Below are 51,004 nucleotides of genomic sequence, written 5' to 3'. Positions count from 1 at the left end.
TGCATTATTTTAAGATCCCGAAATACCTTTTTGGTAATTTCCTTCCTACAGCTGGAAAAATCTGATCTATTGAATTTACGGTCCTGTATAAGTCGTGTCGCGAAGAAATACACATTTTGACCAGATTCAAGGTATCCTACCCACCATCCTGTGTTCGTATTATGCTCCCTTGTCCATCCAGTTTTTGACCGTATTATAAAGTCTTTTTCTTTCTCTGTTATCATTACCTCTTTGACAATGTTCATATTTCGATTGGAAAAAGGCAAATTCCCCTCATATAATCGTTTCAAAAATTCAACCTGTTTGACAGGAGAAATACCCATTGCTCCAAAATTCCAAAAATCTTCTCCTTTTTCAGTGAGATCGGCATTTCCATAGCCGGATTCTCCTAAAAACTTTTGGTAGGTAGATCTGCCTATTTTCTTTGCAAGCTCAATAAAAGCCCAGCCTGCAGACATCTGAAAAGCTTCTTTTACTGAAATATCTCTGTAGATATCCGGACGATAGCCATATTTAATGGTATCTGTTGATCCCGGCCATTTCACCACAGCGTTTTCGGCTTTGATCGTATTTGTCTCTAATGCGATGAGCATATTGATGATCTTAAACGTAGATGCTGGTACACTTTCAACCTTGGAATCCGATGTATCGGATACAAACCAGATGTCATTTCTATTATCATAAATAGCTATAGTCCCTCTTACCCCACATTCCTTAAAATACTCCTGAATATTGGGCATTACAATTTTCGTACCTGTAGAAAATATCCCTTTTGTCTGTCCATTTACTCCAGAAACATAAAAGGCAGCTATAAACATCAACAGTGTAACTCTTAATATCATCGTTATAAAATAGTTAATAGTTATCGAAACTGAAAAATTCTTACTGTAATTCATTATTCAGTCTTCTTCAAGCCCGCACAGGATAAGTTAATAATATTTTTCTAAATCATTAACTTTGAACCACTATGCTGAAAGTAACCTGTGCGATTATACAACACCCTAACAAAATACTCATCTGCCAACGGTCGGCTTCGATGAAACTTCCATTGAAATGAGAATTTCCGGGAGGAAAGATCGAAACCGGAGAATCGAAAGAAGAATGCCTACGCAGAGAAATCAAAGAGGAAAGCCATATTGATATTAGCATACATAGCGCACTGACGATGGTAGAGCACCACTATGCTAACTTTTCGCTGCAGCTCTACCCTTTTGTATGCAACCTACAATCAGGAGAAATGAAAGCGCTTGAACATGCCCAGGCGATATGGGTAGATGCTGCTCAATTAAGGAACTACGACTGGACCGAAGCTGACATCCCTATTGTAAACGAGTATATCGCTTACACTGCATCAATTAAGTAATAACAGCTATTTGCGTACATAAAAGCCCCCTGTACATGAATATCATTGCATAGCGTAAACTGCATTCCACGAGAGGTATTGATCTTATCAATCTTTAAATCGGCAACAGTAATCCGATTGGAATAGGTAGCCAAAACTCAAGTGCTCTAACTATTGCCAATATAAATACGGACAATGTAATATCATCATGTGAACAGAAAGCTTCTCCCTTTACCCTTAGCCCCTCACCATTGACAGTCATCTGAATTTTATTGATACTGATATTGCTCAACACTAGATTCTTGCATTTTAACAGTTCTTGCTGCTATCCCTGCCCTTGTTGTTGGAATTGGTTATCTAAATAGGTGTATAATAATCCTTCGGAAGATATCTGGTATTAAATGGCGCAATTGGAAGTATATATATGCTGAAAAATGCCCTCCCAAAATGTATTTAGAAATTCTTTTGGAAGGACTTTAGTTTTCTTGCTAGGACTTTTGCATCCAGAGGATAAATAATATACATGCGCTCACTACAAATAAGAAAGAAACACCTATATAAATTAGTCGTTTGTTGATTTTCTTCAAGAACAAAATTGATAATACTGCTAGGATTAAGGAAATAAAATAGATAAATGCTATTATCTGATTTACGATCTTAAATGTTCCTACAGACATTCCCCAGTCGCCAGATAGCGCAGCAATCCTTTCAGTGGGTGAATCTGTATAAAATCCGTAATCTTTAACCATGTTATATATTGATCCAGCTCCGCTGAAAGGGCTAAAAAGCCAGATTACTAGCTGTATTAAGCATAACATAAACGACAGCGCATAAAAAACTTTTAATGCTTTCATATTTAAATATAATTATTAGTCTGGACAATCAGTGCTTAAAGAACTTAATGGTTTTTTGCCATCAATAACATCTTTGACTGCATTCCAGTCCGGTCTATAAATTTCCTGAGTTGCTGGCCCTGCGTTCCCCCCGTTGGTATTGACAAAATTCGAAACCTTCTGTTGAAAGGAAGTCCACAAGGCATCTGCCTTACCAAATGGTCCCGCTTGCGGTATTTTGAAAAAATCTGCAGCAGATTGAAAATTACTACCATCAATATTTGTCAATCGGTCAACACCCCTTGAATAAAAAGTATAAGAACCATTTGAATTCTTTACATAGCCAAATTCTCTATGTCCTGAAACTGGATGTTTCTGGTTCATTGGTTCATAAATTGTCGTAAAAGTCCAGCCTGTACTGGAATATTTACTCACAATGACTGTTCCATTATCAGGTCCTTCGATATCAATATCTATCAAAGCATTCATTGGATTACTTGAATTCCATAAATTTGTATCATCGAGCGCCCACGTTTTGTAGGGCTTAAAACTTGAATATTTTGTGTTTACAAAGCCATCAATATCTTTACGAATAAATTCTATAAACTGCTCGGGAGTTGAAACTTTACCATTGATTAATGGTAGAATGTTAACAGTAATCGGAAAATAATCCATGTTGACCACGGGACTAAATGCATCATTTATATTTTGAATGTTTGCCGTTGGATCGCCAAAATATGCATCTTTTATTCCGGCCACCTTATTCAATGTGGACTGACCAACAATAAACTTAGCAATACTTATCCATTTTTTTATTGTTTCGCATGGAATATTTGGGATTAGAGCAAATGGTTTGTCCTTGAGTTGTGCTTTTATTTGAGCTTCAGTTGGAGGTTTCGGTTCCGGAATAATTGGAGGAGTACTAGGACCGGTACCACCACCCCCGCCTCCGCCACCATCACCACCGCCGGTACCTGCACCACCACCACCTGTAGCATCTGAGCAAACCATTGTTGACCGTGTGGTACAACTTTGATCCGGACCTTCCCCTGCACAAACAGTGGAATAGATGAATTTGCATGGTGGCGGAATATGCCCCTTTTTAACCAAACCTTTCAATTTAAGAGTACTATTATAGGCTGCAGGGTTGTAAAGCCTATCTTCAATATATCCTTCGTAACTAAATTGTCCCGTCTTCCAATCCTCATATAAAAAGATCCCTGACTTTTTACTGTCCACAGGAGAATCGGGAAATACTGTTAAAATAAAAAAGCGCCATTTAGCATCTTGTTTGATGGCTTTAAGCCATATTTTATCATCAAGAGAATATTGTACGCTATCAGATGTGTATGAGAATATTTTCTTATCAGTAGTTAAGGGGATATAAGTGCTACCTTCAAAATCAACACTGTTCTGCCATTGGGGTGAATAGGCGATGTCTCTTTTCGCGGTGGTCGAACCTTTTAAATTGTTGAATGCGGCTTTAATTTCATCATTAGGAGAAATTTCAGCAACTTCCGTGTTCTTACATGATACCAGAAAAAGTATCAGGCAGAAAAAATTTAATACTTTGAGTTTCATAAAATCGGTGAATAATCAGTAAAACCATAAAAAGAATTATTAAAATCACAATAAAAGTTAAAATGATCCTAATTTTCATTTTACCATTCGTTTCAGTTTAATTTAGCAACCTTATTTTATCAAAATATACACACTCTGTATATTGAGTCATTCAATAGAAATTTTCGTGACGAGTGCCTAAACGCACATTGATTCCTTTCATTGGAAGATTTTTCTTTTCCCTCTACACTTTTGTATAATTTCCCTTAATCAAGAAAATAACGTTTATTTTTTATTTATCTTATTCACTGATTATATTACCAAATGAAAAAAAATGAGAAAACTAATTAAAGTATTCACGGAGTTATTTTTAGAATATTATCCATGGTTGAAGGAGTTTAATGCAATAATCGCTGCTAGCAAAACTGTAGTTGCATTTGTCAAATTTATAAAGAAAAGGAATCTTCTACGGCCGATTTCGGCGCTAGTCTCAGAGCTTAACGCAGCGCTAATCTATGCATTCCGCAGATCTTCAAAAGCAGTATCTCAATTAAGATTACCTAATCTCTTGCCTCTATTTTTACACAATGGTAACAGGACAGCTAAAATTACAGGCGCGATTATGCTTATAGGAATTATTGTATTAATTCCCACAAGCTTTATTGGTGCATTTCTAACTGGCTTATTGCATTTCACTGAAAAACAGAATGTTTTAGCGGCAGTTTCAGTTGCTATGCTGTATTTTAGCTTTATTTCAGCATTTGCTTATATGCAGTACAGAATTTTAAGAAGAACAGCTGTAGCTTAAGGCTCTTCGTTTCAAGTCATCAAAGTTTTCATAGGATTGTCAATACTTTAGGTTGTATTTTGCTAAAATATAGCCTAAATATTTTATTCGGTTAATATTTCAAAGAGGCTATTCAGCTAATAGCTTTGCGGCTCTCAACTTGATCTTTAAACCACGCAGCTCGGTGAGTATAGCTTGTACTTCTGATTGGGTGTAAGTGGGTCCCGGATTCACGGCCGAATTTAACGATGATAATGCTTGTTTGTTTATAGGATACCATTTCAGACCTTCGCCAGATGGATTGTAATATTGAACATAATGCGTTGTATTTGATGAAAGATTAGGAATAACAGAGACATACTTCGTTGGAATGTTGTCCCCCCCAAATGTAAACACAGCTCCACCCGAACTAACAGGGTAGCCAGCATGGCCTGTCGTCTGTATAGTGTTGCTTGAAATAGTTCCAACCATTGGTGTACCCAATAATCTAGTCCCATCAGTAGATGCTAAATAAACACCTTCTGTGCTGACTTTATTTCCATAGGGTATACTCTTTCCATATCGAATTATTAGAACTATTAGTGGTTGCGCCCCAGCTTAAACAGAGGATGAATTGTCATGATCCATAATATCACCTTTCCTGTAATTTCCTGAATTAGGGGGCTCGATGGCATAGGACTTATTATCAGCGAAAACACTAATATTGCCAGTACTCCCCTCGCCATCTAAAGATGTATCTTGAGTGATTTAACTTTGGTATTATTAAGTCCAGAGATGATGATCTTCAATTTCTTGACATTATTTGATAAGGAGACAAATCTAACATAGCTCTTGATTTTCAAGTTATTCTCTTCAGAATATCCGAAATAGCTATTGTTCATTTCACAGAAAACGTTGTTCAAATCATCAAAACATTATTTCTCCCAACAACTTATACAAAGAACTACGCCTAAATTACCAATCTGTCTCATTATGGCCGGCTCAAATTCCATATTGCATTGTTGCTCATATTCATACATATACCAAAAACTGATACTATCCTCCTTAATCCCAATTTCTTTTAATTGCTCTAAATTTGCTTCTATAATTGAAACAAATTTGTTAAGCGCATAAAGATATTCCGAAGAATCTTCCTCAATTATCAGATGCCAATCCTTTTGAAAATCCCTATCGGACTTCCCTAAGATATGTTCGATCTTTTGTTTTTCATTAACATTGCAATTTATTTGCAGTTCGTAATAACTAGCCATATTATTTTAAATATTCAGTTGCTTTAAGATGTGTCTGGAACGATTTACCCTTAAAAGGTCCTGTTCCTGTTAATTGAATCTTATCTCCTATTACCTCAATAGGTGGATTAAAACCGTTAATTTAACAAAATCTTCAAGTGACTGAGAATATTTCCTTTATAACAGGGCGAAAAAATGCTCAGTCTACCGCAATTTTGTTACAGGATGATGTAATCGGGTAAATCAGAATACTCATCTGCCAACGGTCGGCTTCGATGAAACTTCCATTGAAATGAGAATTTCCGGGAGGAAAGATCGAAACCGGAGAATCTAAAGAAGAATGCCTACGCAGAGAAATCAAAGAGGAACTCCATATTGATATTAGCATACGTAGTGCACTTACGATGGTAGAGCACCACTACTGATTGTAAATAATTCGTAAATTGGAATTATGAAGAGAAAATTGTTGGTAAATTTATTTATAGCACTAGTAGTCTTCCCAGTTCTTTTTTTGCTAAAGAATCTTAAGAATATAGTCACTGAAAATTATCAATATTATGATAGTTATTATGATTCGTTAGGTTCTTATTTAAAAGTATTGATACACCCGCTAAATTACCCATTGGTTCCTATACTTTTTTTAATTACAGTACTATTGCCATTTCAATTACTAAAGGATTGGCATTTTAAAAAGAAAAATAGAGATATGCCATTTCTTGCGAAAGTCGTTTTACTAATTGCAATTGCTTTATTTTGGATGATGTTACTTCCTTTTGTAACAATTCATACTTTTTTTATTAATCCTTTTGTATCACTTGGAATTGTTATAAGCTGTATATTAATCACCTTTATTTTAAACGTTTTAGTTGATCATGTAGAAACCAACAAAATTTAGGTAGATTCTAAACAGGGCTCAATATTGGATGAAGAATCCCAGTGTGCCAAGAATTTAGTTACAGAATTAATTAAGAATGGTGGGGTGATTTAAGAAATCAACCCACTATAGACTTGGCTAATCTATTTGGTTCTAATAGCCGTAAGCCAATGAGTGGTGCTTCTTCCGAAATAGCTATTGTTCATTTCATAGCCTAAAGCTCAGTCATTCAATTGCCTAACATGAGGAAAATGTTAAATCGAAAATTCACCTTGACAAGTTGCTAATATTATTAGTAATTTTACTTTATGAAACCACTTGAAGTTCACTGTAGAAATCGTGTGCTATATGTTCGTATGACCATAGATGATAAGAGTATGGGTATGAAGGATTACTATTTGTATGACAAAAACGGGAAGTCTTTCTATATATTCAGGCGATCACAGGGCGAATGGGAATTAGCATATGGCGTACTGGCACACGACATTAAGGAGGCCTGCATCGATGCTCTTATTCGTCGGTTTGACCATGATTCGCCAGAGCTATTCTACAGCAATGGCAAACGCAATGTTGTCCGTATAAGCGTAAAGAAAGGGGGTATCTGGCATATTTATGTCAACAATGTTTATGTAGCATCTATTCAGTATGACCTGTTTGCAAAGAAATTTGAATATTACCTGGACGATAATACACCACTAACGAAGGATCATATCGAAAAATATATCAGAATGATTGAGCGTGGCGAAATTCAGTGGAAGAAAGAACGATGAAAAGTATACTATTCCGCTGCTTGATTGATGGAGAAGTGAAATAAATGGTGAATGGATTATGCATTGCGACAATCGAAGCTGGCTTACCTCCGATGAGCTGACTATTTTTATTGTGCATTTTGAAGCTGAGCTCGTGTATGAGGAAGAGATACAAATAAAAAGAGCTTCCCTCGAACCGGCAGAGGGAAGCAATTTGGCTGATGAGCTGGTCTGCATAGCCGCAAACTATATGTAGCTTGTCTTTATATAAAGGTAAGCATGCTATCTGAAAAGTTTATTGTTCATTTCATAGAAAATGTTGTTCAAATCATCACTTTTTATAGATTGCAAGCAGATATCAAACTTGACTATACACACATTATTGCTGGTCTATATAGCCTGTTATTTTCATCTGATTTAATATTTCATTAACCTTAGCTTTGGTCGCATTGGTCAAAGTTAGGTTGCTTGTAGGATCACTCGCATCTGGGACCATAATATCACCAACCGCATCAGTACTATAATCAAATATAAATTTATTAGCTGCAAGATTTCGGACCTTGTTGTAATAACTGTCATCAATAGAATTCCATGCAATGGTATTATCTATTGTATCTGGATAATCTTCGATCCCATATTTAATTCTCTTAGCTTCTCTTAGCTGGGTCATCATATACTTACCGTTGGCAGCATTACCACCAAACTTGTTTCTTATTTTGATAAGTAAAAATACGTTCCTCTGTACCTTTTGTTTTATTATGTAAGAGGAAAAGAGCATTCAGGGGACAATCGCTAAATTCAACAGATATATCATTCGCTTTTTTTTCACCAAGCGATCGCCATACACCATTATTCCAATACATTAACTGGTATTCATCCCCCAGCTCAATGTCATTCCCATCCCCTCTCATAAAACATATTACTCGATTGATTTCCACAGGTTTTTCATAGGACATCCCGACCCAACTCCCCGATCCTTCAGGTGCATCAAAAAAAGTTAGTAAATCACGATCAAAGGCGGCTCCCTTTTCATATTTCTTTTCTGGAACAAATGCTCCTTCAGTACCAATGATCTGCCCTACCGCTGGTCTTTTATCACCATTTTTATAAAAGAATAATTCAGCAATATTGGAATGCCCATTTTCGGCGGATAGCACTCTCCAATATTGAAAGATTTGACGTTGTTTATTGATTTTGATATCCGTATCAAAATTATCAAATACATGAAAAGTAACCGCATCACTAAAATCACTTTTGTTAGCCCCCTGAATTTTCATACCGAGCTTTCTCAAATTCGAAACATATACATTTTCTAATATGGGGTATTTTCTAAACAGCTGTAAACCTTGCTTTTTAGTGGTATCGGGTTGTATCAGCTCTATCGTTCCGTTGAGATGATGAATAAAGGGTGTTCCAATCGCCTCTACGCCGAGATCAGCTTGTCTTACTGGTAAAAATAAGGCGTCTTTTCCAATATTCTTAAAATAGGCAGTTCCATTATTATTTTTGGCAAAATCCAAGATTTTCCATTCTGCATTATCAAATACCGCTAAATAAACATATGGATCGTCGGAGTTGACATTCACTTTAATATCAGCAGTTTCCATATATTTGTCAGTTACATCTCGAATATAGGGCGTTGAAAAAAGCACTGGGACCCTATTTTTTTGATTTTTTATCAATTCCTCAATGTCCTTATTTATTTTATATGTCTTTCGGTAGACTTTGACCATAATATGGTCTAACTTATGAGGACTTCCTACCTTATCTCCTGCAGCCTCGAAGACAACTTCTTTTTTAGTATTGTTAAGTAAAAAATTCCAAGAATGCCCCTGGCTTCTAAATGGCCATTGCGGAGTAAAATCCATTCCTGAAGGGATACCGTTGGCTCTCATGACAGCATTTGCTAAATAGGTGTAACTATCGCATGGACCTGAAGTAATCTTGGCTAATGCTCTCATACTTATGATCGTATAATTTTGGCTAGAATTTAGCTGAGGACTCATGTCTTGTCTTAATGTCTCATTCAGGATGTTACATGCGGTATATGAGCTTCGGGACGGTAAAGATGTGTATTTTAAGTTAGCTAATTTTTTATTATATTTTTCATAAAAATATTCCTTCCAATTATCCAATATTTGACCATCATAGACCTTATATGGTAGAATAAACTCACAGAATTCATCAAATGATAGATGTCGACCCCAATTATCATTTTGCCAAATTTTAAATGAGTTTTCAATATTGTTAATGAGGAATTTGGATGTGATTATTTTAGTATCATCGATTCGTTCGAAAGGAAGCTTCTCGTACTTCGCTAGCATTTCTCTGTAAATGCTATCTCTTAAAGAATTGGACAGCTCTGATACACTATCCATCACTGTCTCAATACGATGTAACATGCTGTCAACATCCTTATTTGATTTATAAGAATAATGATAGGTCATATTCTCTAACAGATATCTGGCAGATCGATATTTTAAGCTATCCTTATCATGTTTTGAATAATAATCCAAAACGTATTCAAGTTCTGGTCTATTTTTACCAGCGCTCTTTAAGGCATTTTCCAGATTTGTATCTGCGGATTGAGAGCATGCATAGCATAATACGATAACAAAAAATAGGAGAAACTTCATGATAAAACGGTTAAATCAATTGATAAAAAAAACTAATCGAGAATTATACTCGGATCATCTATTCAACGAGCACAACAGTACATTTACCAAACGCTTGGTCTAAAAATTACTCATAAGACCGTCTTTCAATAGTGTCAGCCTAATCCTGGAGGAGACAAATAGCGCAGCCATGAAAGCTAATACAATCGCAACGCAGCTCAAAAAGAAATCATTGCTGAAGATGGCTAAAAGTTTATCCTTATAAGATACGTTTGTCATGCAATAATAGAGTGGAACGCCTAAACAACCTATAAGTATCAGAAAAGAGGCTACGATAATAATGGAGTCATATCTTTTATCAGATTCTATTTTTGCCATTTCAAATTTATTTATTTCTGACATGACGGCTGTAGTCAATTGAGGCCCGGGGATAATAGATTCTGCCATCAAATGTTTCAATTGGGAATGGGCAAATTTTATCTCTTCCAGTTTATCGGCCAACGTTTTATTGACAGCGCATTCTTGTAACAAATCGCTTTTTTGTTGCTCGGAAAGATTTCCATCGACAAACTTCCAAAGCATATTTTCGGTGTACTCGTTTTCAGACATATTGTGCAAATTTATATTAAAAGTTTTTTTAATCGGGTTCTAGCTCGATGCAGTCGGGTTTTAACTGCGCTATTCTTGAGATTTAAAATCGTGCATATATCGTCAATAGACTGTTCATTTAGATAATATAATGTGATAATCAAGTTGTCGGCTTCATCGAGGTCGGATAGTGCTTTTTTAAATGCCATATTTAACTGCCCTTTATCTAGCCACTCAACTTCGGCCTCTTCTTCATAAATTTCATTTGAATAGTGTTGCTCAAAATCTTCAACTAAAAATAATTTTGACGCTTTTCTATTGGCAGAAATTGTGGTGGTATATGCCACTCGATACAACCAGGTACTAAATTTAGACTTGAACTCAAATTTATGTAGGTTTTTATAAACCTTGAGTAAAATATCCTGTGTAATCTCTTCTGCAAATTCCCTATTACCGGTAATCTTGATAACTATTTGAAAAACAAACGAACTATACCGGTCTATTAAAATCGAAAAAGACATAATATTTCCATTAAAAACTTCCTCAATAAGTTTTTCGTCACTCGTTTTATTTGTATCAGATACCATTTGTGTTAATACATGATTCTATCAAACATCTCTTCCTTGATTTTTATCTTAGGAATAACTGCTTTCTTTAAATACGCTGGTATCTCACTTCTACTTATTTTTGCACCCGCAAATTCTTGCTGCAGGGAATCAGATGTGGATCGTTTCTCGACCTTAGTGGCAAACCAGGTGACGTGATCATGTGGCAATGCGATTCCCAAAATCATTCCTGGAAGACCATTGAAATGCTCAGGGCCACCGGATAACGCAATATCTTCAGTGTAAAATGCCACAACATAGATCGAATCGCCAAATACGCCATTAGCTCTAATACAATCATATCCAGCTATTTTCCGTGTTTCATCGGTCAATTTCCATTTAATCACCATTGGCTCTTCATCCATATTAATTTTCTTGTCAAAAATAGTCATAGCTGAACTAGTATGTTTTTGGTCTAAGTCAGTAAAAACAGCATTTTGCGCAGTAATTTCGCTTAAAATGTTTTTGCTTTCAAAGTAGTCTTCGGGTTTGTACAAAGTATTATTTCCTACATACTCTAATGAAAAATGAAAAGTATCGAATGGCTCTGTCATCTTAGTAAAATTCTCAGCCAATCTTTTACCCGGAGGGGTCTGAATATCGAACATATTTTTAAATTGTGCATGGTTATTCACCTTCTTTTGGAAATGAATGATACCTGATGTCGAAACGGTTTGCTGCCCATGGGAGTCGCCAAAGAAGAAAAGAAGGGCGACAGTAATTAACAATATTCTTTGAAAGTTTATCATATTATTTTTGTTTTTTTATTACATGTTGTGATTCATCTTAATTCCCCATTTTGTTAATCTCCCAGAGCAAACCCAGCGAAAAGTTTCTTCCGATTGCGGAGTAGGTATTTTCAACAATCAAATTATTATTTACAGATCTTGAAAAACCCTTATTTTGATTCAAAATATCATTAGCTGAAACTCTGACCACCAAACTTTGATTTTTAAAAAATGATCTAGCAGTGGAGAAATTTATGATAAATCGTTCCAACTTATTACTAAATATATTGATGGGCTCCTGATAATCGTAAGTGCTATTTAATGAAAGCTCATATCTCTTGGATGGATAAAACAAAAGTTCAGGAACAATTAAATATGTCCAATACTTGGAATTGAGATTCTCGTCCAATGAAGATTTGATCGTATTATATTTTGTATTAAATAAAATTGAAATATCATATTTTTCGGGGTTTCTTTTTGAAAATTTCAATGAGAAATTAAGTCTTTGCACTTTATTTTCATTCAAAACTTCATTAATATAATTGGCAGTGTGGGCAAAACCATAACCAATATCACTATTAATTTTAATATCAACCGGCGACAGTCGAAAAGAATAAATAAGGTAGCTGTCGAATGATTTTTGTTGAATATCTGAAAGATTAGCAAACTCATAAATACTTTTACCAACTGAATCTGTCGTAATTTTCGGAACTATCGAGTGTTGTTCCACTGCATAAAGGCCATTTAATAGGATGGTCTTATCTTCCATTAATATATAATCCCTATAATTTAAATTAAATGATTGCTTAAATGCGGGCTTAAGAGACGGATTTCCCACAAAAACATTCAAAGGATCGTCATTTATCTGCATTGGCTGAACCTGATTTATATTAGGCTGTATAGTGCTGCCGTTATAGGAAAATAAAATTCTATTTTTTCTCCGAAATATATATTTAGTCTCGAAATTTGGATACCAATTGACAAACTTTCTATTGAGATTATTACCATCGAAAAAGTCTTCCTGATCTTGCTGATTGAGCTCGACACCAGGAGCAATTTTCACCTGGATATGGGCTTTTGAATATTCAAACGACGACCTTAATTTATGGGTATTTTGTTTAAGCCTGTATTTTATCGCATTATGAAAGCCAGACGACGTGCTGTCAATATTGAAAATTTCAGTAGAATTATCAGATTGTTGCGATGATAACTCATATTCAGATATTAAAGTTATTGTTTTTCCAAATTGATTTATATATGCAATCTTTCCACCATATTGTCCTGTAGTTCTAGTGTTAAATCGACGTTCGTTCAGCTTAATCAGCTGCTCTTCTTCAGCAGAAAGATTATAAAATATATTCTTTGCATACAGATTACGTTCATCCTCTGTCCTAGTATTCGAGGTGTTTAGGCGAATGGAAATAGAACTCTCTTGACTGAATTTCCTATTCCACACGAAGAAACCATTAAAACTGGAACCTTTTCCATTTAGATATATATCCCGTTGGCTCTCATTCATTTTAATTCCACTTTGTCTTACACTGCTATCCGAAAAAACGCTTTGAGCATTGTTTTTACTTTTCATCCCTTCTAGGAATAAATTGAAAGTGTTGGCTGAATCTAGCGCCATTTTAATTCTCAAGTCGGCCTTATTTCTTAAATTATTTGTATTGAATTCTTCTTTAGAGAAACGTGTGAAACTGTTGTCAGGTTGAATGTTCTCACTAGTAGAATTTTCAAAACCTCGCGTATTATAATCTGCGATTTTGTAATTGGCATTTATGTAATACTTTTTGTCCACAAAATTTTCATCAAAATGTGCTCCCCCAGTTTTCACTGTTGGAATTCCTTTACCACCGAAATTGCCTCCGCCGCCATCAAGCTCGTCGATTCCGAATTCACTGTTACTAAAATTGCTTTTATCTTCCCAACCCAACCCTGTGATTCCGTTATTACTTAATATACCGTAGCCCGCAAGCTTGCGTTTTGAACTGAATGAATTTAACATTGCTTGGGAATCATATATTTTCGGGGCACCCCCAGTTATCTGCATTTTGCCGAAGTATCCATTTTTCTTATTAGCTTTTAAGGTAACATTAACGGTTTTCTCTTTTTTACCAAAATTATTTCCGCCAAGTTCAGTTTGTTCGCTATCGCCATCATACAATTGAATTTTTTCGACAATATCTGCACGGATATTCTTAGTTACCAGAGTTGGATCATCTCCGAAAAATTCCTCTCCTTCCAATAGCACTCTTTTTACCTTTTCTCCATTGGCCGTAATATTGCCCTTCTTGTCAACCTCAAAATTTGGAAACTGACGTAATAAATCTTCAACTCGTGCGTTTTCTCGCACTTTAAAACTGTCAGCCTGGAATTCTAATGTATCTCCCTTCAGTGTAATGGCTGCGATCTTTTTCGACTTGACAAGCACTTCTTCAAGCTTTATGCTTTTCTTTTCGAGTTTTATCAATTCCAGGGATGGTATACTTCCAGCGCTTGTAACGTTTAATCTCGTTTTGTATGCTGTATACTGTAGATGGGAAACAGATAGTAAGTAGTTACCGGGGCTCAAGCTTTTTACTGAAAAACTACCGTCTTCCTTTGTCCGAGTACTATTAATCAATATCGAATCTTTAGATCTAAGAATAGTAATAGAAACATTGCTTAAAGGAGCGTTATCAACGGAATCAACAACTTTTCCTTTAACCTCGGAGTGCTCTTGTGCAAATAGGTTTCTATTTGACATAGTGAAAATTAAGATGTAAAGTAAAAGCAAACATATAACCCGCGATATTAATCCCCTTAGCATATTCTATTTCAAGCTTTTAAAATAATAGTATATAATTAAAAGAGCGATTCCGCAGAAAAATGATACGCATAAAATATATAACAATGCGCCAGGTATAATTTCGACATTTATGTATGGTCTTAAAATCAAGCCAACTGTAACACCAATACATATCCCCAATAAAATTAATCCACTTGAAAAATATCCAGATATATTAGGTTCTTGTTTTGAATATTGATTTCTGCGGATAAGAAACATGTTTTCCCTATGTTTCAGATACCTGACTCCGAAAATTGAAATGAGTACACTTATCGCCACCGCGATCCAAATTAACTGTTGAAAGTTCATAATCTAAATTTTTAATCTTACTTTTCTTGTTAGACGCAAGAAATAAATATCGGTTACCCTATTTTTTTAAAAAATTATTAAAATTTGAAAAATCCGGCGCTTTAATTCCGGGGTGTTCTTAAATACCGATTAACTTCTTTCAAAATCTCCTCTGTGAGGCTTGTTCTAATTTTAATTTTTGAATGCATAATTTCTGTTGCAATTTTTCTGCTTTCGTCCTCCAAATTATTATCGTAATACAACTTAAAGCGTAGGTATTTTGGATAAAGATGGGAAGGGTTGATAAGCATTGCCTTTTGATAAAAAAAGTCACTCCTGTCAATATTTCCCTCTTCTTTATAAAGGTTTCCTAAATTTATATGAACCATAGGGTTATAGTCGAACGAAAGAGCAGCTATAAAAATATGCTTAGCCTTAGCTAGCTTTTTATTCAATAATAGACATTTGCCATAATTCAGAAGGTAATCTGGGTTACCAGATTGAGAATCTGCTAGCTTCTCAAATATAATTTCTGCTTTTATCGGATCATTGTTGACTAGTAAAGTTTCAGCTTCTAACAAGCTGATTTGATCCTTTCGCATATGGAATGCCTTTGAGCATAAAAAGACGCTAACTCCGACGAGCAGGAAAACAATGGATAACGAAAAAAAGCGATTTAGTTTAATTTCTTTATAATCACTGTTGGCTATGACAATCGCTAATAAAAATGTAAATAGAAAAAGGGTCGGTAAAGAATAGAAGGGATAGGAAAATAATCCTGTTATTAAAATGGAAACTATCGAAAAAAAATAACCCAAGGTTTCGCTACCCTTATAACTTTTTATATATCTCAGAATAACAATTGATAGTATAATAATAAAAATGAGGAAGCCTATTATTCCTTGCTCCAAAATCATTTCCAAATATTCATTATATGATATTTTGACATATCCTGCAATATCTCTTACACGTAGATCACTCAAATATTTTTCATTTAAAAATTGTGGATATTTTTCAAAATATGCTACCTGCCACTTGGTATAATTGAGCTTAAACGAACCATAACCTGTTCCGAAAAACGGATTTCGAGAAATTATGTTGGATGATATCTTCCATATCAATAGTCGGCCATCAGAAGAGGCAACTTTATACTTAATTAAATAAAAAAATATAGCTACGACAAAAGTGATACTTACCGGCAGTACTGTTAGATAAGTTCGTCTTCCAATATTCTTCAGCTTATCGGTAATTTGATAACGATGAAAAATCATAACTGTTGAAATCAATAAGACAGTTATAAGGGATGCTCTATTCTGAGTAAGAACCAAAACCCCAGCAGTGAAAAGAACATTAACAATCGAGAGTGTTTTTAAGGAACTATCATTCTTATAAAGTAAAGCTGATAACGAGACGGGAAAAATAGCGCAAAGAAACAATGCCAAAGGCGCTGGATTTTTAAAAGTGCCTGTAACCTTAAAATTATCGTCAAAAACAGGAAAATATCCCAGATATTGTAGCAGCACTATGATCAGTTGAAATAAAGACAACAAGATTAGTGCACGATTGAAAATCCCTTGGTATTTTATTTTTCTGCAAAAGGGTATTATGATCCTGACAAGAAAATAAAATAAAATGGCGAGCGAAAATGTGTAAAATTTATCATTATATAATATATCAAAGTATACTACGCCGATTGTTAAATATAAGAACCATATTGCCACGACAAGGTCTACTACATTTATACTAGGAAGGTTAAACTTTCGAAATCCCTTAAGTGCAAGTAGAAATACAACTAAAATTATACATAATACCATCGAAAATGTTGCGTTAGTCACTTTTTCTGAATTTAGATAGAAATCACCATGACTTGAAAAAGAAAGTACTAACGAATAAAGTACCAATGTAGGAGCAATAATGTATATAAGATTCAATAAAGCTGAATTTGAATATTGTTTCAACATAATGATAGAATAGATATTGATTGATTATAGATACATTTTAGATAATTTTAATCACTTTACCTATCAGGTTTATTTCTGGAACGAGCCCCCAGAATCTAGAATCTTCGGAAGAATAAAAATTGTCACCAAGAAAAAAATAGTAATTATTTTTAAACGTATAATGATTAACATACTCGCCATTTAAAAAGTACTTTCCCCCACTGCGGATAATTGAATTTCCTTCATACTTCATTATGGAACTATACAATGCAAGGTTTTTCGGATTTAATAAAATTTTCCCTCCTTTCTTTGGTACCCAAAGCGGACCAAATTGATGAACTGACCAACGGATAATAGGATCGTGCGGAAATATATTTTTATTGAATTGACCTTGTAAGTTCCTGACTTTGTGACTAAGGTCTTTTCTTGAAATCTTAACCGTGTCTCCAGGTATTCCATAGCAACGCTTTACGAAAACATCTAATTCAGCTCGCGTCGAAATGAGCGTATCTTCAGTAACAGGCCTTTTTATTATCAAAATTCTGTTTTTCAATAAAGAATTATCGCTGATCGTGTCTGAATCACGATTAAATTCCTTTACCAAAATGTAATCACCTGGTTTTATAGTGGGTAGCATAGATTCAGTTGGCACTATGTAATAATCAATTCTCCCATATACTATGCTTATTATGATAAAAGCAAAAACCACACATAGCCCCAAAAAAATGAGGTACCTTTTTTTATTCATGAGCTAATTCACTATTGCGGTATTTTTTAATGAATAGAATTTCTTTTTAGTATTTGTCACCAAAACAGTATACTGCTCTATATTACCATGTTTGTGAAATGTATTTATGTTTAGCTGTACCAACGCCGTATCATTGGGTGCAATTTTAAACTTTGAAACATAGAAACTCGTACAGCTACAATCGGGTTGTATATCTGTGATCTTTAAAGTATCACTACCTGTATTTTTGATTTGATATAATGCCGTTACTAATGTATCTTGTGGTATTACTCCAAAATCAACTTTCTCTTTATCAAATTGAACCTCGGCTTTAGAATGTTTATCAACATTTTGAATAGGATCCGTTTCTGCCTTTTGACTATTTTGCACGCAAGAAAATAAAAAAAAAGTAGCTACAACTAGAACTGAATATTTCATTTTATGTGGCTTAATTGGTTAATTTGAATTTATAAACCTTAATGGCATTTTTTGACTGGTCAATGAAAGCATTGGAATAAACTTCATTATCAATTATTCCTGACATTCTAAACCCTCTAGGAACATCTATATCTGCTATAAGTGCATTGTCTTTGTAGATCTGAAGTCCGTCACTAGCTTCGCCAATACCTTTGCTATATCCTCTAAATAAAAGATCTTTATTTTCAAAAAATTCTAGGAAAGTATAATGGCCATTTAACTTTGACTGTTCATGATAGTTAGAATTAAATAGTTCCATATCTGAAGTATTCTTAAATTCTGTCTTCATGTTTCTCCCTTTAAACCCAAAAGATTTTTTAACATTCATGTTATCGTCTATATCATAAATAAGGCTATCCGCACCAAAAGAAACTTTATAATTATTCTTTTGATCAATATCGAATATTGGGAATCCAAATACCATGAAATCAAAATTTTTCGAAAAGAATGGGGGGAATCCGCCATATATATCCTTAATATATCCGTTTTTTAAGGACATACTAGCAAAAATCCGTGCTTCTGCCGCGTAAGTTTTCATTGTTGGATTATATGCCCGGTGTTGAGATACAATCGGAAAGATCAGATCATCACCGTATGCTCTTACCTTGCCGCCGTACACTAGTGAGTACATTTCGGGTATTGACGGATCTGGCTTGTCTAGAAGCTCCTCGTATGTATGCGTTGGACGCCAATTGATTGCATAATCATTTATCCTTTCATATTTTTCGTTAAATATATAACAGTCATATCCCGTACCCATAAAAAATGAGCCCCCGCTGGGGAGAAACGAAAAGAAGGTCACGTTTTTCACTGGAAGCTCGTTCTTTCCACTTCCTTGTCCAATATATGAATGAACAATGCTTCCATCTTTCTTAAATTCATGGAGGAAACAGAATCTGGAATCTAAAAAATATAAAGAATTATCCTTAATATATATTTCTCCAACATATGATGTGTTGATAGAGTCCAATTGAATAGAATCAATAGCAACGTTATTAAATTTTATTAATTTTTCACTCTTATTTTTTGCAGTTGAATAGTCCGACTTCTTTTCAGACTTACAGGAGTAAAAACAAATAAAAGCGGCAACCACTGAAAATTTAACAACACTTTTCATAGAATATTTTAGCATCTTTTTCATTTCATAATAAAGTAAGAGGCAATAATTAAATCACCTCTTACCCTCGAATTAGTTCAAAATCTTAACCTTCACAATTAGAGTTGTAAGAAGAACAACTTGACGATCCTGCAGGAGCACATTGACTTCCTCCATTATTTGCTGCGCAGTTATTATTACCACCCCAAAAAGCACAGTAACAGCTAACGTCAAATGCTGCGCGTGCAACTTTCGGACTCATAGAACTTTTAAGTGTATTACTTTGTGCAAATCCAACACACATCGTAACTGCAGCAAGGCTTCCTAAAACCGCTTTCATAATTTTTCTTTTGTTCATAATAAAATGATTTTAAATTGAATTAATAAATATTAACTACTCTAATATAACGTTATGTTTTTTCACTAGCCCAGCAATATCAATAATTTTCGATGAAATAGATATTTTTTAGGTTCAAATAGTATTTTTATATTTTTTTTAAGACAAAGAGAATAAAAAACGATTTAGCCAAACAAGAGTTTACCTCCAAAAACATATAAAACAGAAGTGGTTTATATGTTTTTCAAATAAATAAATCACTTCATAGTAATACAACTTCAGTAAACTCTTATAAGCCCATTATACTGTATAAATTAGCCCTATATTTGAGACCGATATCTAATTTGAGGTTATTTTTTAAGCTCACTTGAATAGCTTCAACGCTCTTTATTTGGTTTACATTGACAATATGAGATTTATGAATCCTTATAAACCTATTCTCGTTCAGCCTTTTTTCAAGATCTTTAAGCGTTGTAGAAACTGTATGATTTTCATCTTTTGTAATAATCTGAGCATAATCTCCCATTGCTTTGATATAGAATATATGATCAGAATTGATAAAGATTGATTTGTGCCCATCTTTAAATTTGAGAATTTGATTCAATTGTTTCTCCTGTTTAGAAATGATCAAATTTCGGACCTTGCTTATAGCTTTTTCGAACCGCTCAAGCGTTAGTGATGGTTTGAGAATATAATCAACCACATCGAGTTCATATCCATCAACTGCGAATTCACGGTGATTGGTAACAAATATAACAAAAGGAGGGCTGGATAATGACCTCAAAAATGCTAGGATTTCACTTCCTGGTGCTTGAATATTTGAGATCATTAAATTTACATTCCCTGATTCTAAAACTTCCTTTGCACTTGTTAAATTCCCATAACTTCCTGATAGCATTAACCACTCAACCCTTTCCACCATACTTTCTAATCTCTTTAACGCGAGAAATTCATCCTCTATAATTATCACATTAATTTTATACATTTCGAAAATATTTATAATACATACTCATGCGCCAAACGGAAATTGCAAAATAGATTTCCCTGTGTCCGTTAACAAAAAGCCAAAATGATCGCCATAATTTAACTGAAAGCCACCCTACACCTTTAATTATAGCCCTGAGATATATACTATTGGTCTGTTGCTGATTTTTGTTCAAAACAAACTTTATGCAATATCAAATGATTTATTTGATATATATATCTAAATATTACAGGAATATTGATACGATAATTTAACTCTTTAACAAGCTAAACAAACACAGCTTATAATTGATTAAATAACATTAATTTATTTAAAAATTTTCTTTTACATTTCTTTATTATATAAGAATAGTATAAATAAAATAAAAAATATTTCACACCAATAGGTATTAAATTATATTGAGACGATTTGTATGAATATTGAGAAAATAATGACATACTGCAGCTAAAATCCCGGAATCTATTTCTTTAAACTGTCAAAATAGTACTCCGATACCACAGATACTCCAAACCAAAAAAGCCTTCCTCTTTCAATCAAAGGAAAGCTTTTAGCATCAAAAGATAGGTTAAGTTTGTTGTCCACTCGCTCTATCGGCAACCAATTTTGCAATCAACGATCCACCGATCTCGCTGGTCAAATTACGGAGATCATTGTATTTATCAATCAGGGTGTTCAAATTAGCAACTACCTCAGGCAAGGTATTCGCTGCAGAATCTGCCGCTGTACCTGGCAAAGGACTTGCTGAACCTGGCACACCTGCGGACTTTTTCACTAACCCAATTTCAGAATTATTTTCCTCCAAAGTAATATTTTGATCCAATACTTTCACAGAAGCACGCGTTTCGTTGGAAATCCTCTGTGCAAACTGTCCAATCAGAATATTCAACCTGAACATTCGCTAGATAATCATAAGTGTAGTCCAATTGACGAGGCTCGTCAATACAATGTTGTAAGCATTTACTTTAATACAATTCGACTTCCCAATCTTCAAATTCCGGTTGAACTTTAGTCGTATTTTAATATTCTGCCGTTTTGGAATAGCTGCAACTGCTTGATCACATTTAGGTTTAAATCGGTTTCAAAATAATAGCTTGAGTTTCCCCAAGAATCAGTCAATTCGTCTCCTATATTATCATTCCAAAATTTTTTAAAATATCTTGAGTCCATTTGCGGGGTTTAATATAACGAATGCGTTTTCGACTATACTAACTTACAAAAAGTCGCAGAAATGGAAAGCATTTTGCGAATGCAAAGTGCAAAAAATAACTATATATCTTTATTATGGAATAACATTTATTAAATTTAAAATATGATAGTCATTGGCTATTTTGATGAGGTGTCCTAATATTATTCCATACCCAATGAACAACATAATAAACGTTATTAAAGGAGATATTACTAAGATTGAAGTTGATGCAATTGTAAACGCTGCAAATAGTTCCTTACTTGGTGGTGGCGGTGTAGATGGTGCCATTCACCGAGCAGGTGGTCCAGCTATTCTGGAAGAATGCCGAATGATAGTAGCTAGACAAGGGGGCTGCAAAACGGGTGAAGCAGTTATCACCACAGCTGGCAATCTACCCGCTAAATATGTCATCCACACCGTCGGTCCTGTTTGGAATGGCGGCCAAAAGAATGAAGAGAAACTCCTAGCAAATTGTTACTTCAACTCCCTTCGACTGGCTGTGGATAATAGCTGTACAACAATTGCTTTTCCGAATATCAGCACAGGTATATACAGGTTCCCGAAGAAATTAGCTGCACAAATATCGATTAACGCGATAAATCAGTTTCTTGAATCAAATACAACAATCAAACTAATTACAATAGTTTGTTTTGATGATGAAAATTTCCAGCTATTTAAACGATTACCTGGGCGATAAGCCTATGCTTTTGCCGTCAAAATGAAACCCTCTTATCATGGCTAACTGTACCTGCATGGAGATACCCGAACCTCAAACTGATCTGAATATCGTATTGAGGGAACTGAAAGATCTGCGATCAGCAGTTATTGATAAATAAACATAAAATTTATAATTTATGGAGGTCATGAAATCGCCCGGAGACCGTATAAAGATCATATTGAAAAAAATATCTGTGAAAGATTCTGAATCATTTTACCGATTGTACTTTGGAGATGAATCAGCCGGCCAGGATCGGACAACTGATGAGGAGCATATGAATCCGGTACAGTTTACGGAACATATTTTATCTCTTTGTGAGGAACTCTACAGTATACGAACTGTGGAAAATGAGAATATAGTTATTGGTGACTGCGCCTTACACCACTGGAATCAGGAAGAAAAGAAAATTGAGATTGGTGGTTCTCTGCTGCCCGAGTATTGGGGAAAAGGAATAATGTCTGCAGCTTTTGAGTTGTTGATAGCATTGGCAAAAGAAAAGTACCAGGTAAATATATTGGTAGCAAAGACGGAAATATCGAATCTTAAAGCACTGAAATTTGCTGAAAAATTAGGTTTTCAGAAGATGGGTAATGAAGGAGATATCATTATTCTTGAAAAACGGGTTTCATAGTAGGTCTGTACACAGCACACTGGGACGCATAGCTTCCGGACGGCATTATTGTGTCATTGCCAAAATATCTGTAGATTAGATGGAAATAGTTTCATGTACAAATACGCTAAGTTATGATAAAGATATTGTTTGGCATGATCCCTCTTCTAGTAGGGTCTTGTAATGATGTGAACGATTTCTACCAGGGCCGAGTAATTGATGAGCAAAACAAGCCGCTTAAAAATGTGCTTGTTGCTGAGGATGACACAAAAACGGGACTTCAGACAAAGACAGATGGGGATGGCTATTTTAAATTAGCCCGCACACCACAGTGGTTGGGTACATTAATTTTTTATAAGGCCGGTTACAAAGTGGACTCTATCCCCACCGTAACACAGCAATCCGGGGAAAGGGTACATTACAGCTTTATCAATAAAAAGGATACAACGACCATTGTCTTGGAACAGGTCAAATAACTGTCTGCTGCAACTGATCGAAAGCCTTTATGGCAAAGTAGATAATGAGCAGTATCTTCATTTAATCAATACCTGTCCCAGTACAGAATGGAAAGAAGCACTCCAGTCCAGGTACCAAAATGCCTAAAATAAATCCTGAGTCTACAGATCAGTGTTTTTCAATGACAAATGCTTTAAGTTCCGCCATTTTTCCATCTTCGAATCGCCAAATGTCGCAATAATCGAATTTTTCATATTCCCCAGCCTTATTTTTCAACATTATCTCCCCGGTCACCATAACAAAATCGCCCTCCTCAATAGACTTTTCCAATTTGAAAACTGGCGGTTCATGATAGAACTCTTTCATATAAGCGCGGACTTCTTCTATCCCATGGAGGACACGGTCCCCCACAAAGACCCATTTCGTATCTGCAGTACAGTAGGCCAGAAAGCTTTCATAATCTCCTTTTGCTACAAATTCATTGGCTGTCTGTAATATCGTTGTATTTTTCATTTTCATCTAAATAAAAAGGGGCGGGCACATGAATTCCCGACCTGTATAATTACTAAAATAAACTATCGCTACCTCTCCAAGGAACATTGTCCAATGCGAAAAGTTCATTATCTCTAAAAAAAAGGCATTAATTTTTCTACTAGCCCCTTTAACTAAATTATATACCATGGATTGGCGCGTGCTATTCACTCCGCGGGTCGGGCTTTAAGGGCATCTTAGCGCAGCGGATTACTTCAATGGAAGGGCAGCCATATTCTAAAACGACTTTGCCTTCGATCAGATAGATACCAGCTCCTCTTAGCGGATATTTCACCAGTGTTTGTGGAAAATGTACGGTATCAAAAAAGCGTCCCTCGGCATCGAGGAAAGTACCGAATTTCATCAGGTCGCCACGCTTGGTCTTCACAAATTTCTCACAGACAAAATCTCCTACTACCCGGATTATTTTTCCCTCATGCAGATGGAGTTCCCTGGCTGGCATATCCCCACGATAATCACTTTTAGTCAGATCAAACAAGGTACCGGTCACACAAAAGCCGATCAGTTCGATCTCATCGTAATAGTCCTCCAGGATATCTTCTTCCAAAGGCGGAAGTATCGGTTTGCGGCTCTCGGTCTCAAATAGCGCCATGCCGACAGTAGCAGGTCTGTGCTTGCTCATAAGGAGATGAGCTTCCCACAGCAATTGCTTCTTGCCTGTCCCTGTAAAACGCAGGGCACCGACACGGATCAAAATGACAACCTGTTCAATACCTGCCTGTGTCCGCTTGACAAAGTTTTCCAAACTCGTGTACCTGCCATTGGCTTCGCGTTCCTCAATAATACGATGGGCCAATTTACCCTCCAAATTGAGCAAACAATCAAAGCCCAGATAAATATCCTTGCCTTGAATGGAGGTAGTAAAAACGGACTGATTGACGCAGGGCAGGCAGATATTTCCACCTGAAATTCGCGCCTCATTGACATAGACCTTACGATTGTAGAACCCACCATAATTGTTGAGCACCGCAACCATAAACTCCAAGGGATAATAGGTCTTGAGAAAAAGACTCTGATAACTCTCTACAGCAAAGGATGCGGAATGCGCCTTGTTAAAGGAATAGCCTGCAAAGCTTTCCATCTGCCGCCAGATCTCGCGGCTGGTCTTTTCGGGGTACCCCTTGGCCTTACAGTTGGAAAAGAACTTTTCCTCAATTTCGATCAGGTGGTCTTTGCTCCGGTATTTGCCCGACATCATACGCCTGAGCACATCAGCATCGGCCATATCCAGTCCGCCATAGGCGTTGGCGATTTTCATTACATCTTCCTGATAGACCATGACCCCATAGGTTTCTTCGAGCTGTTCCTTAAACACGGGATGTGGATAGACTACCGTCGTGGGATCGTGATGGCGACGGATGTATTCGCCCATCATACCCGAACTGGCCACACCGGGACGGATAATGGACGAGGCGGCTACCAAGGTCAGGTAATCATCGCAACGCAGCTTGGTGAGGAGCTGCCGCATGGCTGGGCTCTCAATATAGAAGCAGCCGATGGTATTGGCTGATTTGAGCTGCGCGGCAATATGGGCATCCTGGAAAAACCGTTTGGGATTATCGGTATCAATGACCACGCCTAGATTTTCACGCACGATGGTACGACAATCTTTGATATGGCCGATACCGCGCTGTGAAAGGATATCAAACTTCTCAAAACCGATATCCTCGGCTACATACATATCAAACTGCATGGTAGGTAGTCCTTTTGGCGGATTGTCCATTGCCGAATAAAAGGTCAGCGGTTCCTCCGAGATCAGTACTCCACTGGCATGGATGGTGCGCTGATTGGGAAAATCGGCCATGCGGTTGTATACGCTCAAAATGGTGTTGGTCACCTCATTTTTGTTGAGCATATGCTCGGGTTCGTGCACCAGACGGTCAATCTCGGCTTTGGGCAGACCATAGACTTTACCCAGTTCACGCAGAATACTCCCGGAGCGAAAGGTACTCATGGCGCCCATCAAGGCCGTATGTCCTGTCTGATAGCGGTTGAAGATAAAATCATAGATCTCGTCACGCTCGTTCCAGCTGAAATCGATGTCAAAGTCTGGTGGGCTCTTGCGCTTGGGATTGAGAAAACGCTCAAAGGGAAGATTGAGCGCAATGGGGTCAACATCGGTGATCCCTAGGCAATAAGCGACAGCGGAATTGGCTCCAGATCCACGGCCTACATAGTGAAAATTGCGCCCGCGCGCATAGCGGCAGATCTCGTCCGTAATCAGGAAATAACTCGAGAAACGCAGGTTTTCGATAATCTCGAGCTCGCGCTGTATCCTTTCGGTTGCCAGCCGGTCATGACCACCATAGCGCCTGGAAAAGCCATCCATACAGTACTTGTGCAGCAGCTGCTTATCGTTGTAGCGATTGCCGGTAAAGGTGGCTTTATTCTTGACGCTGGTAAAATCAAAACTAAAGGAGCATTGTCCAAGTATGCGGTTGGTGTTGGCCAGCAATTGCGGTAGGTCCGAAAAAAGGCGCATCAGTTTGACCCTGGGGATAAATACCTCGTCCTCGCCAGCTAGCTGATCATTGCTCAGCTGAGAGATCAACAGATTATTATCAATCGCCCTTAACTGCCGATGTAGGGTATAATCGGCCTTACGGAAACTCACGGTCGCCAGGATCACACAGCGATCAAGAACCTTTCGATCCATCAGCTGGGCGCGGGTACGCTCATTGGGTCTGACACCGATGTATTCAAAATCGCGTAGCGGAAAGGTATTGAGCTTGCTAAAGGGATAGATCACAAATACCTGCTCGAACTCTGGCGCACGCTCAGGTGTAAGGCGATTTTCCATATTGAGCTTGGTCCGGTATTCGTTGATCTCACGGAATCCCTGTTCGTTTTTGGCAATGGCCACAAAACAAAGCTGATCGCCGTTTCTAAATTCCATTCCTGCAAGCAGGTTTAACCCTGCTGCGCGCCCCAGTTTGATGAAGTCCAGCGAACCTGAGCTGTTATTGATATCGGTAAGCACGGCGGTATCATAACCGCCGGCCAGCATGCCCGAAATAAGATCCTGTAGGCTGAGGGTACCAAAGCGCAGGCTATAGTAACTATGTAGATTTAAGAGCATGCTCCCCTCCTTTCTCCGGTAGCGGTGCACAGATGGCCTTCATCAGAAATTCGGCGCCATAACGCTTGCGGATCTTGTCCATGGCTTGCATGAGGCTGACCTCCTCAGCGCTATCGTCAAAGAGATCGGTCTGATAGGAACCGTAGATCAGGCCCGAAAACTTGATTCCGATAAGCCGGATCAGCATCCTGCGGCTATAGAGTTTCTTGAAGAGTGAAAGTACAACATCGGTTAGCTTCTTATCCGAGTTGGTATAACCAATCTGCAGCTGTTGGGTATGGGTATCGAAGTTACTATAGCGGATCTTGAGCGTGACGCAGCTGGTCAGTTTCTGATCTTTGCGCAGATCGAATGCCAAGGTATCGACCATACCAATGAGGGTACGACGGAGCACATCCATATCAATGGTATCCTGCTGAAAGGTGTTTTCCTTGGACATGGATTTCTGTTCGCGAAAAGGTAGCACGAGGGAATCATCGAGCCCATTGGCTTTGCGCCAGATGTTGATCCCATTTTCCCCGAGGACGCGCTGCATGGTGACTGCTTCCATCTGCTGTAGGGTGCCGATCTTGGAAATCCCCATATTCCGGAGTAAGGTAAAGGACTTCTCGCCGACCATGGGAATCTTGCGGATGGATAGCGGGGCTAGGAAGCCCCGCTCAGTCCCATTTTGTACCTGCTTTTCGCCACAGGGTTTGGCTGTACCGGTGGCAATCTTGGAGACGGTTTTGTTGACTGATAGACCAAAACTAATGGGAAGACCTGTCTCTCTGATAATGCGCTGGCGGAGTTCCTGTGTCCATTTCCAGCAGCCAAAGAAGCGGTCCATACCGGAGACATCGAGGTAATGTTCGTCGATACTGGCTTTTTCAACGATAGGTGTCTCTTCTTCAATGATCTGTGTAACGATACCGGAATAGTGACTGTACCGATCGTGATCGCCCCGCACCACAACGGCTTCGGGACACATGCGCAGCGCCAGCCGCATCGGCATAGCGGAATGCACGCCATACGTACGGGCTTCATAGGAGCAAGATGCAACTACCCCGCGGTCACTACTCCCTCCGATAAGCACGGGCACTCCGATGAGCTTGCTATTCTGCAAGCGCTCGACAGATACAAAAAATGTATCGAGATCACAATGTACTATACTCCTTTCCATGTTTTTTCAATTCTCTAATCAGTCGTTTACGACGACTCTTGTTTCCGGTAGTTGCTGTATCCAAAATTACTAATATTATTAGCAAACAATCAAGAAGGTATAATGTTTAATTTTTATCACATTCATAGCCAGTGATATAATTTATAGTTGGGGGGGCTCTTTGAGTAAAAGAAGGTTTATGTAAGCGGTTTGCGGGAAATACCGAAAAGTTATAAGACTTAGCCAGCTATAAACAAAGAATAACCTTTTAATAATTAACGAAATAATCATCGACAAATCATAGTACTCTAATCAGCAAAGTGCCATTGCGAATAAAAAACGATCTTAGTCGAGCATATTGTAGCAATTAAACCTTATACATTGATATTATTTATTATATTTAATTAACCATTAATTTTTTGATGACCAAATTAATCCTTCATTCTTGCACAGTATAGTTTCAAAGCACTATTCTCTTTTATTGCTCTTAATTGCAATATTTTATTGTTTTACGGATTTTAAATGGAGTGGTGATAAATAAGTTCAAAACGCCTAAGAAATAAGAATAATGATCTAGCTTTCAATGGCTTGTATAAATCCTTTGACTCATTAACAAGTGCTACAAAACAACAGATTATCGCCGATTTGTCAGCGAGTCTTGGTGCGGATTTCCCTAACGTTAACGAAAGAGCAACTATAATGGTAGATTATGAAATGGGGTATAAAGGAAAAAAATGTCAATAAGTATGAAAAAGTTAATAATGATTGCTGTGATAGTCATGTGGACTAACAGTGTAGTTTACGGTCAAAGGATCAATAATAATTTGTCAAAATTACAATCAAGTTTTGTCAAATATATAAGATATCCAATGGATTTAGAGAAAGCCTCTATTCCATCATTCTTTACATTAAAGGTCCAGTATGATGAGAAAACTAAGCAATATAACTTAGAATTTTCTGATAGTGCACATCCGCTTATGATTAAAGAGGTGTTAAGAATTAAAGATAAATTAGATTTTAATGTAGTATATGATGATCTTAATATGGAGAATCGTGATACACCCATCATAATTCCAATTGAGATTAGATTAGCAAGGGTGTCACGGGAGTTTTCAAATCCTAAAAGCAAAGTATCTCAAGATCTATATAATTTCAAAGGAAAACAAGCTTTTGGAGAGTTTATTTTTACGCCTCCATTGTCCGTATCGTGGTAAAGAAAAAAAAATTAATAATGAAAACAATCAAATTTATACTGATCATCTTTTATGTCATGATCAATAGCGTATACGCTCAGGACAAGGGAAAAATTGATAACTTCAAGAAGTTTGAAAATTCTTTCCTTAGAAATTTCAAATACCCAGCCCAATTGCAGGAAAGGTGTATCCCAGTATTGACACTGATGGTAATTTCCTTTGATCAATCTGGAGAAATTAACTCACTTCGTTTTTCAGACAGTGCCTATCCCCAATTTATAGCAGAAGTCCAAAGAGTACGAGAAGATATAGATTTTGAATCTCTTTATATGGACCTGAAATCACTGGGAAAAGAGACTGAGAAAATAATTATTCCTATCCAAATCGATACAGGTATATTTGGTGAATGTGAATCGGGTATACTTCAATTTGATCTGATTAATTTGTACTTATTTGATAACAAACCGCTTAAAGGTAAGTACTTTCTATATAACAAGATTTTATCAAAAATATTGACGGCACGTGCGATCTCTTAATTTCTCGATTGTTATTTAATGCTAATTTTTGATTCTATGATAAAAGACACGATTAAGAAGTATGTGGTTTTGATATGTTTAACTACTTCGGTGATATTTATAATCATAGCCGCAATTTCCTATCCTGGCGGCTCATTGCTTGATAAAAATTCCATAGGTTTCGGTTGGTCAAAAAATTTCATAAGCAATTTGTTTGAAGCAAAAGCGGTAAATGGCTCAGAAAACCCTGGTAGAATTTGGGGGCGCATTGGAATGGCATTCCATGCAGTGGGTTACGGAGTTTTTTTTATCCATATGTCCAGGAAGATTTCTTCCAGACCATGGGCTAGAATTTTAAAAATCATAGGTGCTGCCAACATTGTTTTTATTTTTTTAATTGCCACACCATTACACGATGTGGGCGTTATATCAATTGTGCTAACATTACTTGGGTTATTTATTATTACGGTTTTGATCCTAAAGTCTAAACTGCATTTACTTAAATTCTGCTGTATATTTTGCTTGTTGACTTTTTACTGCTTTTTTGCAGTATTCGGATTTGGTTATGTGAGTTTGGGAATCATACTGCAAAAAGTCTATATTTTATGCTCGATTCTATTAGTTATAGGATTAGAATATTTTACGAAACCCGAAGACTTTTTCCAGAAAGTAAATCGGCCTAAGTAATTTTTCATATTTTAGAACCGAGCATTTATATTATTTTGAAAAAGGATGTTCGGATATATACAAAGAGTTGCTGCGACGTAAGCAACCAAACGGCGAACAATATACACCATAATCAAAAAACAACAAACAAAATGAAAATACATACGACCAACTTTTTTGATACTCTTATTATGGTAGCTGAAGATACCAAAGTAAACTGCGGTACAAAACCACCTGCAAAAGACAAAAAGACCGTTGCAGAGATGCAGTATGAAATGATTGCCAAAAATCCATATAAGTATACCTCCGATGACATCCTTTTTCAAGTGTTTGCCGACAGGAATGAGCTTACAAAAGCTGAATATCAACAAGCAAGAGAGCAATTTTTCTCAAAAGGGCAACCATGTTTCAGAGCATCTCCCCTAACAAAAACTTATGGCTTTGGTATACACAGCGATAATAACGGCAGAGTTGCACTCTATGGAATGGAAACAGACGAATACCAAAAATTCTTGGCTGACTCGAACGTCAAAAAAGTAAAGGCTATGAAATCAAATAAATAAAAACAATCTATTTTATTGACATCGGTGTCCCAAAAAAGAACTTTCCACAAACATTTTTTATCTGAAACAGCATGGGCTTTGATATTGTTATCTCTTAAAGATTTATAAAATGTGGAAAGTTTGACATTCGAAGCTAATCAATAGCACGAATTACAAATACTAAAAAATATTACTATGTCATTATTTTCAAACGATTTGAGCAAAGAACCTGTATTTGACGGCATTGGCTACGAACCTTCCTTTTTTTCAAGGAAGGCGATGGTTACGACCAAGACAAATTACAGCAAAAAAAAGTACAGTGATGTCAACAAGGACACCCGAAAAAAGATTCTTGTGCTTTGCACAGAAGAACGGTATATGACCATGAAAAATGGAAAGAAATTTTCAACGGGCAACCATCCGGTCGAAACACTGGTTCCCATTCTTCATTTCGAACAGGCTGGATTTGAGGTTGACTTCTATACACCAACAGGTGATCCCGTAAAATTTGAAATGTGGGCTATGCCGTATGAAGATGAAAACATCGGTAACATCCTTGACAAGTATAATACGCAATTTTCAAACCCGCACAACCTGCGGGATTTTATAGCTGACACGAACAAAGGATATGTCGACTACGTGGCCGTTTTTATCCCAGGCGGGCATGGCGCAATGCTCGGACTACCTGAAAATAACGATGTAAAAGAACTTATCAAATGGGCAGTAGCTCAAGATAAATATCTATTGGCAATCTGCCATGGTCCGGCAGCGCTCTTAAGCGCAGCAGATTGTGGAGACGCTGAGTTTCCCTTCAAAGGGTATAAGATCAATTCGTTTCCTGATGAAATGGATAAGACTTTACCAGAAAGTGGATACCAGCCGGGCGAGATGCCTTGGTTCTATGGCGAAAAACTCAAACAACTTGGAGTTGAAATTTTGAATAAAAAAATTGCCGGCGATTGTCACGTTGACAGAAAATTGATTACTGCTGATAGCCCATTAGCGGCCGATAAATTCGGTAAACTCTGCGCAGATGAACTTCTCGCCTATGAAAAATCAAGAGTGGAAAAAGGATAGGCTATTTTTTTCAAATAAAAGGCTCTCTTATTAATCGATAAGGGAGCCTTTTTGGCTAGACGTCCACTATAGTTAAATGACGTTAAACTCCAGCTTCTTTATCAGTAAAAATCTGGACTCCTGCTTTCTTTTTAATTAACTGTAGCGGATATCGTTCAGGATTATATACACCATTAAGAACTTCATTCAAAGCATTTTTCTTGGATTTACCAAATGTAACAATCAGAATATTTTCAGCTTTATTGATGATAGGTTCAGTCAACGTAATTCTGAACATTTCCTGTGGCTTTAGATAGTAGGCATCAACCCATTTTTCTTTTTCTTGTAAAATCTTTTCACCTGGAAACAGAGATGCTGTGTGGCCATCATCTCCCATTCCTAAAAGGATGAAATCAAAAATACCGTCAGCTCCCAAAACATTTCTGATTTGAGTTTCGTATTCTTTAGCATAATTTTCAGGCTCAATTCCCTCTTTATACATGGGGAAAATCTGATTTTCATTGACTGGAACTTTATTCAAAAGTACTTCCAACGTCATCTTAAAATTACTTTTCTCATCTTCAAGAGAAACCCATCTTTCATCTACCCAAAAAAAATGGATTTTGTTCCAAATTATTTTATCTGCATATTCGGGAGTAGCTAATAAACTAAAAATGGCTTTCGGTGAAGAGCCACCACTCAACGCGACCACAAATTTATCATGCTTCTGGATTGCTTTGTTCGAAAGCTCAACAAATGTATCAGCTGCTTTTTTATATAAAGCATCCAGATTATTAAATATTGTAATATTCATTTTCTTTTTTTTAGTTTTAAACCCACTGATGTCCCTGACGCTCTACCAGTGCATCACTGTCATCAGGTCCCCAGTTTCCTGAAGCATAATTTGGGAAAGAGGGGTCTTTGGTTTTTTCCCAGGTTTCCTGAATCGTTTTTATCACATCCCAAGCTTCTTCTACCTGATCGGAGCGCATAAACAGTGTAAGGTCTCCGACAAGTGCTTCCAATAAAAGAGTTTCATAAGCTTCGGGAGTATCGGTCTGACAGGCAAAATTATCGAAAATCATTTCCACAGGTTTAAGCGCTAAAGACAAGCCTGGCTTTTTAGACATAAACTGCAATCTGATGTCCATTTGTGGCTGGATATTAATAATCAATCGGTTAGCCGACAGAAGCGAGGTGCTTTCTGAAAACATAGAATTTGGAAGTGGCTTAAACTGAATCGTTATATAAGAATGCTTTTCTTTCATCTTCTTCCCGGTACGAACATAAAAAGGAACATCCTCCCATCTTTCATTATCCAGATAAAACTTGATAGCGACAAATGTTTCGGTATTGGAATCAGGAGCAATTCCCTCCTCCTGGCGATAGCCATTTACTTTTAGCCCATTTACTTTGCCTCGTCCGTACTGTCCTCTTACCGCATAATGATCTACTTTTTCAGGAGAAATCCTACGGATGGATTTTAAAACATCAACTTTACGGTCCCTGATCTCACTCGATCCAAGTGAAGCCGGAGGTTCCATAGCAACCATACAAAGAATTTGCAAAAGATGGTTCTGAATCATATCGCGCAAAGCTCCTGTCTGCTCATAAAAACTGGCTCTTGTTTCCACTCCTACTTCTTCGGCAACCGTAATCTGCACCGATTCTATATGTCTGTGGTTCCAAAGAGGTTCAAAAATTGAATTTCCGAACCTGAACGCCAAAATATTCTGTACTGTTTCTTTACCTAAATAATGATCGATACGATAAATCTGTTCTTCCTGGAAAGTTTGTGAAAGAAGATTATTTAGCTCAATGGCAGATTCTTTATTGTGACCAAAAGGTTTTTCGATAATAATTCGATCTGTTGCAGGATCAGATGCTATTGATGTATTTTTAAGATGATTTGAAATTACCGATACAAAGTTTGGTGCAATCGACAAATAGAAAAGTCTGTTTCCTCTCATTCCGTACACTTTATCAAAATTCTCCAGTTTCTGATATAAATTCTGATAAGAGCTTTCTTCATCAAGCTGATGCTGAAAATAGCTGATGTGAGCCTGAAAACCAGCCCAATCTTCCTTGGTTACGGTCTTCCTGGAAAAACTCTCCAGATTTTCTTTAATATAAGCGCTGAATTTTTCATCCGTATTTTCGGCTCTTCCTAAAGCTAGAATATTAAAACCTTTTGGCATTCTGCCATCGATGTATAAATTGTAGAAGGCTGGAAAAAGCTTTCTTTTTGCCAAATCCCCTGTTGCACCAAAAATAACGATCGTTGTGGGATGCAGGATTGTATTGTCACTCATTGTTAGGATCTAGTTATTTGGGGTTTGCCATGAAGTATGAAAGACTCCTTCTCTGTCCGTTCTTTGGTAAGTGTGCGCACCAAAATAATCACGCTGAGCCTGAAGCAGGTTGACAGGTAAAGATGCTGTGGTGTAAGCTTCGAAATACCCTAGAGCCGACTGAATTCCTAAACTTGGAATTCCGTTTGATACAGCAAAAGCAGCTGTTTTTCTTAATGACTGAATTTTATCTTTTACAATTTCTGAAATTTCCTGATCCAATAAAATATTAGATAAGTTCTCGTATTTTGAATAAGCCAGATAAAATTTCTCCAATAAAACCGAACGGATGATACACCCACCTCTCCAGATTTTAACAACATCTTTTAACGGAATTTCAAACTGATATTCCTCAGAAGCTTTTACCAATAATGCCAAACCTTGAGCATAACTGATTAAAGTAGATAAATACAAAGCATCCCCCACCTCTTTGATAAACAATTCTGTATTTTCAGGGGTTTTTACTTCTTCTTTAGCATATAATTGAGAAGCTTTTGCTCGCTCATCTTTGTAAGCGGATAAAATTCTTGATGTTACGGCAATATCGATGGTTGGAATAGAAACCCCAATTTCCATAGCCTCCTGGGAGGTCCATTTTCCGGTTCCTTTTGCTCCTGCTTTATCTAAAATCTTGTCGACAAGAAAACCGTCTGTTACATCATCTTTTTGCTGGAAGATATCTCTTGTTATTTCAATAAGGAAAGAATTCATCTCGCCTTCATTCCATCTTTTGAAAACTTCATACAATTGTTCATTCGTAAGATTAGCTCCTTTTCTCAGTAAATCATATGCTTCACTGATTAATTGCATGATGGCATATTCAATACCGTTGTGAACCATTTTAACATAATTCCCAGCAGCTCCTTTCCCCATATAAGCGGTGCAAGGCTCCCCCTTTACTTTTGCTGAAATAACTTCCAGCATAGGCTTCACCAAATTGAAAACTTCCAAATCTCCCCCTGGCATAATACTCGGTCCTCTTCTGGCGCCCTGCTCTCCTCCAGAAACTCCCATTCCCATAAAATGAAGGTTTTTAGAAGCTAAATCGGCTATACGTCTCTCGGTATCTTTGAAATAAGAATTTCCCGCATCAACGACAATATCTTTTGGACTCAGCAGCGGGGTTATGCTTTCAAGAACAGCATCAACCGGTTTGCCTGCAGGTACCATCAAAATAACTTTTCGCGGACTTTCTAAACTCAATACAAATTCCTCTAGCGAAACAGTTCCAACAACCTTTGTACCTGAAGCCACTCCTTTACGAAGTTCTATTACCTTTTCTTCATCTAAATCGAATCCTACGACAGAAAAACCATTATCGGCAATATTGTAAAGCAGATTTCTTCCCATTACACCCAGACCGATGACCCCGTAATTATACTTTTCCATTCTTACTTAAAGTTTATGTTATAAATCAAATTTACTGAAATGCATGCCAGTAAAAAAATTATCTAAAATTTTCTTTCAATTGTGACATTTTTATCATCAACTGGAAAATGTCATTAATTAATAATACGTTGATAATGAAATTATTCAAAACATAAACTAATTCAGGTCCAAAATCTCCAATTTTTAATAGTTACTATTGGCTATATGTAAATACATGCTAAAGGTTTGCATGCATTCTTTAACATGCAGTTTTACCCTTACAATACAACATTTTGAATAATATTGACTTGTTATCTGAGATTTATCTGTTTACGAAACTCCAGAGGACTCATTTTTGTCTTCGTTTTGAAGAATTTACTGAACGATTGAGAATGTTCAAATCCCAATTCGTAAGCGATTTCACTTACTGATAAGTTTGTGTTAGAAAGTTTTCCCCTGGCTTTTTCTATCAATTTATCGTGTATGTGTTGCTGTGTGCTTTGGCCGGTTACTGTTCGCAGTAAGCTGCCTAAGTAGCTTGGCGAGAGATTCAGTTCTTTCGAAACATATTGAACAGATGGCAGACCTTTAATTGCCAAATCATCGCTATTAAAATACTCTGTCAACAGGTTTTCCAATCGTTCCAAAATTTGATGATTGGCCTTTTCCCTTGTGATGAACTGACGGTTGTAAAATCGTTCCGAATAACCAAGCAAACTTTCAACATGTGAACAAATGATTTGTTTGCTAAACTTATCAATGTTGGAATGATATTCCTGTCGTATGTTTTCAATAATGCCGTTAAGTGTATTTTCTTCTTTTTCTGATAACAACAACGCTTCATTTACCGAATAATCAAAAAATGCATACTGCTTAATGTTTTTTGCCAATGACGTGTTCCAGATAAAATCCGGATGAATGAGCAACATCCAACCTGAATGTTTTTCGTTTTTTTCTTCCTCAGCAATTTCAAGTTCGAGCACTTGATTGGGTGACATAAAGAACAGTACACCATCATCCTCAAAATCGTAATGCAATTGTCCGTATTTATATTTTACACCTTCCCCCCTCTTCAAAGCAATAAAATAAAAGTCAAATACAAAATTCATTGCGATTTGATCGGGCTGCCCAATGAAATCATCCGTCGTGACAATACTGATCAATGGATGTTCGGGCTTGGGCAAACCTCTCAGCCGATGAAACTCACCGATTGACCTAATTCGTTGCGGTTTTGCATGTGCCATATCACAAAGTTACTTTTTTGATGCAAGATGCCCACTCAATAACCATAATTCGTTACCTATTGATTTCTCAAACTTATCCCGGAATTCAATGATGTTATTTTTTTCATCAAAGAATTTTCCGTTGGAAGATTTAGCATTTTCTTTTGTCGCTACGTATACACCGCTTTCGCAGGTTTCGGGTGCATTCCTAACATCGGGTGATAATAAAAACATTAGCTTGAGCCACCAGGGAGTGGTACTCTTTCCGAGATTTGATTTTACGAATCCGGGATGAAAAAGCATTGAACTTACTGAAGTATTTTTTAACCTATCAGCTAATTCAAAACCAAAGTAAACCCTTGCAAACATAGCCAGATTAGTTGCTTTCATCCAACTGTATGATTTTGTGAGTTCTAGATCATTCAGATCAATTTTGGGCTTTCTCAAAAAACGAGGTGCACCGGCAACAGTTACAATTCGTGCTTCATCGCTTGCTTTTAATAAATCAAGTAAACCGTTGGTAAGCACAAAATGACTTAGGTAATTTATGGCAAATGATTTGTCAAGCCCTTCACTCGTAATTTCTTTTTTGAAGTACCATGCACCAGCGGCGTTTACCAAGCCGTGGAGTTGATTGTGCTGTTGCTTAAACTCTATACTAAGTTGCTCAACTGATTTCATCAAACTTAAATCGGCCGTAAGAAAGGAAATGTTCTTGTTTGCTGATTTCTCTGAGATTTCTTTGACTGTTTGCTCACCGTTTGAAGTAGTACGGCTAACAATTACAATAGTTGCACCTGTTTTTGCGATGCCGCTAGCAATAGCTTTTCCAACGCCCGACGTGCCACCCGTAACTAGATAGGTTTTGTCCTTTAGTTCCATTTTCTTATCTTTTGTTACTACAAAATTCTGCAACAGTTAAAAAACAGATGTATCCAAAACCACTGTTGTTGTAGTCTAAATGAATTGCTGTTATCAATAAAGATAGTAAATTGGTAAACTTTAAAGTTATTTAAGAAATTTAAGCTCATCATAGCCTAATCCGGTCGTTAGCATGCTCTCGATCTTATCGATATCCTGCAGCAACTGCAAGGCTCTTCCCTCCTTTGGCCCCTATTGATGGCATGCTGTTCGGCGCTTTCCTTATCATCCTGCCTTTCCTTATCATCCTGCCTTTCCTTGACATAAGCCCACTCAGAGCGCTGCAGGACAAAGTCGGCATAGCCCGGCTCGACGAGCTCGCGAAAGGAACTTGGTGACTTGTTCAAAGGGATTTTAACAGCATAGGACTAAGGTAGGATTTATATCCTAATAGACCTTATCACTTTCTATAAATACACTTCCTGACAGATAGCAATCGGCAACGTTGGCCAGTACATAATCAATATCAAGAATATTAGGACGTGCTGGAGATCCCTGTCCACAATACAAGCTCCTAATCCAGGTATCGACGTCCTCTACCCAGATCGCTTTCCAGGTAATATTTTGTGGATCCTGGACATCGACAGGCGAAACCAGCACATTATACCCCATCGCTCGCAGCGCGCTTAACACGACTCGATTTACTTTGACAAATTTCATCTTCAAAAGCTATATACGGTTCTCTTTACTTTGGAACAGCAACACGGTCCATATCGTTCAAATTCATCACTTTTTGTCATTAGTCACAGATCGTAATAAGACCTGAATCTGACTGATAGCTTGCATCGGATCATCCCCATCAAGGGCTACTCTTAATGTTTATTCCCTAGCGTATGGTAAAAAACGCGAGTTGAAACTGTTTAAGTTAAATAAACGCTTTAAAGGTAAACTTAATACCTTTTGTTTCTGTCCTAAACCAAATATTGAAAGCTATGATATTCACAGTTTATACAGATCAGTTTTACCAAGGAAGAAAAATTCCTTTGCTCGCAGTTTTTATAATTCTACGGCCTGACAATAAAGGCAGAAAAGACTACAGAATCTATAGAAATGAAAGTGTCGCAGCAAAAGACTAAGCGATCAAATTCACATATGAAAAAGGAAAGGCCGCTTGAACAGTATCCAAGCGGCCATAAAACCTTATATTATCACAAAAATGATGAACTACAGAAGCTCATAATAGTCATCAGACAACTATATTTCCATTTTTTTATCAGTATTTAGCATAAATTCGAGTATTAAATATTATTTCACAACAAATTCATAAACCTTACCTTTCGTGGTCGAAAGATCATAAAGCGTTGTTTCAGGAACCTCAAATGCCCTATTTTGCGTTTTTATCAATGGTTTTTTAATTTCATCAACATCAAAAAAGGAATTTGTATTTTTGCCATTCGCTTTTTTCAAAGGCTTCCCTTTTAAATAGAGTCTACTCTTATTTGTGATACGAATACGGCAGTTGCCTCCTAAGGTAGAGCTGACCTTTAATTCCGTTAACTTTCGATTTTTCCAGCTCATATCGATAATAAATCCTCCTCTAGTGACTAAACCTTTCACTTCCCCATTGGGCAAGTCATCTGGCCAAGCAGGTAATAAAAATATGCTCCCATCATATGATTGCACCAACATCTCGGCGATTCCGGATGTACAGCCAAAATTGCCATCGATCTGAAAAGGCGGATGGGCGTCCAGTAAATTAGGATAGGTACCGCCGCTTTGTCCTTGCTGTTTCTCTGGAGCTGGGCTCAATTGATCTTTGATCAATTTATACGATTGATTTCCATCCAGCAAACGTGCCCACCAATTTACTTTCCAGCCCATAGACCAACCCGTCGACTTGTCTCCACGGTAGATCAATGAATTTTTTGCTGCCTGAGCAAGTGCAGGGTCGCGAAAAGGTGAAATCTGACCTGATGGAAACAATCCGTATAGATGTGATATATGACGGTGATGATCATTTTTTTTATCCAGATCTTTAAGCCACTCCTGCAGCTGTCCATGTTGTCCAACTTGCATAGGCGGTAAATGTTCAAGAGTTCGTTTGACAGAATCGCGCAATGCGCCATCGGAATCCACAACGTAGGATGCACGGATAAAATTATTAAAGACATCAAACACGAGTTGATTATCCATTGTCGTGCCGGCTGAAACACCTACGCTACCTGTTTCATAGCTATTTTCTGGACTGATGGAAGGGCTTACGACCAGCCATTTTCCAGATGGATCCTTGGTCAAAACATCCAGATAAAATAAAGCCGCCCCTTTCAATATGTGATAATAATCCTTCAAAAATTGCTTGTTCCCTTTATACAGATAATGTTGCCAGATATGCTGACTCAACCAAGCTCCGCCCATAGGCCACATACCGTAAAAACCGCCATCTACAACACCCGTAATGCGCCATAGATCAGTGTTATGGTGGGCATTCCACCCTCTGGCATGGTACATTTCCCGTGCACTCTCTTGACCTGTAACAGCAAGGTCTTTTAACATACTAAACAATGGTTCGTGCATTTCACTTAGATTCCCTACCTCAGCGGGCCAGTAGTTCATCTCGGTATTGATATTTATCGTATACTTACTGTCCCAAGGTGGAGAAAGTTTAGCATTCCAAATCCCCTGCAAATTGGCAGGCTGGCCTCCAGGTTGGGAAGAGGAAATCAGCAAATAGCGGCCAAATTGAAAATAAAGTGCTACTAGCTGTGGATCAAAGTTTGTTGCAAACTCCCGAATCCGCACATCTGTTGTTTTGTTTGCCTGCGCATTGCTACCAAGGTCCAATTTCACCCGATGGAAGAACTGCTGGTATTTTCTAACATGCTGCTCCAGTGCTTTTGTGTAAGAAATTCCTTTTGCCTTTTCAAAAATTCGTGTGGCTTTTCGTTCAGGATCAATGGAAAGATCCTTGTAATTTTTGAAGTTTGTTCCAATTGATACATAAAGGATTACTTCGTCTGCACCTTGGATCGTAATCTGCTCACCATGATGAGTAACCTGGCCACCTTTAACCTGCGGATAAACAAATCCATAGAACGCCACCTGCCCTTCTTTGGAATCCACTGTACTTCCTCTTCCCCGCAGAAACAATGCACCATTATTTATACCTAGGCCAATATTTTGATGTGGACTTTTCCAGTTTAGATCCATGGAGATACTTTTCGCTCTATCCGCAGTAATGCGGATCAACAGCAAACTGTCGACCAGTGACGTAAACATTTCCCTTCGATAATTGACTCCATCGACTTGATAAGAAACAGTAGTTATCGCTTTATTTAAATCCAGCTCCCGTTGATATTGAACAGGGTTACGGTGAGTCGGGAACCCAAGCATCAGGCTGCCGAAAGTTTGGTAGGGCATACCATAGTCCAGTCCTGCTGGTGCAGCTCTCGGAAAGGCGAGATTCGACAATTCTTGCGCTTCTCTGTTCCTGCCCTCAACAAGAAGTTGACGAATTTTTACAATATCCGAGTATTTACCTTTGGGTACATTGTTCCCAGGACGTCCGGCCCAGATCGTTTCTTCATTCAATTGAATCTCTTCTTGGGAAACTCCACCGTATACCATGGCGCCGATACGGCCATTGCCCAATGGCAATGCTTCATTCCAGTTAGTAGCTTCTTTATCATAGTTTAATTTCAATTCCTGCGACGAACTAAACTTCGAAAGCAGCAATAGAACGATAGAAAAAATAAGGTATTTGATATTCATATCGAGATATAGATTTATGGTTTAATCATTTTAATTTCATGAAGCTAAGCTGTCAATATGCTTGGCCAAGTTGCCGTCGATCCGGGATTATTGACCACTGCGATGGCATGTCCGATTAGGCTTATCCCTCGTTTTTTTAAATTTGGTTACTAACTAAAATTAGCTTTTTATTCACATATTACTTTATATTTTCTACGCAAACGATCTCAGATACGAAATGGATATCCGATTTTGTTGTTTACCCATTATACCTCACTACTATTGATTATCATAGAAAAAAGTAATGCTAGAAGACAGAATAATAACTCGAATAAATTTCCTTTTTTAGACAAAAAAGGAAATGGTGAGGTGTGGGCCCATAGGTAAAAGCTCTGAGATAAGCAACTAGTTCGACTTTCTATTAACGAACGAGAAGCTCCCTGCATTAGGAATTAAAGTTTGATCTGATAAAGCTGCTTACGCATGTCAACCAATCGCTGCCTTAGCCTATGCTGATCTGGCGCTACCGGAAGTAAGCTGTGCAAGGAGAGTTCCTGAACTTCCCCAAAGAGCTTGTGCGACCAGACGAAAAGTTCATCATAGCTATAGGTCCCATTCTTGATGCGCAGGAGTTCTTCCCTATTGGGGCGTTGTATCTGTAGTTCACTTTTAGACAAAATCTCTTTTGCCTGTTGCAATAGACGGATGGTATGCATCATATTTTTGGCATCATAGCCCTGCCCATGATTCATTGTCCCCTCAAAGCGCGCCTCATTGCGGGCTGAAACCCAGCTAAAATATTCATTATAGGCCTTGCAATACGATGAATAAGCGTCGTGATTAACAAAAAGGTACGCACAACCTGTTTCTTCCTTAGGGATAGAACTGAGGGAAACCTCAGTACTATACAGTGTGGCCACGATACCTTTGTAACCTAGAACCTCGCTCTGATCATAAAACAAGGCATACATTCCCTTCGCATGTTCGATCTTTGCTAAACCACAGTTTTCCTGTTTCCAATGTCGGTTGCTTAACCAATCTCTTAACGATAAACTTCCATGACCAGCTATGATAAAGCAGAAATCCAGCAAACTTTTACGTTCACGATCCATCGGATTGTTGATTTTCTTATTCAATCCTTTTGCCTTCCGCACCTGTACCATCGCATATTGCGCAAAGGTCATAGCGGCCTCGCGGGTGATAAAATCCTGCATTTTAAATTGATCAAATAGCGAATCCTTATGTAATATGCAATCGGCAGGGCTAGCCAAAAGCTCCAGTACAGTCGGATTACTCTTTGACAGGAGCTCTACGAAACGACCAAGCTCATAGTAAACTTCGTCATTGCTGGCGTTAGCCACCTGGGCAATATATTGACCGCCCAAGTAATATTCCAGAGGCAGGTAAAATACGCCTTTGATATCGGTATCGGAAGATGCTGTGGCCAATCCATATGCCCGGCTGCCGACAACGGCCTCAAACAGGATCAGCCCGCTCTTTCGAAGTTCGTCTATAGTCATCTTAATATAGTTTTAAAGTATTTCTCCAGTCCTTCTTTATCCAATACGGATCCGGGAACCTGTTTTACTTGATGCTCTAAATGCGTTAACCTTGTTTCAATATAAAGCCTTATGGTCGCTGAACAGCTGTATATAAACCCTTCATCAACTTGGCTCTTCAACTGGCGCAACTCCATAACTTCGACTTTAACAACATCAGGCAATAATACGGATAGTTCTGCCAATGTCATGGGCGCATAACTGCGACAGGTCATACTCCAGTCTGCCGCAAGTAACGATCTTAGGATATAAAACAAGCTCTTGAGCTTCATCGTCTCTCGGCGCAGATCTTCTATTTTGCTACGGACAATCCCTAAATAATGATGGGCGTGCCTACGTGTGTCAAAATAATCTTCGATCATTGCCCTAAAACTTGTTTTGAATCCGTCAAACTCGTAATAGACTACTGGTGACTGGATCCATTCAAACGGACTGACATTACTCTTAGACAGTAAGGTGAGTACTTTAAACAAATCCCAGCCTGCGATATCGAGGTCATCAATTATCGGAAACCGCATTTCGGTAGGCAGCGGAAACAAACGGCTATAGTCCTCAGCTTTTCTCACATAAATAAACCGAACGTCATAATCGCTATCGACTGACGGAAATCCCCAACCTCGGCTTCCTGATTCACAGGCAAAAAGTATACGTACTCCTTCGCTCGCCTCTATTTCCCTTAGCTCCTTGATGATATGTGCTTTCATTTCTTCGTGCTTTTTTAAATTTTCATTAACACAAAGATCGATTGCGATACTGAAGCCTTTTTGCGCATTAAAAAAAGAGCATAAAAATAATGGTAGATTGCTTATTGTCAGACAGATAATTCTCTTTAAAAAAATTAAAGCTTATACAGGCACACAAAGGTACGCAGATAGATTGCGTAGCATAAGGCAGCGAAAATTCTTATATGGCTCAGAATGATAACACCGCTTTTAGTCAACTTCATTGATGTTTGTCACTTTCACTGCATGCATCGTTTTGAAAATGTCCTGCATGTATTTTCTATGATTGGCCCCAGCTAGGACTACGACTCTTTTAGCCCCTACCATCTTAGCCCTATTGACAACATTATGGCACATTCCCTCATTTCTCATGATCCACCAATGTATTTTTGACAGCATTTCTTCTTTCGGAAACCCATTCATATTATACATATCGGGCAAGTAAAAATCTCCTGAGGCGGAAATCTGCGCGGCCTCATCGGTATTCAACCATTCAGTTACCCTATTTGAAGACTTTTCGATATGGGCATATTTCTCAAACCCCTTGTCAATAGCTATCAAAGCTGATTTCAAATGATTTTTAGAGGAATCGGCTATATTTTTCTTGAACAAGACAAATTTTGCGTCAAATGCTCCCCACGATGCTTGCCAATTCAGATCATAGTCCTGGCAATCCATAGACATCAGTTCCTCGATGCCTAACTCCTGCATCATCGGGAAGGCTATATAAGCATACTCAGAAGTTTTTAGCCTTTTCATACTTCTTCCGGTGGTATCGACCCCAGGACTAAGTAATTTTTCGATATAAGTTTCAAGTTCGGCATTAGGTCGATGCTGCAGAAAATTATAAACTTGCCAATATTGATAATGCCCATTTGCCACATCTTGATCAAGATAATAGGCATGCGCTAAATCGGCTTTTACATGATAATCATTTGGTTGCTGCTTGGATCGTTCCTTCAAGCTGTCAACAGTATACCGCAGTAGTACCTCTTTTATAGGTCGATTGTTCCTTAGTTTATGTAGCCGAGTGATATTTGGCTGTTTGCACCAAAAGTCCATCAGCAACCGCTCGTCTTCTTTGCTCAGGAACTCGCCAAAAAAGGCGTCAGGTTTAAATTTTCTAATTTTTTGATGGATGCTGGAAAAATTCTGTATAGGATATTTACTATAATTATGGGAAACACCTATTAATAAAACCTCAAGATCCTGTGCTTTGGCGTTGATCGAGATTAAAAAAAATAAATAAAAGATATACTTCATATTTTGTGTCCTCTTGTTTCGTTATTGGATGGTTCTTTATTCAGCTACACACTTGACATTACGGTTTATAAATTAGTTCCCAGGCTCTTATGCCATCTACAGGACTAAAAATACAAATAAATCTGTACATTTAACCGCAACGGCCAGGTATGTCTCGTCGTATGTTGATTAAATCTCATAATATGTTTTCGGCCGATGGAGAGATAGTTAGGTTGACGGATATAACATAGCGATTTAAAAAATTAAAAGATATTATTAAGCGATGGAATTTGAAAAATTAGTCAGCAGTATCCAAAGTACCGATGACGAGTTACAGCTCTCAACGATAAGCTGTGAACCAATCGCTCACTTTGCGCAACTGGCTGATAGGCTTATACATCATCGAATTTGAGCAAAAAGTTAAAGAAAGAGCAAAGTATGGTGAACAGCCATTCCCCGAGCTCGCCGAATCTATTAAATAAAGGGTCTATCTGTTACGAATTTAAAGCTATGCAGACAATTTCACATTGCATCCCCCCATCTAATATCTGCTGTAAAAGATGTTCTGATCAACAGTAACTTAAAAGGAATTCAAATTGGTCAGTCGCTGACTGTCCAATTACAAAGTACTGACTACAAGACAAATTCAATTCATCAGTTGACGACTGATGAATTGAAACAAGCGTTTCAACACCCCATAAAAAACGGGCCACTAACAGATCCTTTCGCAATTTTATCAAAAATTTCTTTTACTCACCTCATTTACTGTGTACCAGGCCAATGGAATAATCCTCGGCTATTTCCCAATCAGTATTTAAAATCTTGTAGCCATTAAAGGTAAAAGCCTCTCTTATGAACCGTTAAGGAAGGCTCCTTTTGTTAGATGTCTGCTTGAGCAAACTGTTAACCGGCTATGGGCTTTGATCTAATTTAAGGTTAGAAATATTATTGTTGGATTTCAGCTTATTCTTTGGTTAATAAAAGGGCTATATCCTGTTTTGCAAGCACATGGCCTTTATTGATAATATTACTCTTGAGATAAAGAAAACACTGATCGCTATGATCGAGTTTGCCTATAATCAGCTCAATAGCTTTTACATCCAACTTACTGATTTCTGCTGGAACTACTTTATTTGGGTCTACAATTAATTGTCCGTCTTTCCTAAATTCTTCGAGTCGCCAGGAGTATCCTTTCCAAGGTCCAGCAACCAATGTTGTCCGTTGAGCATCCATGGTAATTTGCCCTTTGTATGGCAAGTCGATACTATCAACCATGATCCTGTGGTCTTTTAAATCGATCGTTAGATATTTTAAATAATCGCCGAAATCTTTAGGTTCAAAATGAATACTGCTGTGCCTACGAATGATCTTAAGCGCTATAGCTCCAATTTTGTCTATTTTGATAGATTGCGAAAACTGCATAAAAGCGGCATACTCCGCTTCGCTAATACCCAGATTTTTGTGATATGGCATAGGTTGTCCCGGTTCCAATTCCTTCATTACGTTGAGAAACCACTGTTCATTGTCTTTGATGGCAAGTTTCATTTTCTCAACAATTGCAACCTGCGATGCATCCTGCCGGGGAATCCCCAACACCGCAGCGGTATAGTCACCTTCAGAAAGTAGTCTGTCAACGAATTGAACTGCGACAGCATTGCTGTCCACACTGGGTTGTTTTTGTGCGAAAACATCAATGGAAAGTACTAATGCCGCTAGCAGCCAAGACAAACAAATATATCGATATAGAAATGTCATGTTAAAGGTATTTGATTAATGAAATTACGGATTTATCCTAATAATCTTCCATCTTCCGCGCAAATCGACACTAAGTGCTCGCGAAAGAACTTTTGGTGACTTGTTCAAAGAGGTTATACAGTCTAGGGCCAAGACACCAACTATCCTATAAAAAAGGCCGCTTGAACAGTATCCAAGCGGCCGTAAAACCTAATATCGTTATATGATTATTTTCCTTTAGCTATCTCCGCCTGGACCCCATTTACAAACTCTACAGTGACGTTTGATAGTTCGGCTATCTCCGATATCGAAAACTTATTCAAAGACAAAAGGTTTTTTATTACCTCTGCTTTTCCTTCTGCTTTTCCTTCTGCTTTTCCTTCCGCTTTTCCTTTAGCCTCTCCTTCGGCTCTTCCCTCCGCCATTGCTTTTTCGCGCCCTCGTTTCAATAGCTCCTCCTGACTACTTCGGATACTCTCGGCATCCCATTTATTTCTTAAACTTGCGTTGTACATCTCTCGTTCCTCCGGTTTTAGTTTGCTATACTCTGCTAACTGAAATAACTTCTCAAAAATAGGCTTCCGCAAATAAGTGGAAAGTCCATTTAGCGAAGACATATTTTTGAGTACGTAAAGCCAACGATCTAAATCATTATCTATCTCTGCCTCAGCTTTAACAAAGTTAACCAATTCTATATATATAAAGCCTAGATCGTCATAAAATATTTTACCATGATCTCGATAACATAAGCAAATATCGTGCAAAAAACACTTCTCTTCGCCCGCATCAGGCATTGCAAATCCATCCATCAACACAATGATATAGACTTCACTAATTGCATAATTCCAAGACCTTCGATTGCCTTTGGGTGCCTGATCCGCAATTAATTTACTACTGTAGTAAAGCATGCGCTTTTTCAAATTAACCTGTGCCGTGCGCTGCACTTCAATTATAAACCGCTCCCCATTGTCTGCCGTACAGGTCAAATCAAAAATAACGGTGCCGATATCCTCTGTATCCCCGACATGTTCATTTTTGTTATAATACAGATCAGCAATAACCTTGCGACCTCTAAAGAGTTCGTTTAAAAAAGCAATGAGAAGATCTTTATTGGTATCTGATCCGAAAACTTTTTTAAAGCCATAATCTGTCGTGATATCGATATATTTCGACTGTTTCAATTCACTCATAATGCATTGTTTTAAATTGGTTAACAATTCAAATATAAGTAATTAAATATTGTAATACTAATATTTTTAGTATTACAATATTAGTATGTGTATGAATTAAAACAACGCCTCCGATCAAGAAGGTCATATCCATACTACTCATTTATTGTACTTTATTTTTCCAGCCTTTCACGGCATGATGCAAAAAGGGGTACTGCTAACAGGGACAAGGCAACGGGGCTTGCACTAACGATATACTTTATACGAGAGCAACTACGATATCACCGATAAGTACATGAAATCGAAACACCGGTTCCCCTGAGCGAAGCACTAGAAGTCCATCAGTTTTCTTCGGAAATTGAAGAAATTTTTAAGCAGATCATTTGGTCACTTATTCAAAGGGATTGTACAACATAGGGCTAAAAGATAGGATTTCTAGCATAAAAAAGGCTGAATGATCCAGCCCTGATGTATATAGTTATGATGCTTATGAAGGGATAATGGGTTTCGAAAAATGCTGGCTTGACAGGTGTAAAATCAAGCCAGCAAAAGCAATCGTCTTATTTTTCGTATTAGAAACAATTATAGGCGTAGTACCTGCTGAAGTTTTGTTTTTCTCTCTATTAAAAGGATTTGTCCATAAGGAATGAACAAATCCTTTTTTAGCTTGCTATAGACGTTGTTTTAACGATATAACTGACTGTAAGACAACCGAAAGAAGCACAAAAATTAAACCTATATAAAAACTAAAATTTACTTCTTTACCTTCATTGAAAAAAAGGAAAGCAATTATGATCGAATAGATAGGTTCCAAATTATAAGTTAGATTAACGGTAAACGCAGACAGTTTTTTTAGTACCTCTGCCACCATGACGTATAATGCCACCGTACAAAAAAGAGCCAGCAAGATAAGATATACAGTATCAGTCGCTGTTGGAATAAATCTCTGTTCGGGATTTAGGTAGTAAAACATAGGCAGGATAATTCCCAGGCCTATTGTTCCTCCCATCATCTGATAATAATTGATCAGCTTTGCGTCATATGATCTAACCAGCCTTTCATTGAAAATAGTATACAGGGCGGCAAATGCAGCCGAGGCAACACCAAATGCAATCCCCAGCTGATAGGATGAGTCAAAATGAAAAATAAAGCTTATTCCGATAAGTGTCATTGCGCTCAATAAAAGCTGGACCGGGCTGAACTTCTTTTTGTTGATCAGCGGTTCAAATATTGCCGTAAAAAAGCTGGTAAGGCAAAAACAGACCACACCGATGGATATGTTTGAATATTTAATACTGGCATAGAAAAATATCCAGTGTACTGTAATCAACAGGCCGATTTTTGAGATGTCAAAAATTTCTTTAAAAGACGATAATTTTTTGACATTGTAAAGTTTAAGGCCGATACATAATATAATGGAAGAAAATAGTACCCGATACCAGACAAGTGGAATTTCATTTAAGGAGATCATTTTACCGAATACACCGGTAAAGCCAGCAAGAAATACTGCTAAATGCAGCATTAAATATAATTTTTTCATACAAGTTATCTAATCCTAGAGGATCTTAAAAAATTAATGATTATTTACTTTAAAAAAAGCGCACACCAAAGCCAACCTACTCATGTGGCAAGGATTACACCATAATAGATATTCATTATTTTCTAGGAGGAGGAAGACAGCTTGTTCTGTTCATAGTACATTTATAAGCTGCAAATATACGATTTATAATAAAGAATCTTCCCGGCCTCGAAGATTAGCAAAGATTATATTTAAAGTTTCCGGTCTCCGAATAAGCACGCTATTATGTGTGGAATACGGAGACACTTATCTAAATTTGATTTGTAAATAAAAACCTGTAAATTCAATGGAAATTAACCTCTTTCCATTATGCAAAGTAACAATTGGTTAAACCAGTTTAAATATATCAAACGAAAAAGGGTATTTTTATTAATTACGCTATTAACTATTTTTTATAATACAAGCTCTGCGCAAAAAGATCCACAGCTCAGGGAAGCACTGTCTATCATGACAAAAGCATCTATTTCGGGAGATATCGAAGGTATTCTAAGTCAAACATCGCCACGAATAATTGAAAGCATGGGGGGGATAGATCAGGCAACAAAACTGACCAAGGAACTCTATTCTTCTCTTATAAAATACGGGGTTAAAATTGATTCCATGATCAATTATGTCGATATGGATGTCTCAAAAATTGATGGGATAGCGTATTGCTTTATTCCTCAAGTATTGGTAATGTCCATGCCTGAAAAAGACAAAATGGCGATCACTTCAGCTAACTTATTAGCATTAAAAGAGGACGAAACCAAAAAATGGACTTTTTTTAATTTCAATAAAATGGATCAGGAAAAAATTAATTTGTTTCTTCCGGAATTTAATGGCAAAATTTCTCTTCCTCCGGGTCTAGAAAAAAAAACATTAGTCGTGCAGAAAGATGAAGTAGCTAAAACTGTCGATCATCTCATGAAACTGATTGATGAATCTGCGAAAAGACAGGACTAAATTAAAGCCAATTGATTCGGAATGCTTACCCAGTCATTTATTGAAATTCTTATTAGTGAATTACATTTAAAGTATACCACAATAAACGATCAAATACGATGAGTTTGAATAAAAAGTTATTTAAAGTACTAAATTCCAAAATACTTCAAGGAATTTTGATAGCCAATATTTTCGCTTTCCTCGTCATCGGCATCCAGTCCTCA

The 51,004-nt window shown here is 37.4% G+C and carries 49 protein-coding genes and 2 pseudogenes (1 of these 51 running past the window's edge); 16 read left to right on the top strand and 35 right to left on the bottom strand.

The genetic code is table 11. The features are described 5' to 3' along the window. A partial coding sequence (locus HPC41_RS01185; RefSeq protein WP_425501167.1) for a penicillin-binding transpeptidase domain-containing protein occupies positions 1-818 on the bottom strand: 818 nt, incomplete at its 3' end. A 251-nt stretch (positions 819-1,069) separates the two neighbouring features. Here HPC41_RS01185 and HPC41_RS25210 point away from each other — a divergent pair. Further along, positions 1,070-1,363: pseudogene (locus HPC41_RS25210) on the top strand ((deoxy)nucleoside triphosphate pyrophosphohydrolase); the annotation flags it as partial. Positions 1,364-1,457: 94 nt separating this feature from the next. On the opposite strand, the gene HPC41_RS01175 reads toward HPC41_RS25210, so the two are convergent. The 3 genes from HPC41_RS01175 to HPC41_RS01165 all read right to left on the bottom strand — a co-directional run bounded on the left by HPC41_RS01175 (position 1,458) and on the right by HPC41_RS01165 (position 3,756). Then, positions 1,458-1,634 (bottom strand): hypothetical protein, encoded by a 177-nt coding sequence (locus HPC41_RS01175; protein WP_172392193.1) that lies wholly within the window; start codon positions 1,632-1,634, stop codon positions 1,458-1,460. A gap of 196 nt (positions 1,635-1,830) precedes the next feature. Then, positions 1,831-2,196 carry a hypothetical protein gene (locus tag HPC41_RS01170; RefSeq protein ID WP_172392192.1) on the bottom strand — a complete coding sequence of 122 codons (366 nt, stop codon included), beginning with the start codon at positions 2,194-2,196 and terminating at the stop codon, positions 1,831-1,833. Between the two features lie 15 nt (positions 2,197-2,211). After that, positions 2,212-3,756, bottom strand: a complete 1,545-nt coding sequence (locus HPC41_RS01165; RefSeq protein ID WP_172392191.1) for a hypothetical protein — start codon at positions 3,754-3,756, stop codon at positions 2,212-2,214. A 313-nt stretch (positions 3,757-4,069) separates the two neighbouring features. Here HPC41_RS01165 and HPC41_RS01160 point away from each other — a divergent pair, with 313 nt between their 5' ends. Then, complete coding sequence (locus HPC41_RS01160) at positions 4,070-4,543, top strand: hypothetical protein (protein WP_172392190.1); 474 nt, start codon at positions 4,070-4,072, stop codon at positions 4,541-4,543. Between the two features lie 108 nt (positions 4,544-4,651). Here the strand turns inward: HPC41_RS01160 and HPC41_RS01155 are convergent, their stop codons facing one another. Together HPC41_RS01155 and HPC41_RS01150 are read right to left on the bottom strand one after the other, a co-directional pair. Then, on the bottom strand, positions 4,652-4,993 hold the full coding sequence (locus tag HPC41_RS01155; RefSeq protein ID WP_172392189.1) for a hypothetical protein: 342 nt from the start codon (positions 4,991-4,993) through the stop codon (positions 4,652-4,654). 443 nt (positions 4,994-5,436) lie between these two features. Continuing rightward, positions 5,437-5,772, bottom strand: a complete 336-nt coding sequence (locus HPC41_RS01150; protein ID WP_172392188.1) for a hypothetical protein — start codon at positions 5,770-5,772, stop codon at positions 5,437-5,439. A 290-nt stretch (positions 5,773-6,062) separates the two neighbouring features. On the opposite strand from HPC41_RS01150, the pseudogene HPC41_RS25495 reads away from it, so the two are divergent. The 4 genes and pseudogenes from HPC41_RS25495 to HPC41_RS01130 form a co-directional block, all read left to right on the top strand. Continuing rightward, a pseudogene (locus HPC41_RS25495) lies at positions 6,063-6,176 on the top strand (DNA mismatch repair protein MutT); the annotation flags it as partial. Positions 6,177-6,202: 26 nt separating this feature from the next. Beyond that, positions 6,203-6,646 carry a hypothetical protein gene (locus HPC41_RS01140; protein ID WP_172392187.1) on the top strand — a complete coding sequence of 148 codons (444 nt, stop codon included), beginning with the start codon at positions 6,203-6,205 and terminating at the stop codon, positions 6,644-6,646. Between the two features lie 287 nt (positions 6,647-6,933). Then, on the top strand, positions 6,934-7,395 hold the full coding sequence (locus tag HPC41_RS01135) for a hypothetical protein (RefSeq protein WP_172392186.1): 462 nt from the start codon (positions 6,934-6,936) through the stop codon (positions 7,393-7,395). Positions 7,396-7,453: 58 nt separating this feature from the next. After that, positions 7,454-7,630, top strand: a complete 177-nt coding sequence (locus tag HPC41_RS01130) for a hypothetical protein (RefSeq protein WP_172392185.1) — start codon at positions 7,454-7,456, stop codon at positions 7,628-7,630. Positions 7,631-7,753: 123 nt separating this feature from the next. On the opposite strand, the gene HPC41_RS01125 is transcribed toward HPC41_RS01130, so the two are convergent. The 13 genes from HPC41_RS01125 to HPC41_RS01065 all read right to left on the bottom strand — a co-directional run bounded on the left by HPC41_RS01125 (position 7,754) and on the right by HPC41_RS01065 (position 21,485). Further along, a complete protein-coding gene (locus HPC41_RS01125) occupies positions 7,754-8,047 on the bottom strand; it encodes a hypothetical protein (protein WP_172392184.1) in 294 nt (97 codons plus the stop codon). 19 nt (positions 8,048-8,066) lie between these two features. Then, entirely contained in the window at positions 8,067-9,821 is a 1,755-nt protein-coding gene (locus HPC41_RS01120) for a transglutaminase domain-containing protein (RefSeq protein WP_172392183.1), read from the bottom strand. A 288-nt stretch (positions 9,822-10,109) separates the two neighbouring features. After that, positions 10,110-10,598: an anti-sigma factor gene (locus HPC41_RS01115; protein ID WP_172392182.1), complete on the bottom strand. Its 489-nt coding sequence runs from the start codon at positions 10,596-10,598 to the stop codon at positions 10,110-10,112. An 11-nt stretch (positions 10,599-10,609) separates the two neighbouring features. Next, positions 10,610-11,164, bottom strand: a complete 555-nt coding sequence (locus tag HPC41_RS01110) for an RNA polymerase sigma factor (RefSeq protein WP_108633442.1) — start codon at positions 11,162-11,164, stop codon at positions 10,610-10,612. Between the two features lie 5 nt (positions 11,165-11,169). Beyond that, entirely contained in the window at positions 11,170-11,931 is a 762-nt protein-coding gene (locus HPC41_RS01105; RefSeq protein WP_172392181.1) for a GLPGLI family protein, read from the bottom strand. Between the two features lie 37 nt (positions 11,932-11,968). After that, the gene (locus tag HPC41_RS01100) at positions 11,969-14,659 is read right to left on the bottom strand and encodes an outer membrane beta-barrel protein (RefSeq protein ID WP_172392180.1); all 2,691 of its coding nucleotides are present in this window, start codon (positions 14,657-14,659) and stop codon (positions 11,969-11,971) included. Positions 14,660-15,150: 491 nt separating this feature from the next. After that, a complete protein-coding gene (locus HPC41_RS01095; RefSeq protein WP_216660621.1) occupies positions 15,151-16,989 on the bottom strand; it encodes an O-antigen ligase family protein in 1,839 nt (612 codons plus the stop codon). Between the two features lie 37 nt (positions 16,990-17,026). Further along, the gene (lepB, locus tag HPC41_RS01090; RefSeq protein ID WP_172392178.1) at positions 17,027-17,716 is read right to left on the bottom strand and encodes a signal peptidase I; all 690 of its coding nucleotides are present in this window, start codon (positions 17,714-17,716) and stop codon (positions 17,027-17,029) included. Positions 17,717-17,719: 3 nt separating this feature from the next. After that, positions 17,720-18,133, bottom strand: a complete 414-nt coding sequence (locus tag HPC41_RS01085; RefSeq protein ID WP_172392177.1) for a DUF1573 domain-containing protein — start codon at positions 18,131-18,133, stop codon at positions 17,720-17,722. A 10-nt stretch (positions 18,134-18,143) separates the two neighbouring features. Continuing rightward, positions 18,144-19,313 (bottom strand): hypothetical protein, encoded by a 1,170-nt coding sequence (locus HPC41_RS01080; protein WP_172392176.1) that lies wholly within the window; start codon positions 19,311-19,313, stop codon positions 18,144-18,146. Between the two features lie 61 nt (positions 19,314-19,374). Further along, a complete protein-coding gene (locus HPC41_RS01075; RefSeq protein ID WP_172392175.1) occupies positions 19,375-19,626 on the bottom strand; it encodes a hypothetical protein in 252 nt (83 codons plus the stop codon). A gap of 268 nt (positions 19,627-19,894) precedes the next feature. After that, on the bottom strand, positions 19,895-20,590 hold the full coding sequence (locus HPC41_RS01070) for a LytR/AlgR family response regulator transcription factor (RefSeq protein WP_172392174.1): 696 nt from the start codon (positions 20,588-20,590) through the stop codon (positions 19,895-19,897). Positions 20,591-21,155: 565 nt separating this feature from the next. After that, positions 21,156-21,485, bottom strand: a complete 330-nt coding sequence (locus tag HPC41_RS01065; protein ID WP_172392173.1) for a hypothetical protein — start codon at positions 21,483-21,485, stop codon at positions 21,156-21,158. A 466-nt stretch (positions 21,486-21,951) separates the two neighbouring features. Between HPC41_RS01065 and HPC41_RS01060 the strand changes: the two genes are divergently transcribed. From HPC41_RS01060 to HPC41_RS01050, 3 genes are all read left to right on the top strand, one after another. Continuing rightward, positions 21,952-22,473, top strand: coding sequence for an O-acetyl-ADP-ribose deacetylase (locus HPC41_RS01060; RefSeq protein ID WP_216660620.1), 522 nt, complete (start codon positions 21,952-21,954; stop codon positions 22,471-22,473). A gap of 157 nt (positions 22,474-22,630) precedes the next feature. Then, the gene (locus HPC41_RS01055; RefSeq protein WP_172392172.1) at positions 22,631-23,125 is read left to right on the top strand and encodes a GNAT family N-acetyltransferase; all 495 of its coding nucleotides are present in this window, start codon (positions 22,631-22,633) and stop codon (positions 23,123-23,125) included. Positions 23,126-23,238: 113 nt separating this feature from the next. Then, the gene (locus tag HPC41_RS01050; RefSeq protein ID WP_172392171.1) at positions 23,239-23,580 is read left to right on the top strand and encodes a carboxypeptidase-like regulatory domain-containing protein; all 342 of its coding nucleotides are present in this window, start codon (positions 23,239-23,241) and stop codon (positions 23,578-23,580) included. 148 nt (positions 23,581-23,728) lie between these two features. Here the strand turns inward: HPC41_RS01050 and HPC41_RS01045 are convergent, their stop codons facing one another. From HPC41_RS01045 to dinB, 3 genes are all read right to left on the bottom strand, one after another. After that, on the bottom strand, positions 23,729-24,073 hold the full coding sequence (locus tag HPC41_RS01045; protein WP_172392170.1) for a nuclear transport factor 2 family protein: 345 nt from the start codon (positions 24,071-24,073) through the stop codon (positions 23,729-23,731). 181 nt (positions 24,074-24,254) lie between these two features. Then, positions 24,255-27,191 carry a DNA polymerase III subunit alpha gene (locus HPC41_RS01040; protein WP_172392169.1) on the bottom strand — a complete coding sequence of 979 codons (2,937 nt, stop codon included), beginning with the start codon at positions 27,189-27,191 and terminating at the stop codon, positions 24,255-24,257. Next, positions 27,172-28,353: a DNA polymerase IV gene (gene dinB, locus HPC41_RS01035; RefSeq protein WP_172392168.1), complete on the bottom strand. Its 1,182-nt coding sequence runs from the start codon at positions 28,351-28,353 to the stop codon at positions 27,172-27,174. The genes HPC41_RS01040 and dinB overlap by 20 nt, the downstream gene beginning before the upstream one ends. Before the next feature lie 725 nt (positions 28,354-29,078). Here dinB and HPC41_RS01030 point away from each other — a divergent pair. The 5 genes from HPC41_RS01030 to HPC41_RS01010 all read left to right on the top strand — a co-directional run bounded on the left by HPC41_RS01030 (position 29,079) and on the right by HPC41_RS01010 (position 32,325). Next, positions 29,079-29,546 (top strand): hypothetical protein, encoded by a 468-nt coding sequence (locus HPC41_RS01030; protein ID WP_172392167.1) that lies wholly within the window; start codon positions 29,079-29,081, stop codon positions 29,544-29,546. A 17-nt stretch (positions 29,547-29,563) separates the two neighbouring features. After that, positions 29,564-30,061, top strand: coding sequence for a hypothetical protein (locus HPC41_RS01025; protein ID WP_172392166.1), 498 nt, complete (start codon positions 29,564-29,566; stop codon positions 30,059-30,061). A gap of 36 nt (positions 30,062-30,097) precedes the next feature. Then, a complete protein-coding gene (locus HPC41_RS01020; protein WP_216660619.1) occupies positions 30,098-30,727 on the top strand; it encodes a hypothetical protein in 630 nt (209 codons plus the stop codon). A 131-nt stretch (positions 30,728-30,858) separates the two neighbouring features. Beyond that, a complete protein-coding gene (locus HPC41_RS01015; protein WP_172392165.1) occupies positions 30,859-31,269 on the top strand; it encodes a DUF6157 family protein in 411 nt (136 codons plus the stop codon). Between the two features lie 174 nt (positions 31,270-31,443). After that, on the top strand, positions 31,444-32,325 hold the full coding sequence (locus tag HPC41_RS01010) for a DJ-1/PfpI family protein (RefSeq protein ID WP_172392164.1): 882 nt from the start codon (positions 31,444-31,446) through the stop codon (positions 32,323-32,325). A gap of 82 nt (positions 32,326-32,407) precedes the next feature. On the opposite strand, the gene pgl is transcribed toward HPC41_RS01010, so the two are convergent. The 13 genes from pgl to HPC41_RS00945 form a co-directional block, all read right to left on the bottom strand. After that, on the bottom strand, positions 32,408-33,118 hold the full coding sequence (pgl, locus tag HPC41_RS01005; protein WP_172392163.1) for a 6-phosphogluconolactonase: 711 nt from the start codon (positions 33,116-33,118) through the stop codon (positions 32,408-32,410). A gap of 16 nt (positions 33,119-33,134) precedes the next feature. Beyond that, complete coding sequence (zwf, locus tag HPC41_RS01000) at positions 33,135-34,616, bottom strand: glucose-6-phosphate dehydrogenase (RefSeq protein ID WP_172392162.1); 1,482 nt, start codon at positions 34,614-34,616, stop codon at positions 33,135-33,137. A 9-nt stretch (positions 34,617-34,625) separates the two neighbouring features. Continuing rightward, on the bottom strand, positions 34,626-36,044 hold the full coding sequence (gene gndA / locus HPC41_RS00995) for an NADP-dependent phosphogluconate dehydrogenase (RefSeq protein WP_172392161.1): 1,419 nt from the start codon (positions 36,042-36,044) through the stop codon (positions 34,626-34,628). A 290-nt stretch (positions 36,045-36,334) separates the two neighbouring features. Next, positions 36,335-37,267 carry a helix-turn-helix domain-containing protein gene (locus HPC41_RS00990; protein WP_172392160.1) on the bottom strand — a complete coding sequence of 311 codons (933 nt, stop codon included), beginning with the start codon at positions 37,265-37,267 and terminating at the stop codon, positions 36,335-36,337. A gap of 9 nt (positions 37,268-37,276) precedes the next feature. Next, entirely contained in the window at positions 37,277-38,128 is an 852-nt protein-coding gene (locus HPC41_RS00985; protein ID WP_172392159.1) for an SDR family NAD(P)-dependent oxidoreductase, read from the bottom strand. Positions 38,129-38,554: 426 nt separating this feature from the next. Further along, on the bottom strand, positions 38,555-38,827 hold the full coding sequence (locus HPC41_RS00980) for a hypothetical protein (RefSeq protein ID WP_172392158.1): 273 nt from the start codon (positions 38,825-38,827) through the stop codon (positions 38,555-38,557). 585 nt (positions 38,828-39,412) lie between these two features. Further along, a complete protein-coding gene (locus HPC41_RS00975) occupies positions 39,413-41,875 on the bottom strand; it encodes a glycoside hydrolase family 95 protein (protein WP_172392157.1) in 2,463 nt (820 codons plus the stop codon). Between the two features lie 431 nt (positions 41,876-42,306). Further along, positions 42,307-43,374: a DNA polymerase beta superfamily protein gene (locus HPC41_RS00970; protein ID WP_172392156.1), complete on the bottom strand. Its 1,068-nt coding sequence runs from the start codon at positions 43,372-43,374 to the stop codon at positions 42,307-42,309. Continuing rightward, positions 43,371-44,117: a nucleotidyltransferase domain-containing protein gene (locus HPC41_RS00965; protein ID WP_172392155.1), complete on the bottom strand. Its 747-nt coding sequence runs from the start codon at positions 44,115-44,117 to the stop codon at positions 43,371-43,373. The genes HPC41_RS00970 and HPC41_RS00965 overlap by 4 nt, the downstream gene beginning before the upstream one ends. A gap of 228 nt (positions 44,118-44,345) precedes the next feature. Beyond that, a complete protein-coding gene (locus tag HPC41_RS00960; protein ID WP_172392154.1) occupies positions 44,346-45,398 on the bottom strand; it encodes a DUF5694 domain-containing protein in 1,053 nt (350 codons plus the stop codon). A 942-nt stretch (positions 45,399-46,340) separates the two neighbouring features. After that, positions 46,341-47,132: a hypothetical protein gene (locus tag HPC41_RS00955; protein WP_172392153.1), complete on the bottom strand. Its 792-nt coding sequence runs from the start codon at positions 47,130-47,132 to the stop codon at positions 46,341-46,343. Between the two features lie 206 nt (positions 47,133-47,338). Then, the gene (locus tag HPC41_RS00950; RefSeq protein WP_172392152.1) at positions 47,339-48,301 is read right to left on the bottom strand and encodes an Rpn family recombination-promoting nuclease/putative transposase; all 963 of its coding nucleotides are present in this window, start codon (positions 48,299-48,301) and stop codon (positions 47,339-47,341) included. A 649-nt stretch (positions 48,302-48,950) separates the two neighbouring features. After that, positions 48,951-49,820: a DMT family transporter gene (locus HPC41_RS00945; protein WP_172392151.1), complete on the bottom strand. Its 870-nt coding sequence runs from the start codon at positions 49,818-49,820 to the stop codon at positions 48,951-48,953. Between the two features lie 348 nt (positions 49,821-50,168). Here HPC41_RS00945 and HPC41_RS00940 point away from each other — a divergent pair, with 348 nt between their 5' ends. Both HPC41_RS00940 and HPC41_RS00935 read left to right on the top strand, forming a co-directional pair. After that, on the top strand, positions 50,169-50,801 hold the full coding sequence (locus tag HPC41_RS00940) for a hypothetical protein (RefSeq protein WP_172392150.1): 633 nt from the start codon (positions 50,169-50,171) through the stop codon (positions 50,799-50,801). A 98-nt stretch (positions 50,802-50,899) separates the two neighbouring features. Continuing rightward, a protein-coding gene (locus HPC41_RS00935; RefSeq protein WP_172392149.1) for an SRPBCC family protein crosses the window boundary here: on the top strand, positions 50,900-51,004 show its beginning. 822 nt of this gene lie beyond the right edge of the window; only the first 105 of its 927 coding nucleotides appear in the window; its start codon is at positions 50,900-50,902; its stop codon lies off the right edge, out of view.

The organism is Sphingobacterium prati, from assembly GCF_013167215.1.
In the GTDB taxonomy this organism is placed as follows: Bacteria; Bacteroidota; Bacteroidia; order Sphingobacteriales; family Sphingobacteriaceae; genus Sphingobacterium; species Sphingobacterium prati.
The sequence above is the reverse complement of the archived record's forward strand: the minus strand, read 5'-3'. Positions and strand labels throughout refer to the sequence as shown.

Bases quoted from the DNA above. Each gene is read 5' to 3' on its own strand.
- HPC41_RS01100 (WP_172392180.1), bottom strand. From the start codon at position 14,659: ATGTCAAATAGAAACCTATTTGCACAAGAGCACTCCGAGGTTAAAGGA.
- zwf (WP_172392162.1), bottom strand. From the start codon at position 34,616: ATGAGTGACAATACAATCCTGCATCCCACAACGATCGTTATTTTTGGT.
- HPC41_RS00945 (WP_172392151.1), bottom strand. From the start codon at position 49,820: ATGAAAAAATTATATTTAATGCTGCATTTAGCAGTATTTCTTGCTGGC.
- HPC41_RS01160 (WP_172392190.1), top strand. From the start codon at position 4,070: ATGAGAAAACTAATTAAAGTATTCACGGAGTTATTTTTAGAATATTAT.
- HPC41_RS01050 (WP_172392171.1), top strand. From the start codon at position 23,239: ATGATAAAGATATTGTTTGGCATGATCCCTCTTCTAGTAGGGTCTTGT.
- HPC41_RS00970 (WP_172392156.1), bottom strand. From the start codon at position 43,374: ATGACTATAGACGAACTTCGAAAGAGCGGGCTGATCCTGTTTGAGGCC.
- HPC41_RS00950 (WP_172392152.1), bottom strand. From the start codon at position 48,301: ATGAGTGAATTGAAACAGTCGAAATATATCGATATCACGACAGATTAT.
- HPC41_RS00980 (WP_172392158.1), bottom strand. From the start codon at position 38,827: ATGAAATTTGTCAAAGTAAATCGAGTCGTGTTAAGCGCGCTGCGAGCG.
- HPC41_RS01085 (WP_172392177.1), bottom strand. From the start codon at position 18,133: ATGAAATATTCAGTTCTAGTTGTAGCTACTTTTTTTTTATTTTCTTGC.
- HPC41_RS01130 (WP_172392185.1), top strand. From the start codon at position 7,454: ATGCATTGCGACAATCGAAGCTGGCTTACCTCCGATGAGCTGACTATT.
- HPC41_RS01105 (WP_172392181.1), bottom strand. From the start codon at position 11,931: ATGATAAACTTTCAAAGAATATTGTTAATTACTGTCGCCCTTCTTTTC.
- HPC41_RS01170 (WP_172392192.1), bottom strand. From the start codon at position 2,196: ATGAAAGCATTAAAAGTTTTTTATGCGCTGTCGTTTATGTTATGCTTA.
- HPC41_RS01095 (WP_216660621.1), bottom strand. From the start codon at position 16,989: ATGTTGAAACAATATTCAAATTCAGCTTTATTGAATCTTATATACATT.
- HPC41_RS01015 (WP_172392165.1), top strand. From the start codon at position 30,859: ATGAAAATACATACGACCAACTTTTTTGATACTCTTATTATGGTAGCT.
- HPC41_RS00940 (WP_172392150.1), top strand. From the start codon at position 50,169: ATGCAAAGTAACAATTGGTTAAACCAGTTTAAATATATCAAACGAAAA.
- HPC41_RS00975 (WP_172392157.1), bottom strand. From the start codon at position 41,875: ATGAATATCAAATACCTTATTTTTTCTATCGTTCTATTGCTGCTTTCG.
- lepB (WP_172392178.1), bottom strand. From the start codon at position 17,716: ATGAATAAAAAAAGGTACCTCATTTTTTTGGGGCTATGTGTGGTTTTT.
- HPC41_RS00955 (WP_172392153.1), bottom strand. From the start codon at position 47,132: ATGACATTTCTATATCGATATATTTGTTTGTCTTGGCTGCTAGCGGCA.
- HPC41_RS01060 (WP_216660620.1), top strand. From the start codon at position 21,952: ATGAACAACATAATAAACGTTATTAAAGGAGATATTACTAAGATTGAA.
- HPC41_RS00990 (WP_172392160.1), bottom strand. From the start codon at position 37,267: ATGGCACATGCAAAACCGCAACGAATTAGGTCAATCGGTGAGTTTCAT.
- HPC41_RS01150 (WP_172392188.1), bottom strand. From the start codon at position 5,772: ATGGCTAGTTATTACGAACTGCAAATAAATTGCAATGTTAATGAAAAA.
- HPC41_RS01020 (WP_216660619.1), top strand. From the start codon at position 30,098: ATGATAAAAGACACGATTAAGAAGTATGTGGTTTTGATATGTTTAACT.
- dinB (WP_172392168.1), bottom strand. From the start codon at position 28,353: ATGGAAAGGAGTATAGTACATTGTGATCTCGATACATTTTTTGTATCT.
- HPC41_RS01070 (WP_172392174.1), bottom strand. From the start codon at position 20,590: ATGTATAAAATTAATGTGATAATTATAGAGGATGAATTTCTCGCGTTA.
- pgl (WP_172392163.1), bottom strand. From the start codon at position 33,118: ATGAATATTACAATATTTAATAATCTGGATGCTTTATATAAAAAAGCA.
- HPC41_RS01075 (WP_172392175.1), bottom strand. From the start codon at position 19,626: ATGAACAAAAGAAAAATTATGAAAGCGGTTTTAGGAAGCCTTGCTGCA.
- HPC41_RS01040 (WP_172392169.1), bottom strand. From the start codon at position 27,191: ATGCTCTTAAATCTACATAGTTACTATAGCCTGCGCTTTGGTACCCTC.
- HPC41_RS01140 (WP_172392187.1), top strand. From the start codon at position 6,203: ATGAAGAGAAAATTGTTGGTAAATTTATTTATAGCACTAGTAGTCTTC.
- HPC41_RS00965 (WP_172392155.1), bottom strand. From the start codon at position 44,117: ATGAAAGCACATATCATCAAGGAGCTAAGGGAAATAGAGGCGAGCGAA.
- HPC41_RS00960 (WP_172392154.1), bottom strand. From the start codon at position 45,398: ATGAAGTATATCTTTTATTTATTTTTTTTAATCTCGATCAACGCCAAA.
- HPC41_RS01065 (WP_172392173.1), bottom strand. From the start codon at position 21,485: ATGTTCAGGTTGAATATTCTGATTGGACAGTTTGCACAGAGGATTTCC.
- HPC41_RS01045 (WP_172392170.1), bottom strand. From the start codon at position 24,073: ATGAAAAATACAACGATATTACAGACAGCCAATGAATTTGTAGCAAAA.
- HPC41_RS01030 (WP_172392167.1), top strand. From the start codon at position 29,079: ATGAAAAAGTTAATAATGATTGCTGTGATAGTCATGTGGACTAACAGT.
- HPC41_RS01055 (WP_172392172.1), top strand. From the start codon at position 22,631: ATGGAGGTCATGAAATCGCCCGGAGACCGTATAAAGATCATATTGAAA.
- HPC41_RS01120 (WP_172392183.1), bottom strand. From the start codon at position 9,821: ATGACCTATCATTATTCTTATAAATCAAATAAGGATGTTGACAGCATG.
- HPC41_RS01110 (WP_108633442.1), bottom strand. From the start codon at position 11,164: ATGGTATCTGATACAAATAAAACGAGTGACGAAAAACTTATTGAGGAA.
- HPC41_RS01165 (WP_172392191.1), bottom strand. From the start codon at position 3,756: ATGAAACTCAAAGTATTAAATTTTTTCTGCCTGATACTTTTTCTGGTA.
- HPC41_RS00985 (WP_172392159.1), bottom strand. From the start codon at position 38,128: ATGGAACTAAAGGACAAAACCTATCTAGTTACGGGTGGCACGTCGGGC.
- gndA (WP_172392161.1), bottom strand. From the start codon at position 36,044: ATGGAAAAGTATAATTACGGGGTCATCGGTCTGGGTGTAATGGGAAGA.
- HPC41_RS01135 (WP_172392186.1), top strand. From the start codon at position 6,934: ATGAAACCACTTGAAGTTCACTGTAGAAATCGTGTGCTATATGTTCGT.
- HPC41_RS01155 (WP_172392189.1), bottom strand. From the start codon at position 4,993: ATGGTTGGAACTATTTCAAGCAACACTATACAGACGACAGGCCATGCT.
- HPC41_RS01115 (WP_172392182.1), bottom strand. From the start codon at position 10,598: ATGTCTGAAAACGAGTACACCGAAAATATGCTTTGGAAGTTTGTCGAT.
- HPC41_RS01125 (WP_172392184.1), bottom strand. From the start codon at position 8,047: ATGATGACCCAGCTAAGAGAAGCTAAGAGAATTAAATATGGGATCGAA.
- HPC41_RS01025 (WP_172392166.1), top strand. From the start codon at position 29,564: ATGAAAACAATCAAATTTATACTGATCATCTTTTATGTCATGATCAAT.
- HPC41_RS01010 (WP_172392164.1), top strand. From the start codon at position 31,444: ATGTCATTATTTTCAAACGATTTGAGCAAAGAACCTGTATTTGACGGC.
- HPC41_RS01080 (WP_172392176.1), bottom strand. From the start codon at position 19,313: ATGAAAAAGATGCTAAAATATTCTATGAAAAGTGTTGTTAAATTTTCA.